Source organism: Haloprofundus halophilus, from assembly GCF_003439925.1.
In the GTDB taxonomy this organism is placed as follows: domain Archaea; phylum Halobacteriota; class Halobacteria; order Halobacteriales; family Haloferacaceae; genus Haloprofundus; species Haloprofundus halophilus.
The window spans coordinates 1-57,671 of the sequence record NZ_QQRR01000004.1 but is presented as its reverse complement, the minus strand read 5'-3'; the positions used below and the strand labels follow the sequence as shown (position 1 = coordinate 57,671).

52 protein-coding genes and 3 pseudogenes (1 of these 55 running past the window's edge) are annotated in these 57,671 nt (G+C 55.0%); 26 read left to right on the top strand and 29 right to left on the bottom strand.

Annotated features, from left to right (window positions below):
- Positions 1 to 893, bottom strand: partial view of a transposase gene (locus DV709_RS17195; protein ID WP_117595679.1) — the 5' end (the start) only. It extends 988 nt beyond the left edge of the window; 893 of the gene's 1,881 nt are visible here — the first part of the coding sequence; its start codon is at positions 891 to 893; its stop codon lies beyond the left edge, outside the window.
- 894 nt (positions 894 to 1,787) lie between these two features.
- Here DV709_RS17195 and DV709_RS17190 point away from each other — a divergent pair.
- The 10 genes and pseudogenes from DV709_RS17190 to DV709_RS17155 all read left to right on the top strand — a co-directional run bounded on the left by DV709_RS17190 (position 1,788) and on the right by DV709_RS17155 (position 13,092).
- Positions 1,788 to 3,095 (top strand): tyrosine-type recombinase/integrase, encoded by a 1,308-nt coding sequence (locus DV709_RS17190; protein WP_117595678.1) that lies wholly within the window; start codon positions 1,788 to 1,790, stop codon positions 3,093 to 3,095.
- 438 nt (positions 3,096 to 3,533) lie between these two features.
- Positions 3,534 to 4,445 (top strand): ParA family protein, encoded by a 912-nt coding sequence (locus DV709_RS17185; protein WP_117595677.1) that lies wholly within the window; start codon positions 3,534 to 3,536, stop codon positions 4,443 to 4,445.
- Between the two features lie 14 nt (positions 4,446 to 4,459).
- Positions 4,460 to 4,870 (top strand): hypothetical protein, encoded by a 411-nt coding sequence (locus DV709_RS17180; protein WP_394338701.1) that lies wholly within the window; start codon positions 4,460 to 4,462, stop codon positions 4,868 to 4,870.
- Positions 4,871 to 5,317: 447 nt separating this feature from the next.
- Positions 5,318 to 5,755 (top strand): hypothetical protein, encoded by a 438-nt coding sequence (locus tag DV709_RS17865; protein ID WP_157972775.1) that lies wholly within the window; start codon positions 5,318 to 5,320, stop codon positions 5,753 to 5,755.
- Between the two features lie 64 nt (positions 5,756 to 5,819).
- Positions 5,820 to 6,677, top strand: coding sequence for a hypothetical protein (locus tag DV709_RS17860; protein ID WP_157972774.1), 858 nt, complete (start codon positions 5,820 to 5,822; stop codon positions 6,675 to 6,677).
- 193 nt (positions 6,678 to 6,870) lie between these two features.
- Positions 6,871 to 7,368, top strand: coding sequence for a zinc ribbon domain-containing protein (locus DV709_RS17175; RefSeq protein ID WP_117595675.1), 498 nt, complete (start codon positions 6,871 to 6,873; stop codon positions 7,366 to 7,368).
- A 183-nt stretch (positions 7,369 to 7,551) separates the two neighbouring features.
- A complete protein-coding gene (locus tag DV709_RS17170; RefSeq protein WP_117595674.1) occupies positions 7,552 to 9,486 on the top strand; it encodes a hypothetical protein in 1,935 nt (644 codons plus the stop codon).
- Between the two features lie 444 nt (positions 9,487 to 9,930).
- Positions 9,931 to 10,305, top strand: coding sequence for a hypothetical protein (locus DV709_RS17165; protein ID WP_117595673.1), 375 nt, complete (start codon positions 9,931 to 9,933; stop codon positions 10,303 to 10,305).
- Positions 10,306 to 10,404: 99 nt separating this feature from the next.
- Positions 10,405 to 10,631, top strand: a pseudogene (locus tag DV709_RS18270) (type B DNA-directed DNA polymerase); the annotation flags it as partial.
- A 961-nt stretch (positions 10,632 to 11,592) separates the two neighbouring features.
- Complete coding sequence (locus DV709_RS17155) at positions 11,593 to 13,092, top strand: Cdc6/Cdc18 family protein (RefSeq protein WP_198665772.1); 1,500 nt, start codon at positions 11,593 to 11,595, stop codon at positions 13,090 to 13,092.
- A 406-nt stretch (positions 13,093 to 13,498) separates the two neighbouring features.
- Here DV709_RS17155 and DV709_RS17150 read toward each other — a convergent pair whose 3' ends face one another.
- Positions 13,499 to 14,089: a hypothetical protein gene (locus DV709_RS17150; protein ID WP_117595672.1), complete on the bottom strand. Its 591-nt coding sequence runs from the start codon at positions 14,087 to 14,089 to the stop codon at positions 13,499 to 13,501.
- Between the two features lie 121 nt (positions 14,090 to 14,210).
- Here DV709_RS17150 and DV709_RS17145 point away from each other — a divergent pair, with 121 nt between their 5' ends.
- Entirely contained in the window at positions 14,211 to 14,621 is a 411-nt protein-coding gene (locus tag DV709_RS17145; RefSeq protein ID WP_117595671.1) for a helix-turn-helix domain-containing protein, read from the top strand.
- A 72-nt stretch (positions 14,622 to 14,693) separates the two neighbouring features.
- On the opposite strand, the gene DV709_RS17140 is transcribed toward DV709_RS17145, so the two are convergent.
- From DV709_RS17140 to DV709_RS17100, 8 genes are all read right to left on the bottom strand, one after another.
- A complete protein-coding gene (locus tag DV709_RS17140; protein ID WP_117595670.1) occupies positions 14,694 to 15,017 on the bottom strand; it encodes a hypothetical protein in 324 nt (107 codons plus the stop codon).
- A 556-nt stretch (positions 15,018 to 15,573) separates the two neighbouring features.
- Positions 15,574 to 16,512 carry a PD-(D/E)XK nuclease family protein gene (locus tag DV709_RS17130; protein WP_157972773.1) on the bottom strand — a complete coding sequence of 313 codons (939 nt, stop codon included), beginning with the start codon at positions 16,510 to 16,512 and terminating at the stop codon, positions 15,574 to 15,576.
- 347 nt (positions 16,513 to 16,859) lie between these two features.
- Positions 16,860 to 17,786: an ArdC-like ssDNA-binding domain-containing protein gene (locus DV709_RS17125; RefSeq protein WP_117595687.1), complete on the bottom strand. Its 927-nt coding sequence runs from the start codon at positions 17,784 to 17,786 to the stop codon at positions 16,860 to 16,862.
- A 134-nt stretch (positions 17,787 to 17,920) separates the two neighbouring features.
- Positions 17,921 to 18,934, bottom strand: a complete 1,014-nt coding sequence (locus tag DV709_RS17120) for a DUF6610 family protein (RefSeq protein WP_117595668.1) — start codon at positions 18,932 to 18,934, stop codon at positions 17,921 to 17,923.
- 105 nt (positions 18,935 to 19,039) lie between these two features.
- Positions 19,040 to 19,339, bottom strand: a complete 300-nt coding sequence (locus DV709_RS17115; protein WP_117595667.1) for a hypothetical protein — start codon at positions 19,337 to 19,339, stop codon at positions 19,040 to 19,042.
- Between the two features lie 110 nt (positions 19,340 to 19,449).
- A complete protein-coding gene (locus tag DV709_RS17110; RefSeq protein WP_117595666.1) occupies positions 19,450 to 19,662 on the bottom strand; it encodes a hypothetical protein in 213 nt (70 codons plus the stop codon).
- Positions 19,663 to 19,715: 53 nt separating this feature from the next.
- On the bottom strand, positions 19,716 to 19,979 hold the full coding sequence (locus DV709_RS17105; RefSeq protein WP_117595665.1) for a DUF7389 domain-containing protein: 264 nt from the start codon (positions 19,977 to 19,979) through the stop codon (positions 19,716 to 19,718).
- A gap of 122 nt (positions 19,980 to 20,101) precedes the next feature.
- Complete coding sequence (locus DV709_RS17100; RefSeq protein ID WP_117595664.1) at positions 20,102 to 20,494, bottom strand: CopG family ribbon-helix-helix protein; 393 nt, start codon at positions 20,492 to 20,494, stop codon at positions 20,102 to 20,104.
- Positions 20,495 to 20,595: 101 nt separating this feature from the next.
- Here DV709_RS17100 and DV709_RS17095 point away from each other — a divergent pair, with 101 nt between their 5' ends.
- The gene (locus DV709_RS17095; protein WP_198665771.1) at positions 20,596 to 21,822 is read left to right on the top strand and encodes an MFS transporter; all 1,227 of its coding nucleotides are present in this window, start codon (positions 20,596 to 20,598) and stop codon (positions 21,820 to 21,822) included.
- A 40-nt stretch (positions 21,823 to 21,862) separates the two neighbouring features.
- On the opposite strand, the gene DV709_RS18260 is transcribed toward DV709_RS17095, so the two are convergent.
- The 6 genes from DV709_RS18260 to DV709_RS17060 form a co-directional block, all read right to left on the bottom strand.
- A complete protein-coding gene (locus DV709_RS18260; RefSeq protein WP_117595663.1) occupies positions 21,863 to 22,084 on the bottom strand; it encodes a hypothetical protein in 222 nt (73 codons plus the stop codon).
- 381 nt (positions 22,085 to 22,465) lie between these two features.
- The gene (locus DV709_RS17080; protein WP_117595662.1) at positions 22,466 to 23,125 is read right to left on the bottom strand and encodes a helix-turn-helix domain-containing protein; all 660 of its coding nucleotides are present in this window, start codon (positions 23,123 to 23,125) and stop codon (positions 22,466 to 22,468) included.
- Between the two features lie 40 nt (positions 23,126 to 23,165).
- A complete protein-coding gene (locus DV709_RS17075) occupies positions 23,166 to 23,444 on the bottom strand; it encodes a DUF7389 domain-containing protein (protein WP_117595661.1) in 279 nt (92 codons plus the stop codon).
- A 110-nt stretch (positions 23,445 to 23,554) separates the two neighbouring features.
- On the bottom strand, positions 23,555 to 23,962 hold the full coding sequence (locus DV709_RS18255; protein WP_117595660.1) for a DUF6166 domain-containing protein: 408 nt from the start codon (positions 23,960 to 23,962) through the stop codon (positions 23,555 to 23,557).
- Positions 23,963 to 24,125: 163 nt separating this feature from the next.
- On the bottom strand, positions 24,126 to 24,491 hold the full coding sequence (locus DV709_RS18250; RefSeq protein WP_117595659.1) for a DUF7568 family protein: 366 nt from the start codon (positions 24,489 to 24,491) through the stop codon (positions 24,126 to 24,128).
- 13 nt (positions 24,492 to 24,504) lie between these two features.
- On the bottom strand, positions 24,505 to 24,996 hold the full coding sequence (locus DV709_RS17060; RefSeq protein ID WP_117595658.1) for a hypothetical protein: 492 nt from the start codon (positions 24,994 to 24,996) through the stop codon (positions 24,505 to 24,507).
- A 998-nt stretch (positions 24,997 to 25,994) separates the two neighbouring features.
- Here DV709_RS17060 and DV709_RS17855 point away from each other — a divergent pair.
- Positions 25,995 to 26,681, top strand: a complete 687-nt coding sequence (locus DV709_RS17855) for a hypothetical protein (RefSeq protein WP_198665770.1) — start codon at positions 25,995 to 25,997, stop codon at positions 26,679 to 26,681.
- 423 nt (positions 26,682 to 27,104) lie between these two features.
- On the opposite strand, the gene DV709_RS17055 is transcribed toward DV709_RS17855, so the two are convergent.
- The 5 genes from DV709_RS17055 to DV709_RS17035 form a co-directional block, all read right to left on the bottom strand.
- Complete coding sequence (locus tag DV709_RS17055; RefSeq protein ID WP_232819786.1) at positions 27,105 to 27,521, bottom strand: hypothetical protein; 417 nt, start codon at positions 27,519 to 27,521, stop codon at positions 27,105 to 27,107.
- A 460-nt stretch (positions 27,522 to 27,981) separates the two neighbouring features.
- Positions 27,982 to 28,863: a biosurfactant protein 1 gene (locus DV709_RS18245; protein ID WP_117595657.1), complete on the bottom strand. Its 882-nt coding sequence runs from the start codon at positions 28,861 to 28,863 to the stop codon at positions 27,982 to 27,984.
- A 60-nt stretch (positions 28,864 to 28,923) separates the two neighbouring features.
- Positions 28,924 to 29,373: a hypothetical protein gene (locus tag DV709_RS18465; RefSeq protein WP_117595656.1), complete on the bottom strand. Its 450-nt coding sequence runs from the start codon at positions 29,371 to 29,373 to the stop codon at positions 28,924 to 28,926.
- On the bottom strand, positions 29,374 to 29,901 hold the full coding sequence (locus tag DV709_RS17040; RefSeq protein ID WP_117595655.1) for a DUF7342 family protein: 528 nt from the start codon (positions 29,899 to 29,901) through the stop codon (positions 29,374 to 29,376).
- A gap of 257 nt (positions 29,902 to 30,158) precedes the next feature.
- Complete coding sequence (locus DV709_RS17035; RefSeq protein ID WP_117595654.1) at positions 30,159 to 31,079, bottom strand: transcription initiation factor IIB; 921 nt, start codon at positions 31,077 to 31,079, stop codon at positions 30,159 to 30,161.
- A gap of 178 nt (positions 31,080 to 31,257) precedes the next feature.
- Here DV709_RS17035 and DV709_RS17030 point away from each other — a divergent pair, with 178 nt between their 5' ends.
- Positions 31,258 to 31,998, top strand: coding sequence for a hypothetical protein (locus tag DV709_RS17030; RefSeq protein WP_117595653.1), 741 nt, complete (start codon positions 31,258 to 31,260; stop codon positions 31,996 to 31,998).
- Positions 31,999 to 32,072: 74 nt separating this feature from the next.
- Positions 32,073 to 33,137: a hypothetical protein gene (locus DV709_RS17025; RefSeq protein WP_117595652.1), complete on the top strand. Its 1,065-nt coding sequence runs from the start codon at positions 32,073 to 32,075 to the stop codon at positions 33,135 to 33,137.
- A 139-nt stretch (positions 33,138 to 33,276) separates the two neighbouring features.
- Here the strand turns inward: DV709_RS17025 and DV709_RS17020 are convergent, their stop codons facing one another.
- Positions 33,277 to 34,173, bottom strand: a complete 897-nt coding sequence (locus DV709_RS17020; protein ID WP_117595651.1) for a replication factor A — start codon at positions 34,171 to 34,173, stop codon at positions 33,277 to 33,279.
- 739 nt (positions 34,174 to 34,912) lie between these two features.
- On the opposite strand from DV709_RS17020, the gene DV709_RS17010 reads away from it, so the two are divergent.
- The 3 genes from DV709_RS17010 (at position 34,913) to DV709_RS17850 (ending at position 37,287) form a co-directional block, all read left to right on the top strand.
- Positions 34,913 to 35,836, top strand: a complete 924-nt coding sequence (locus tag DV709_RS17010; protein WP_117595650.1) for a helix-turn-helix domain-containing protein — start codon at positions 34,913 to 34,915, stop codon at positions 35,834 to 35,836.
- Positions 35,833 to 36,645 (top strand): DUF6036 family nucleotidyltransferase, encoded by an 813-nt coding sequence (locus tag DV709_RS17005; RefSeq protein WP_117595649.1) that lies wholly within the window; start codon positions 35,833 to 35,835, stop codon positions 36,643 to 36,645. The genes DV709_RS17010 and DV709_RS17005 overlap by 4 nt, the downstream gene beginning before the upstream one ends.
- 480 nt (positions 36,646 to 37,125) lie before the next feature.
- Positions 37,126 to 37,287 (top strand): hypothetical protein, encoded by a 162-nt coding sequence (locus tag DV709_RS17850; protein WP_157972771.1) that lies wholly within the window; start codon positions 37,126 to 37,128, stop codon positions 37,285 to 37,287.
- A gap of 732 nt (positions 37,288 to 38,019) precedes the next feature.
- Here DV709_RS17850 and DV709_RS17000 read toward each other — a convergent pair.
- The 6 genes and pseudogenes from DV709_RS17000 to DV709_RS16970 all read right to left on the bottom strand — a co-directional run.
- Positions 38,020 to 38,268, bottom strand: a pseudogene (locus tag DV709_RS17000) (ArsR family transcriptional regulator); the annotation flags it as partial.
- Positions 38,269 to 38,317: 49 nt separating this feature from the next.
- Positions 38,318 to 38,653 carry a DUF7558 family protein gene (locus DV709_RS16995; RefSeq protein ID WP_117595648.1) on the bottom strand — a complete coding sequence of 112 codons (336 nt, stop codon included), beginning with the start codon at positions 38,651 to 38,653 and terminating at the stop codon, positions 38,318 to 38,320.
- On the bottom strand, positions 38,653 to 38,943 hold the full coding sequence (locus tag DV709_RS16990; RefSeq protein WP_117595647.1) for a hypothetical protein: 291 nt from the start codon (positions 38,941 to 38,943) through the stop codon (positions 38,653 to 38,655). Before DV709_RS16990 ends, DV709_RS16995 begins: the two co-directional genes overlap by 1 nt.
- A gap of 77 nt (positions 38,944 to 39,020) precedes the next feature.
- Entirely contained in the window at positions 39,021 to 39,455 is a 435-nt protein-coding gene (locus DV709_RS16985; RefSeq protein ID WP_117595646.1) for a hypothetical protein, read from the bottom strand.
- Positions 39,456 to 39,463: 8 nt separating this feature from the next.
- A pseudogene (locus DV709_RS18460) lies at positions 39,464 to 39,562 on the bottom strand (DUF7342 family protein); the annotation flags it as partial.
- A 716-nt stretch (positions 39,563 to 40,278) separates the two neighbouring features.
- Positions 40,279 to 41,985, bottom strand: a complete 1,707-nt coding sequence (locus DV709_RS16970) for a DUF4143 domain-containing protein (protein ID WP_117595645.1) — start codon at positions 41,983 to 41,985, stop codon at positions 40,279 to 40,281.
- Between the two features lie 242 nt (positions 41,986 to 42,227).
- Between DV709_RS16970 and DV709_RS16965 the strand changes: the two genes are divergently transcribed.
- From DV709_RS16965 to DV709_RS16955, 3 genes are read left to right on the top strand one after another with little or no spacing between them, the layout of a single operon-like run.
- A complete protein-coding gene (locus DV709_RS16965; protein ID WP_117595644.1) occupies positions 42,228 to 44,291 on the top strand; it encodes a DNA helicase UvrD in 2,064 nt (687 codons plus the stop codon).
- A complete protein-coding gene (locus DV709_RS16960; protein ID WP_117595643.1) occupies positions 44,239 to 45,192 on the top strand; it encodes a PD-(D/E)XK nuclease family protein in 954 nt (317 codons plus the stop codon). Before DV709_RS16965 ends, DV709_RS16960 begins: the two co-directional genes overlap by 53 nt.
- Complete coding sequence (locus tag DV709_RS16955) at positions 45,189 to 48,623, top strand: ATP-dependent helicase (RefSeq protein ID WP_117595642.1); 3,435 nt, start codon at positions 45,189 to 45,191, stop codon at positions 48,621 to 48,623. The genes DV709_RS16960 and DV709_RS16955 overlap by 4 nt, the downstream gene beginning before the upstream one ends.
- On the opposite strand, the gene DV709_RS16950 is transcribed toward DV709_RS16955, so the two are convergent.
- Positions 48,620 to 49,747 carry a hypothetical protein gene (locus tag DV709_RS16950; protein WP_117595641.1) on the bottom strand — a complete coding sequence of 376 codons (1,128 nt, stop codon included), beginning with the start codon at positions 49,745 to 49,747 and terminating at the stop codon, positions 48,620 to 48,622. The two genes, DV709_RS16955 and DV709_RS16950, sit on opposite strands and share 4 nt — an antisense overlap.
- Before the next feature lie 275 nt (positions 49,748 to 50,022).
- Here DV709_RS16950 and DV709_RS16945 point away from each other — a divergent pair, with 275 nt between their 5' ends.
- From DV709_RS16945 to DV709_RS16925, 5 genes are all read left to right on the top strand, one after another.
- On the top strand, positions 50,023 to 52,170 hold the full coding sequence (locus tag DV709_RS16945; RefSeq protein WP_117595640.1) for a tyrosyl-DNA phosphodiesterase: 2,148 nt from the start codon (positions 50,023 to 50,025) through the stop codon (positions 52,168 to 52,170).
- Positions 52,171 to 52,411: 241 nt separating this feature from the next.
- Positions 52,412 to 52,684: a hypothetical protein gene (locus DV709_RS16940; protein ID WP_117595639.1), complete on the top strand. Its 273-nt coding sequence runs from the start codon at positions 52,412 to 52,414 to the stop codon at positions 52,682 to 52,684.
- Entirely contained in the window at positions 52,681 to 53,172 is a 492-nt protein-coding gene (locus DV709_RS16935; RefSeq protein WP_117595638.1) for a hypothetical protein, read from the top strand. Before DV709_RS16940 ends, DV709_RS16935 begins: the two co-directional genes overlap by 4 nt.
- 1 nt (position 53,173) lies before the next feature.
- On the top strand, positions 53,174 to 54,940 hold the full coding sequence (locus DV709_RS16930) for a HesA/MoeB/ThiF family protein (protein ID WP_117595637.1): 1,767 nt from the start codon (positions 53,174 to 53,176) through the stop codon (positions 54,938 to 54,940).
- A gap of 51 nt (positions 54,941 to 54,991) precedes the next feature.
- A complete protein-coding gene (locus tag DV709_RS16925; protein WP_198665767.1) occupies positions 54,992 to 57,451 on the top strand; it encodes a DEAD/DEAH box helicase in 2,460 nt (819 codons plus the stop codon).
- Positions 57,452 to 57,671 lie beyond the last annotated feature (220 nt).

The window sequence follows — 57,671 nt, the reverse complement described above, 5'->3', positions numbered from 1 at the left end:
GGGTTGCCCTTCGTGATGTCGATTGCGGCCACGAGTTTGCCGACGAGTTCGGCGTTGTGGCGAGCGTGAGCGATGAGCATCCGGTTGGTTTCGTGGAGCATCGAGCGCGTCTCCTCGGCGGTGAGTTTCCCTATCTGGTAACGGTGGTTCGACGCACTTGGTGTGCGGTCGCGCTGGGAGTCGATATAGAAGGAGTGCTGGCCGCTCTGGGCGTACATATTCTCGCGCATTCCCATGTAGGCGTGCTGTTCCCAGAACGCGTTCTCGTGAACCACAGTGTTGTCTGCTCGGTTCAGATAGAACGCATCTGTGACGAACGGCTTGGCCTGCTTCCAGACCTCAATCGTCTTCTCTGCGACAAGCCGCTGTTCACTCCGCTTCGAGGAGATGTCTCGTTCTTCTGGTCGGAACACTGGGTCGGGGGCCGGAATGCCTTGCTCACGAGCGAAGGCGAGGGCTTCCTCGGTGGCCGTCCGCACGAACTCGCGCTGTACCTCGGTGAACTCCTTGTTCCACATCTCCCAGAGACGCGACTGGCTCGGCGCACCGCTCGTATCGCGGTCGTGTTCGACCGGGAAACCGAAGTCACGGCAGACGTTGGGAAACGAGCGAAGGAAGTAGCTGAGGAACTTTTCGCGGCAGTCCCATGCAAGTCGGAGCATATGGGCCTTTACCCACGCGTAGAATGATGTGGTGTTCCGATGCCAGTCGGCGCGGTCGTCGCCGTAGGACTCATCTCGGAAGAAGGCGCTCCGAAGTACTTCGACGAAATCGGGTTTCCCGGCGTAATGGGTGAGGAAATGGATACTCCCGTTGTGGGTCTCGTCGTTGACGGTGAACGTAAAGTACCTGTCGTGGTCAAACGGAGATTCAGTAGGCTGAGTGACCGACACTACTCGATAACACGAGAAATTTAATATATAATAGTATGTATCTTCACAAGAGCTTCTTACCGTCAGAACATCAAGACGGACAGCAGACATATTTATCAGGTATCTATACATAGTACAACTATGGTTGCCCTCCGTAAGTGGCCGTCATCACAAGGCGACTGGAAACGAGGTCTCCTGAGTGGTGGTCTTGCCAGCGCCATCTACGCCAGCATCGTCCTATTGTATAGCTCCCAATCACCAGACATCCAAATCACAGGTTCACTTTGGTCGTCCTTTGGGCTGTCTGTCCTCTTCGCATTCGGAACTATCGGCATTCCCATTCTACTCTGGGTACGCTACAGGATTCGAGGGCCAGCAGTCCTTATGACTCTCATCCTATTGTTCTGGCACGTTGTGATTTATCTGCCCATTATCGGGAGTGAAGGAGGCGATGCGCCTGCATTCGCGTTAGTACTCTTCTGGGCACCGTTCTATCTCGTCGCGTACGGACTCCTCGGAGGTGGAGAATACTGGCTTCGAGGGCGAAACATTCCGACGCCTACCACCAGCACCTAATCAGGCGGCAGATTTGTAGAAACCCTCCCTTTTCGACAGTCCTCAGGTTTGATGGTCATATCCAACCGATTATTCCTGACGTGCCTGACTTCAGACCCAAGAAAATTGTATTGCGGTATATGATTTATTACCATAGCGTATTTTATTCCCGGTATTGCCGTGGGTTACGCAGACTCTCTTGGTCAGCCGAACCCACAAACTAATAACGAATCCGACTAAAACGCTGAACAACTCGAATATGCCACTCTTAGAATCGCCATACTGGGCCGCGACTAGGCTTCTATCGGAGTTTTGCACCAATCCAGTTTCAGACAGTCGAATCCCTCAGAGACCACTACAATGAGTCGATCGGACGCCGAACAGGAGAGCGAGACCGACGCTGAGCGAGTGCCATCATTCGAGGGAGTCCGATGGACCTCGTATTCGCTCGAGGACTTCACGGACCTGTACTGGGAAGAGATTGCCCCCTGCCTCGAAACAGAGGGTATCGATCCAACGAGCGAGAAACCAACCCACCAGTGGTTTCGAGATCACGATGCGCGGGCGTTCCTCGCCGCTCTCCGTCGCCATCACGACCGCTCGTTTGGAGAGTTCTGGAACGAGGATCTCGATCTCGGGGACGATGAAGAAGGCTACACATGGGCAACATCGAATGATGCAACAATCGACGCCCTCGAACAGTTCCTCAACCGGCGAAAATCACGGTACAGTCTGGCGTCGTCTTCTGTTGACGCTCTGCGAACGCGACTGAACCTCTACGTACGTGCCTACCAGGAGGCGAACGGGACGGACGACCTCCTCACACCGATTCAACGGGACCAAGAGAATCCAGCCTACGAAGCCGTTGACGCGGTCTATGCAGCATTTGACTGGTTGAATGAGGGAGCAGAGCGGGAATACAGTGCCCAGACTCTCCAGCGGGTGCGGCGCGTCGTCGACGCGTGGTATCAGCATCTGGTCGGGCGGCGGGTCGCCTCGATGAACCCTGCCAGCGGCCTCTACGACGAATTCAAGTGGGAAGTCGAAGATTCCCCGACTCCTTCGCTTTCAGCGAATCATATTCGGAAACTGATGCAGGCATCGGGGACGACGCGAGAAGAGCTGCTCGTGGTAGCATTAGCTGGCTGGGGACTTCGAGCAAGTGAGGTCGCAGCACTCCATATCTCGCAGTTCCAGCGCGACGTTCACGAAGACGACGTCCCCTTCATCACGTTCGAGAACCGCAAGAATGGGCCCGGCGAAGTGTCTCTATTGTACGGAATGGACGTGCTCGACTCCCGAATCGACGAGCTAGCGGAAGACGATACGTGGACTGGATACCTGTTCCCCTCCTCACAGGGAGAAACGCCGTACGCGACCCGCGATACAATCCGAAATTGGTTCCAAAATCTTGCATTGGAAGCAGATCTCCCCGAGCGGATTGGGGGTGAACGACCAAGTCCACAGCTCTGTCGTCGATTCTGGTACGATACCTATACAGCAGTCCTCGAAGGCGTTCTCGAAGGTGTCGACGAAATCGCTGCAGAGCAGGGTAGTAGTGATCCTCGGGTGGTGATGCAAAATTACCTGTCTGACTCGCGTTCTCGTCGAGTCCGACGAGAGTTCATGCGAGACCAGCTCAACGCAGCTTTCGGAGAGAGAACGTAACATCAATCGCCATCTGTCAAGTCATTCCGGTTGTCTTTCTTCGGTTGATAACTAACTCAATGAATCACTGAGTCACAGATTCCATGAAGTTAGGAATCAAAGAGTCCAGGATTCATTGAGTTTCCTAACGTCACGGAGAATATGGAGTCGCTGACTCAAAGATTCATTGAGTCACTGAATCAGTGAGTGCCTGAAGTATTGAATTGGAGACTCAAGAACATGAGGCCCCCATCACGAAGTTATTGAATCAAAGAATCAATGAAGCACTGATTTCGTGAATCATTGAGTCAGTGATTCAATGAGTCAAGGACATCACCCGAAAAGAGTCGATTGCGCCTCTCAGCCCATCAAACAACGATATTCGGCAGTGTTGCATTGAGAGAGATACAACTGAGTGTCTGACATGGATTTATGAGTCATTGATTCAATGATCGAACTATGACCGAGACACCTCGTGGATGGGGCGTCACCCCATCGACTGGCATCCCCACGATCGCCTTCGGCAACCAGAAAGGCGGAACCGGAAAAACAACGGCGACGATCAACAGTGCCGCGGCGCTGGCCACTCGCGACCACGATGTTCTTGCAATCGATATGGACCCACAAGCCGACATGACGAAAGGGCTTGGACTTGGTCCGGGCGACGACAACGATCCGTCAAGCCCGAAGAACGAACTCCCCAACACACTAGTCACCGATGACGAGAACCTGCTCGACGTACTCGTCGACAATCCGCGCACGCACGATACTAGTCTTTCAGAGATCGTGATCGAAGCCGACGAATACGACCATCTGAACTTCGATCTGATTCCCAGTCACAAGGACATGGGCCTTGCTCGAGATTGGATGGACGATGCGAATGCCCGCCTCTCACTGAAACTCGCCCTCGAAGAGATGGTTGACGACGGATACAACTACGATTTTATCGTAGTCGATTGCCCTCCCGACCTCTCAGTCCTGACGGACGCGGCCTTCATCGCGGCTCAAAACGTCTTCCTGGCTGCACAGACCCAAGCAACATCACGGGATGCACTTGACGACCTATGGGACCAGCTGGAGTCCATCGAGGACAACCAGCAGATCGAGATCGCAATCGTCGGACTCCTGGCGAATATGTACCGGGACGACGGTCAGTCACAGAAATTCCTCAACTCCTTCGACGAGTCCTTCGCGTCGATGGCACCGATTTTCAAACTCCCGATGCGAGTAGCGATCCAGCGTGCGTGGGACAACGGACGAGATATTTTCGGGTGGGAAGACGCGAACGACCAACAAGTAGAGCGTGACCTCTTCCTGGAAATTGCAGAGACGATGGAACGAGCGTTTGACAAAACGCAGGTGGAGGCGTAAGAATGCCCCGGGGAATGGACGAGCGGTTCGAGGACCCCTCAGACGAGGAGACCACAGAGACATCGGAGGTATCGGAAGGACAGGGTCGTGAAACTGCGGCAGCGACCAAGGATCGATCAGATCAGCAGAGAACAGCATCCACGACCGATACTGATTCGTCGACCAGAGAGGCAGGAGAGACAGATGATGAACCGCTGAACATCCGCGAAGATTGGGATTCAGCCACGATATACGTTGAACCGGAGCAAAGCGAGGACATCGAGATCACGTTCACTCGCCTGAAAAAGCAGCTCAAACGCGAGGACATCACGCTGGAGAAAAACAAGCACTTCTACCGCGGTGTTTTCGAGGTAGCGTTTGGCGAGCACCAGGAGAAAACGAAGGAGAAAATTCGCGAACTCGCCAAGGAAGACGTCGATCAGTGAATCACTGATTCACTGAATAAGGAATGTTATGAGGATGGCCCGGCATCGAACGAGGATCTCAGAATCGGCCCTCTCCTGTTCTTTTGAATGCCAAAATGAATCGTCATTCACTATACTATCGAGTCGTTGGTGGGAAAGGTCCAGAGTTTCGGAGGATGGCCTAGTTCCAGAACACCCTTCCTTTTCATCGAAGAACCGTAGATAGAACTAATAGGAGAAGTACCGAATATCTGGGGCACTGTTAAGTGGTTGTCAGAAACTGGGTAACTTCTGATACAATTTTCAAATAAAGGTATAATTGTGTTGTATGAATCGAAACACATCATATTTTTGAAGCAGATTTGGTTGCGATAGATTCATAGGTGCCTTCTTTATTGTTAGTGTATGAAACGACGTGAAGTCCCTCCGGTTGTGGTCAGTTTTCTGTTAGCTGGATGTCTAGATAACGTGACTGACGGTGATGAAGGCTCAAGTGCCGTAGCCGTTGATAAGACAGAAATCCAGGCACTAGATCGTTATTGTACGTCTGTTAACGAAAGAGAGCAAGTAGCAAACATTAAATCTCAGGAGAACAGGAAATCAGTTACTATTGTAGGTCAGGTACTTGCATACAAAAAATGTCTTGAGTTGAGATTATCCGTTGAAAATGGTGTGGGAATTCCAGACATGGCTGATGATGCAATAAATGTGGACGTAGAGCCTACTACACCTAAAGAGAATAATGATTGCGAGGGATGTCCTGCTATAATTGATTATAGAGCCCAAATTCAGTTAAACAAAGTTCCTAGCTCAATATCTGTATTCCACATAAAAAGAACTGGTGAGCAAGAGCCTCCCGGAACGGAACGGGTGGGCCCCCTTGCAGAGGCTAACTATAGTAGTTAGTACACCGGACTAATCACAGTAGGAGTAAGTTTTATATTACATACATTAGAATCAGTAATTGCAGATGCAAAAAGACAAAACTACTGATGGAAACAGATTGGTAAACAGAAGGAATACGCTAAGGACAATGGGTTCGGTGGGAGCACTTATGCTCTCTCCAAGTCTTGTTAATGGTCGTAAAACGCCAGTCGAAGCCTTCAAGAACAAAATTCGGGCCTCCCTGAAACGTCGTGACCAGGATGACGATTTTGGAAACTGGGAAAAGAGGCTAGAGAAAAATGGCTTTGGAGTAAAGTCTATAGAGAAAAAGTACAACATTTCAAAAGAGAAAGAGGAGAGTAGCGGTCCGTCAATCGAATACTTCCTTAAGTACGATACGAAACTTCGGCTGACGTTAGTGTATGACTGCGACGCGTCAGCCTACTATAGTGAAATTGCATTCAACCACGATCTCTCCAGAAACGGCGAGGCTCCACTAGATTATGCAGGTTTATCGTGGAATGGAGGTGAATGGTTCCTAGAGGGCAACACACTATCTGAACAGGTGGAGACTAGCGGATATGTTTACGCTGACGATGACGCGGACGGATCGTTCAGTGGTTCTGGAGCGGCGTTCGAGGTCTACGATGGTGCGATTTCGCAGCGCGGTAGTGACAGCAAATACTACTACGGTGGCGTCTATCTCCGTACAGCAGATGATGATGTCAATGCAGAAGACCGTGGAATTTGGGGTGCTTACACACACACCTGGAACGATGTCGACATCACAGGTGTGAGTGTTGGGATGCCCAAAAGTCTCTCTGTTTCGGTCAGTAACGTAGACTACAAATGGAGAAGTGCGTATAATCATGGCGGTGATGGCACCTACTTACGCGTCTTTGAGAGCGACGCTGACCTACAAAACTGTGGGGGTGTGCAGTAGGCCGGGTGAATTTATCAATTAGATTTTGTTGATATTAGACTTTTATAACCGTAGTAAGTCGTTGTGGAAATAAGACACACAACAAATCGCAAACTCTGAAACTGTGGAAAGGTCAGACCGACCCCTATCGATGATCCGTTCTGAAAAGAGACCCTTAGCAAAGTCTGTGTAGTCGCGAGTCGCAGTAGTCTGTATGCCCTACTGCCCGAATTGCGGAGACCGAGTCAAAGATGTTCATCACTACTGTGGGTCATGTGGTCAGGCGCTTTCTGAGATTGCAGAGTCAGAGAATGATCCTCCGATGGCCGTCGATCGCGAGGGCTTCCTCTCGTTGCGCTCACTCTCGTACGTCAACGACCTACTGAACGGAGAGCAAGAGCTGGACAGAGACTCGGTGTCGTATACACAATTATCACGAGAAGTGAGTGCTGCCTTCGCAGATTTCGCCCGGCTCGCGATGGTGAAGGAGTTAGATCTGCTCCAACTCTGGGCGGCTGGTTCCAGCTCTACGGCCTTGGACACGCCAGTTGAAGACATGAATAGCAACCAGTTCCGCGACTGGCTGGCCGCTATCGGCCTTTCTCGTACTTTACGGATGTACGACGAATCTCTCTACACGAAGTTCGAGGACGACTTCAACGAGCGACTCCAGAAGCTCCTCGAGATTGCCCGGGAGGAACTCGATAGTTAGGGGGTGCCCAGCGAGAATCCTCGTCTATGCAACCACTTGTATCGAGGGGTAACGTACGGCGAACGTCCTGAATCGAACACTCTAACGCCGTACGTACATGCTCCACCCTCGAAGGGGGTGATCAGTTTCTAACCAGTCGATCAATCGAGACGATTAACTCGTCACCATCCCATAATCAGATAGATGGCTGGTGCTGATCCTGATGACTGCTGCCGGGGTGCTCACGCAGCTTCCCAACAGGGCGAGTTCACTCAAGCAACCGTTTGGGATGCGTGCCGAGATGGGATTCAAGAGGCAATCGAGACACAGCTCGACGACGAGCAGGCACCACCAGTAATCATCGACGGCCTCCCCACGATCGGGAAAACACGACATGCAACGGAGACCGCATTCGACCTAGACGTCCCGACTGCAATCCTCACGCACCGGTACGAGACGCGAGACGTACACCTCAATCTCGCTGCCGAGCATCAGAAAGCGGTAGTTGAAGTTCCAACACTCGACCGGGACTGTCCAACCCGGCGAGGAGATCACGGATCCGGTTGGGCCGAGCGAATCAACGACTATCGGTCGCGGGGCGCCTCACCGACGTATCTTCACTACTACCTGCAGGACGTGCTGCCCTGTATGCAAGACGGTGACTGTCCATATCTCGCACGCTGGGACGCGGTCGAGGCGGCAGACGTCATCGTCGGCGGGCCAGCCCACGCTGCCCTTGATCGCGTCGTAGACGACCGCGTCGTCATCTTCGACGAAGACCCAGGAACCGCCTATCGAACGGAATTTGACGCGAACCAACTCTCAACAGCGATTTCAACCTTTCTCAGCAAGAACGACGACTTGCCGATAGACAACCACTTCGGGTTGATTGGGGCTGCAACAAATGAGGGGATGGAGGCGATACGAGATGCGATTCGTGACGAACTCTCAGATGACATCTCTATTGCCCGTCCAACAGAGGCAGTCGACGATGATGACGGCCATGCCGAGGCCCCGACTGCAGTGCTCGCTATGCTCGAACTCGGCGGACCGATTATTGGCGATACCGCACCGACGGAGTATGACTGGGACGATCAGCTTCGGGAAGAAGCAGGACTTGATTATGTCGAGCTTCCAGACGGGTCACAGGTTGTCTACGATCACGCCGAATCACGGGTCGTCATCCGACGGCCGCCAACTCTTGATGCTGCCCGCGCAGTAGTTGGACTCGACGGAACGCCGGTCGAAGAACTCTGGCGCGGACGGCTCGGCGTTGACGAGATAGTGAGTTGGCGGATCCTTTGCGATGACTGTCGGGCCCGGTATCTCCGCGACGTCATCGGCTACGAGTTCGTACAAACGACCTCGCACGTCAAGCCATACAGCAGTGGTGAATACGTCAATCGACGGGGCGACTTTGGGGTGATCGAGGCGGTCGCAAATCGCCACGATACAACACCAGGCGTCATCACGACCAAGAGTGCAGCTGAGCGTCTCTTCGAGGAGCCACCCAGTGAGCCGTTTATCGACATCGAACGAGTGACTGACCGAATTGCAGACGTTAAACACTACGGCGCGCTCCGGAGTAGCAACGATTTCACAGGGACGGAGGTGGGGGTCGTACTCGGTTCACCCCACCCGGGAGACCGTCCGCTTCAGATTACGGCCGCACTGGAAGGCTACACGGCGGTGAGAGGTGACGAGGGGAAGGGAACAGACCTCGGCTACGGGATTCCTGAACGGCCGTTTCTCCAGCACTATCGCGAACACAAGATTGCCCAAGCTGTCCTCCGGTTCGGCCGAACGACGGCTGCGACGGTCTACATCCACACAGGGGTACTCCCTGAGTGGTTATCCGAGATGGTCACGGTCGGGCCAGAGGCTGTCGCGATCGAAGAGCGCTCCGAGGGGCAACGAGGTGTGATTCGCGCGCTCCTGAACGAGGGCCCGGGGACAGCCGCCGAGATCGCGAATCGAGAAGGAGTCTCAATCGGCGAGAAGCAAACCCGGGACTGGCTGAAGCGGCTCCGGTCGGAAGGGTATGTCTCCCGTGATGACTCCCAGCCATACACGTGGGGTGCCAACGGCCTAGCTGACGCTCCGCATACCGCCCACGTGCGGCTGCCTGAACTCGAGTAGTGGGCGAAAGTATTATCACCCCCACCAATGCGCTATCGGTTGATTTTCCGCGAAATCACAAGCAGCTCGCGACGGCCCGCCTCGCGTCGGTTTCACACCATCCGAATCCCCATCTCTAACGCAGAATCGACCCTTCCTACGTCTGGACTAAGCTGACTTCCCTTTGCTAAACTGAGACACTACGTATAGAACCCTATACGTCCTACCTCAGACTTCCTAACCTTCCCTCTCTTTTCAATCGGAACTGGTCCCAAGCGACTCACTGTGACCTGTCCCTTTCTGAACGATGCCTGAACTTCCACCGTTGAATCGAGACATGCATCTCCTTCGTTGAATTTCCCTGGGTGATTGGGCCATCGCGAGGCGGGCCGGCGCGGGGGCGCGCCTCACCGAAGGTGGAGCGCGCCCGTCGCGAGGTTGCGACGGGGCGCGCGGCCACCGACTATGAGCTCGAAACGCAACGTCCGCTCGCCGGACACGACCGATGCACAGACGAACGAGCCGACGCCCCGGTTCGAACAACCACTCAGTGACAACCAGATCTGGACGATGTTCCAGACGGCCGCGAACAGCACCCGGATCATGCCGATCGTGAAGGGTGACTGGGAGTCGTCAACGCGCTCGTACGAGACGCGTGAGGACGCAGCCCGCGCCCTGATCTTCGACCTGAGCTTCTATGCCGACTATCGGTTCAGCCAGGTTCGCCGGCTGTTTCAGCAGACCGCAATGCGGGGCGTCCTCACCAAGACGGAGATCGACGACATCGTTGAGGAGGCCTACATCCAGCAGGACGGACGGAGCTATCCGACATTTGCATAATAGTGAGGTAGCCCAGTTACGAAGTGCTGCTCGCGGGGCGGAGCCTGCGGAGCGTCCCAGAAGTCCGGGACTGAAGCAGGAGTCCGCTGACACCGAGTAGGCCACACGCAGAAGACGCAGAACGTGGCGGCACTCAAATAGGCTCGCGGCTAGGACCTTTCCGTCCATTCTGGATAGGATATGAGTACGCCGTCATCGACGAGAAATCCTCACGGGACCGCGTCGCCCTCGCCCATGTAGAGATCGACATCTACGACGCATCGTACTACGAGACGCAGCTGGTCTGAGCTGTTGAAACTATACTGTCTCCCTTTGACTGGAATTAGAACGACATCCGACGCGAGCTCAATGGAACACGCGTAGTCGATATCACGGACTGTGCCTGACGAACCCCCTCCCCCCTTTTTCGAGTTGTAAACTCGTGACGACGGGGAGGGGTGAACAGGAAGAGGGACTGCAAAACAGCTGATTGTGGCAGATACACGCGATAGAAGACCTGAACATCCACTTCTCTAACTCACAACTAGAAATGCAAAATTTTATGTTATGCGTTATCTAACCATATCCGTAATAGAGATAAAAGAAACAAATCTTCTAGCTCAGCTAGAAGATTGAAATCTCTGGTTATAGAGAATCTCCTCATGTTGTACATGGTCCCCTTCCCACGAATTATCAGGTTTCATCGCCTCTACGTCCTATTTTGCGAACTCTATTCTCACTCCCTGGCGTCTGGAGTGGTCTGCACCCGACGACTTACAACTCGAAAAAGGGGGGAGGGGGTAGAATGTTCGAGTACACCACACGAACATTACTAACTATCGTATTTGTAAACCTATATTACTCTCATTCGTGAACTTCTCCTACGAGCGTTGTCCTTTCACGACAATTCTGGTGCTTACTACTCGAAAATGGGGAGTGTGATAGGGACCGTTTCACTCTGAGCATCATCCGCAAAATCCAGACTACGTGGATTTGCTTCTATACTCAGTTCGACTCACCTCTACTTACAACTCGAAAATGGGGTGGGTAGGAGATTCAGACTAGGTGTGTTACCGCTCCTCGAAGTCTTACAACTCGAAAACGGGGGATCTGGGTCATCGAGGGATTTCGGTGATAGAGATTCTCGTCGAACCGTTACAACTCGAAAACGGAGGGTGATAGATTCCGAAGACGGTATCCGACTTATTTTGAGAATACAGGGCTGTCGTCGTTAGATAGCCTGTTTTCGCCTGGTTACAACTCCACAAGGGTCCATATTTTTATACCCGGAGTTCGAGGGAGTTCATAATGGAACGAGAGGGACGTAGAGCAGGATCGAATCATCCGGAAGGTGAGGAGGAGCATGAATCCCCCTCTGCTGATCCTGAAAATCCTGAGTCGACGGGTGAGGATGTGGATTCTCCTGATACGTCACAAACGACGTTCGAGACAGGATCAGATCCTACCGATTCGTCTCAAGAAGCATCCAACGGCGACGGTGGCGGCATCTCGATTCGTGATCGGTTACAAACCGAGTCGTCTGGGGGCGTCTTCGCGAACAAAGATCTCGTCCGATCAGACACTATCATCGACGAGGATCGTATCGTCGGTCGTGATTCCCAGCTTGGCCGTGTCGTCGACAACCTAAAACCGGTCCTCCAGAATGAGGGAATCCCCGATATGCTCCTGAGCGGGCCATCTGGAACGGGGAAATCGCTCATCATTCATGCAGTCTGCAAACAGATTGTCGAACTGTGTGAGTCACAAGGCAAGACCTTCGGGGTTCTCTCTATCAATTGCGAGGGGCCGAAGACTGCAGATCGGGCTGTCTATCGGTTAGTCAAAGCTGCTGCTGACGATCTGGGTGTCGAACCCGGTGTTCCTCAAACCGGCGTCTCAACGGATCAGAAGCTCGAGCGACTGTACGAACTCATGCGGGAGTATTACGATGGTGTCATCTTCATTCTCGACGAGATCGATATGCTCGAGGGCCCGTATCAGGAAGCAGAGTACAATTCTCTCATCTACCAGCTTTCACGGGCTCGAAAACTCGCTGACTTTGACGGCCCGATTTCGCTCACGACTATCACGAACTACGCTGATTTCATGAAAGGCCTCAACAGCCGTGCACAGAGTTCCTACAACCCTGATGACATCTTCTTCGACGACTACGATGCGAACCAACTCCGTAGTATTCTCCACAACCGGCGGGACGCATTCAAGCCAGAATCACTCGCAGATGACGTCGTTCCGCTTGTTGCCGCGTTCGGATCCCAAACGCATGGAGATGCACGGAAAGCAATTGATCTGCTCAGATGGGCTGGCGAATTAGCCGAGCGGCGTGGTGCTGACACGGTTACCGAGACTGATGTCCGTGAAGCCCAGGAGAAATACACCGAAAATCGCAAACTACGTCATATTAGCGGAATTTCAACTCAGAAGAAACTCTCTATCTACGCCGTGGCGGCGACTGCCAACTACGCAAGAGAACATCCTGAGTGGATCCCTGCCGGACCTGCGTTCAAGACGTACCAATTCATTGCTGATACGATGGATGCGGATCAGTACAGTCGCGAGACGTTCGTAAATCACGTTACTGAGCAGAGCACGTACGGTGTGTTGGACTTTGAGCGCCGAGGTAAGGGTCGAGGCAGAGGAGTGCATATGTATTTCTCTCTCTCCGAAGATCCGGAAACGATCATGGAGACGATTCGTGAGGATTCCCGGTTCAAAGATCTAGCTCACGAAGAGGCGACTATCAGCGCGGTTGTCCGCGAACGGATGAAGCAGTTCCGGAGCAAGAACTAATCTCTCTCAGATTCTCCCCGCACTTACTACTCGAAAACGGGGAGTGTTCGCGCTCTGGGGGATGCGTTACAACTCGAAAATGGGGGGTGTCATTCTCTGGGTTTTCTCGTTACAACTCGAAAACGGGGGGTGTTCGCGGCCCGGGTGATGCGTTACAGCTCGAAAATGGGGGGTCATTCATTGGGGGCATTTCGTTACTACACGAAAACGGGGGGTGAGTGAGCCAAGAGATTCGACGTGCCGGTTAGATGTACTGTACTATCTCCTCGCCCTCTCCCATTTACAACTCGAAAACGGGGGGTGTGTCCTACGAGTTTCTTGTCGTCGGTGCCATTGATGACGAGGACGTCGTGGAGAAATGACGGAAACGTGAAGGTATGAGTTACCGATTTGTCTCTGTCTACGGCTACTCCTTCACACTCACGAGAGCTTCGGCACATTCAATGAGGTCGTCCTCAGATGACCACTGACAGAGACGTCCAGCATCGTTGAGCATCTCGAAGATTGCAGTCTGCATTCCGCTATACGGGTTGTCGATATCGGTGCCCGTGCCGACTGCGTCCGCATCCAACGAGTCATACTCGCGTTTGAACACGTGGGTCTTCGCGAAGTACTCCTCGAGAGCAGTGAAATAGCCCTGCTCTACGAGGAAGCCGCCTTGAGCGTGTTCGGCGACGCCCACGATGACGTCCGTGTAATCGGCAAGCAGCCGAAACTTGAGGTAGGTGTTCGTCCACTCGCTCCGAATGTCGACCATCAGAAACGCGTACGCACCGGGCTGCCGGTTGAGGCGATCTTTCACGAGCTGGAGACGGCGGATTTCGAGTTTCCCGTAGCTGCCGAGGACGAAGTACGAATTCTCAGCTGAGAAGATCGGTGTGAGCTCAGCAACGCTCTGTTTGAGCGCTTCGTACTCCTCTGGTGTGAGTGAAGCCTCGTGCAGATACTCGTCTGCTTTCTCGGCGAGTTCGTCGACAGTGACCGGCTCCTCACTCATCAGAACGAGAATTCTCTCGTATCCTGCTTCAATGTGACGAACGTATCGGCGACCATATCGCCTTAGACCGATTCGTATTTGGGCGAAACGCTTTTGCACGCACTACTCGAACAATGAGGTAATGAGTACGTCCGACCACACGCCAAGCGACCTGGAGTCCGTTCGGGAGCGGCTCAACGTCGTCACCCAGGAGACGCGCTTCGCGCTCCTCCAGGACATCCTCGGGCATCCGTCGGAATTACCGACGCTGAAGGAACTCGACTACGTCAACCCCAGCAAGAGCCAGACGACGATCCGCCAGCACCTCCAGCAACTCGTCGAGGTCGGTATCGTCGAGGAAGTACTCCTGCCAGAGGACCGCCGGCAGAACGACCTGCCGTACAAGTTCTACGGCATTAGTGAGAGTGGTCGACAGTTCCTCGAGGAGCATAAGCTCCACCGGGCACAAGACACGCTCCGAGAGATCTACGAACGCGTGGAGAAGACCGACAACATCAAACGATACGAGACTGCCCCGCGACCCGAGCGCTAACAGCCCCTCTTTCACTTCGCAGATGGGGTGTCATCCCGAATCACTGGCCATTCGACTGGGACGCTATTTCGGCTACTCGTCGGGATTGACGGGACCCTTATACTTGGATCGGATTTTGTCACCATCCCGCCACTGCCAGTAGTAGTAGCGGTTCTCGTTGATCTCCTTGATCGTGATTGTTGCCTTCGAGGGGACGTCATCGGGAAGGTCTTCTGGTCGCTCTTCGACCTCCTCATCCTCTTCGTTTTCAGCTAGTCGTGCTTCTCGCTCGCGATGTTCGGCGAGTTCCTCGGCGAATCGAGCGATATGCCGAAGCACCTCTGGGGATTGATCATCGAGCTTCGAAACGATGTCAGCTGGGACTTTGTGAGGTGGATCTGGTGGGGAATAGGACATGGGACACAGATCTGTTAACCAACGTTGTTGGCCAGTATCTTAGAATTGTTGGTTAACCCTCCCGTTTACTCAATCGAGAACCTCTCGATAACCGCCACCGTAGTTTCGAGTTTCTGCTGTTGCTCCACCCGTTCTTCGATCTCTTAGTCCAGTTCGCGAATCACCGCTGCAAGTTGATCGACCACGTCCATCGTTTCCGGGAGACGGCTATCGGGACGAGGTACGTTCCCACTCCGAATTTCGAGATCGGTCCGCCGCAGATGCTTGCACCCACCACTCAGGTTCCGCTTCGTGAAATCTGGACACGTACACGTCTCACTCGCGACGTCGACCTCGTAGATGTTCCCTGACTCCGATCGCACCTCGTAGATCCCTCCCTTCTGCAATAACGAGACGTCCATCTCTTCGGTTCGGGCTCGACCAGATTTCGCAAGAGCGGCGTTCTCACTATTGCTGACGCCCTTGAGGAACTGGAGATATAAGACTAGCTGATGAGGTCCCTAAGAGAGCGCGTGATGCTACCAGATACAGAAGCTCGGGCTATGAGGAAGTTTGCTCAAACCTGCTGCACTTGCTGCTCATACCACGATAAGAGCCGATATGCCATCTGCTGTCCAGTTTCGATTTGCTCCCGTTGCTCTTGCGGTGTCACCGCTTCTGACAAGGGTGGAACGATGATACGGATCGACATCGACTGTCCGGTATGGACGATCTCCATTTCGTCTTCTAACAAGGGCTCGTACCGATCCACGAACGCGTCCGGCAGATCTGCGGCGCCTGAAAACTGGAGGTCGACATCCCCACGACCCATCTTGTGAATGAGCTTAACGTCGGTCGGGAGACTTGGCGGATCGAAGCGGACCCAGAGATTCCCGCTCGGGACGCCGTCTGGACGATCCATACCCAGTTCGGGGTAGTTGTCACGCGCAAGTTCCCAGTAGTAGCGGTGGAGTGACGTCACTTCTTCGTCAGGCTCCCGCGTGTAGCCACGACGATTCTGCTCGATCGCTTCAGTTATTAGCACCGCCTTGAAGTCTCCGCGGCGAGAGTCCTGATTCTGAAACCAGTCGCAAACGGCCTCGTACGTCATGGTCGCATCGGCGACCTTGGTTCGGTCCGTCCCTACTACGTACGCTTCTGGCGCGACTAACCCGGTGACGAACTCATCCCACTCATCGGTCGTCGCTTTCTCACCTCGGCGCCGATACCGTTCGAGCTGCTCGTCCTGAAAGATCGCATCGATCTTATTCTCGATCAGAACGAGAAGACGCGTCCCGTCGCGCTGAATCACGCCGAACTCAATATCGGACTCGCCCAACTCCGAATCGGAAACCGAGTGCCATACCCCGACGAATTCCTCGACTGAGTCCGGCGACTGGCCGAGCTGGCGAAGAAACCACGCACGAAACGCCGGAGTGACAGCCAATTCTTCCACGAGCAGTAGATCGACGTCACGTTCTCGGATCGCCTTGAACGGCTGCGAAGCGGCTCGCATGCCCGTCCTATCACACGAACTTACCTTATTTCTATCCTGTATGACCGGTACAGGACGGAGAGTAACCAAGTTTGAACGATCAGAAAATTGGCGAGCCTGGCACCAGATGTGCATGGTCGGGCTGTGATGACTCGAATTGCTGTGTTCGAAATCGGAGGATGCCGGATTTCAGCCAAAGAGAACGGTGGCATAGAGGCTCCGAGTCGGTCACCTCGGTTCTAATAATAAACGGGTGGTCGTTTAGTGAGTGGTGAACTCATCCTCTCTATTCAGCACACTGTTTCCATCAGATTCAAAAATTTACATGGAGCCGACTGCAACTAATGTTCCAGAGGTTGTCGGAATCGTCACTCCACAAGTAACCCAATGATCTCCTGAGCGGTGGAGCTGATTCGACCGAGGCGCTCTTGAATCACCTCCGAATCATCACCCTGCCACGTAGCGAGATAGAACGCAGAACCACTCGTGTCGAGTCCGAAATATCGACCGACGATGTACGCGACGGCTTCTGCTTCGACCTCGCGTTTTGCCCGTTCGGGTTTATCGTCGATATCGAAGTGGAGCAGCGCGTGAGCGTACTCGTGAATCAGCGTGACCGCGAGATCTGCGTGGTTCGATCGGGCTCTCGCTCCGACGACTGGCTGGACGTCGTGTAGGCTCCGATACTTACAGACCCCTTTCGCGTCGCCATGGTCCCAGTCGTCGGCATCGACGATGCGTACCGTCACACCGAGTTCATCAGCTGCCTCTTTGAGTGCTGGCACCAGGTCGTTGGCGTCGCCAAACGCTGCTGTCTCCAGTTCGGGAAGCGGTTCTCCGTCCGTCTGGGATACGTCGAAGACTGGTGCTGGTTTGAACCCGACGAGGCCTTTCGACCATTCATCCGGCGGCGTCTCGTCGTACTCACAACCGATGTTCTCGTGGTAGCTCGGCGAATTCTCACACTCGGGACATCGCTTAGTGATGATCGGTGCCCAGATCCAGATGGCCTGTTCGCCTTCCTGGACGTGCCGATCGAAATCGTTCCGCCATGTGTTGTAGCCTGCGACCTTCGTTGCCTCGGCACACTGGAGCTTGATGAGGAGCGTGTTTTGGTGCGAATAGTCGTGGAAACGACTCTGGACGTCTAACCACTTCTGGAACTCCTCACTTGCTTGTGCGTCGTTGACGTGGTCGACGAGTTCGTCAACCCATTCTTCGATGGTACTGTGCATCTCGTCGTGTCGGGTGTCAGAGTCGCCGAACGACACCACTGAGTGGTCACTTGTCGCCATGAATTCTCTCGCGAGCACCCCAAACTGGAATGCCCCGCACCCTTTGGGGGCAGAAAAACTCTCCTAAGCAAAATGGAATCAGCCGGTGATGGCCTGACCCTTCTCACGGTCACAGAAATCTGTGTGCGAATGAGCTAGTGCAACGCGGGTGGGGTGTAGACACTGGCTTCGCCCATTATTTCCTCAAGATGGTTCCGAATACGGTGGGTGAAGTAACACTCGTGACAGCAGTACCCACAAACGTCCCCAGTATCGTATTCCGCGACGAATGGGCCACGCGATCTCGTCCAGACATCGTCCTCACACTCGGCACAGACCGACGAGTGAAGGTCGGCTGGCGTCGGGGGCTGATACTGTATCCGTCCAACGCACTCAGTCGATTTCTCCGGCCAGACACCCTGATCTTCCCAAAACGAGCGCACGTGCCCAAGTCCATGACGGACTGTTGCTCGGACCGTCATGTGGTCGGCGTCGCGACCGCTGTCGTCCCACCCACTATCCGTCCAGAACTCGCCGAACTGCGCTCCGCGATGCAGCCCGTTCCAATCGAGGCCGACGATGTCAGCTGGTGGGTTGCCTGTCAGCGTCGGCTGCGTCAACTGGTCGACAACTACAAGTTGTTTGGGAGGGCTGCCTCCGAGGATGTGGACTCGACGACCGCGCCAGTCGATCGGGTCTGAGAATTCGTGTGCTAAGATATCCGCATAACCACGCGAATAGCCGACGACGATGTCGTCTGGAATCTCTTTGAGTGCCGCGCTACACTTTGGAACGATAACGAACTCCGTCTCTGGAACCTGCTCTTGGAGGTCTCGCACTGCCCGAACGTACGACCGAGCTTCTGCAGTATCGTAGGCATCGCCGATGATGCCGACATCGGGCTTGTGTTCGAGGACTCGCTCCGTGTAGCGCTCCAGATCTGGATTTCTGAAGTCGTTATCAAGCATGCCCACTGGCAACTCGAGGTCGAGAAACTGCCGTTGTTGGTAGCTGCAGTCTTCTCGAAAGCCGGTAAGAAATCCGAGGTTCAACGCGTCGATGGCGAACGGGACGCGATGGAGAAATGCCACATACTCTGCCTGTCGAGCGTCGGCGTAGGTGTTTGTCGTGCTGTCACTGGTTGCGCCGGAAAAGTCGTGAATGGACACAGGGAGTCACCTGCGAGACACCGCCGCCCCGCAGCTCTCAGGGGCGGAAAAACACTGCCGCGGGATGTGTTAACCAACAAAACCAGAATCAGCCCGCTCTGTTGGTTACTCCTCGAACAAGCAGCGAGCGGCCGCCTCGTTGCCGGTGAGCCTCTGCTGAGTTTCGTCAATATCTGCGAAGAGAGTCGACTGGTCGCCCTCGGATGAACTGGTCACTTCCGGTCGGTCGTCGACGCCGAACTCGCTCGCCGCAGGTTGATCACGTCGCGACTCGCGGTCACGATGGTCGACCTCTGCACCGAAGTCTTCGAGCGAGGTTTCGACGCTCGTTTCGGTCATTTCGAGCTGGCCGTCGTTTCCAAAGGCTGTCTGCCGATGTACTGAGATGTCTGGTCGTTTGCTCATAGAATCGAGCCTCCAGCCATCTGAGGCTCGAAAAATGTCTCGCGGAACCAAGACCTCAGAGAATCTATCCACAGACGCGGACAACTACTCTGCTGACTACTGAGCCTGATTCACTCCTCTTGTGTTCGAATCTCCTGAGCCCGGTGTTCGAGCCGTCGGAGAATCTGTACACGCTCTTGATTCGTATTCTCGTAGGCGACACAGGCTCGAAGCGTCGTCATATCGCAAATGGTCGCGATGCCCGCATCGATGAGGTGCGTGGTCGGTGCTTCGAGACGCTGCTCGGGTGTCAGGCCGGTTGCTGCCGTTGACTCGTTGCTCATTGAGTTTCGCCTCCAGCCATCTGGAGGCGCGAAAAACCAGCTCTTTGAGCGCCCTACTTTGCCTTCCTGTCGGGCTGAATTTGCCGAACGTCCTCAGCGAGATCGTGCAGATACGCTCGCAGCGTGTCCATGTCTTCGCGGGCCTCTGCAAGCGTTCGTGCCTTGACTTTAGCCGTCAGCTCGTCCTGGTCTCTCGTCGCCGTTCCACGTTTCAGCTTCACCGTCAATGAGACACCAACGTCGCTGCGCTCGACGTATTCCGTCTGGGTTGCTTCCTCTCGATTCGGCTTTGTCGCTGTTGGGTTGTCGTCAGTCATTGCTTCACTGCGTGGGGTCTCTGTCCCCCGGACCCCTTTGGGGGTTGAAAAATCCCCTGCGAATCTATCGACTCCTTGAAAGCCAGCCTATTCAATCGGCGAATCGAGTCAGTTCCACAGACTCAGGCTACCGGCTGGAGGAACATGACGTTCACACGCCCAACAGCATCGAAATCCCGGAGCTGATACACTAACTCACGAATCCGATTTGCGGGACCAGTACAAAAAATGGTCTCCAGACACCAGTCCCCGTGATGCATGTGTTGAGTCGTTCCAATGATGTCCTCGAACTCGTGTTGAATTGTATGGAGTTCTCCGATGACAAGTGTGTGTTCGTAGTCGAACGCTATTGCCGCAACAGCTTCTCCTTCAATCTCTTCTAACCGAGTGTGGCGCTCGATGTATTCTTGCATCGCTTCACGGACTGCTCGTGACCGTGACTCCATCCCCTCGGAGTTCCACGTCTCGTCGAAAGAATCGAGTACCTCCTGTGGAACGTTGAGGCTCGTTCGCATATGCGACCTTCCGTTGAGAGCTACTTAGGACCCTGTTATTACGATTCCTCAGAATCAAAATAACGGAACGTAATTGAGTCTCTCTTATCGATGTCCGAATAATGGGTCGTCTCTCTGGGTCTATCTGGAAAGAATCAGCACGTGGGAGTATCATCAAATACTATCTCTACAAGTCCACCAAAGCGGTCGAATTCTACCGGCCGATTATGTATCTCTTCTTCCTGGCACAGGGACTCAGCTTCACGCAAATCGCCGTCCTCGAAGCGATATATAATCTAACAACATTGGTCGGTGAAATACCGACGGGGTACATCGGGGACCGCGTTGGTCGACGGAACAGCCTCCTTATCGGGACGGTGCTGATCGCGGTAACGCTTCTGGGGATTGGCCTTTCTGAGTCGTTTTTCGCGTTGGCGGTTCTCTATGTCTGCTGGTCTGCGGGGTACAACTTTAGATCCGGGAGTGAGGATGCGTGGTTATACGACACGCTCACAGACGACCTTTCGGAAGACGAGTTCGCACACGTACGAGGGCGAGGAGAATCTGCAGCGCTCGCGGTTGGTGCTGGTGCAGCCATTGTTGGCGGGTATCTCGGGAGTATCGATCTCTCGTACCCGTGGTTCGTCGCAGCTGCAGTTACTGGGTTCGGCGCCGTGGTACTGCTCACACTAGACGAACCTGAAACGTACAAAAAGACAGACACGGACGAGTTGAGCTTCCGCCGAACCGTTGGTATCGTCAAGGAGGCGCTTTCCGAGCGGAATCTCAGGGCATTCATTCTCTATTATTACGTCCTCTACGCCGCTGTGACGTACCTCGTATTCGTTTTTCTCCAACCAATATTCCAGACCGTCGTTGTCGATTTAGGGGTCTCCCCTGAACAAGTCGAATCACTTCTGGGATGGTTCTACGCAGCGTACAGTCTCGTCGGCGCGGTACTCAGCTACTATACCGGTGCGATCAAGGACTTCATCGGTATCCAGACGTGGTTCATCATCCTGCCATTCATCGTCGGTGCAGCACTGGTCGGGATGTATTTCGTTCCGATACTTGCGCTGCCGACCTTCCTCGTCGCTCGAGGGCTCTCGGACGTCACACGGTCGTTCGCTGGACAGTACGTTAATAACCGAATCGAAACGCTCGGACGCGCAACTGTGTTGAGCGCTATGGCGATGGTCAGCGGCTTAGCCGTCATTCCATTTCAACTTGGAAGCGGTGTTCTCTCGGACTATGTGTCTCCACTGTTTGCGCTAGCTGTCGGAGGAGTTGTCCTCATCGTTGGTTCTGGAGTAATTCTTTCGTGGGAACTCCCTGTAACCGAACAATGACATTACCGGAGGCTTCGAAAAACGAAGGTTGAATGCTGGATTATTCCTCTTGTGAGCGGATTTCGTCGGCTTGTTGTTTGAGCCGACGAAGGATCTGAACACGTCCCCGATTCGCATTCTCGTAGGCAACGCAGGCTCGTAGTGTCTCCATGTCGTGGATCGTCATGATACCGGCGTTGATGAGTCGAGTGTTTGGTGGCTCGAGACGCTGTTTTGGCGTAAGACCGCCCGATTCTACAGATTGATCTGATGACTTACTCACTGATGTTCGCCTCCGCGCTTTTGAGGCGAGAAAAAACGGCTATAGGTTGACCTGCTTCCGTGACCGGCTATCAGTTGCACGTCACGCATTCAGACCCCACCAAACATCGTCTTCGACTGCCTGCAGTTCACGTTCTGCACGCCTGACGCGGTCACGTCCAACGAGTTCAATCGCCGTTTCTCGGTCGATTTCGTCGTTCACGTACCGTGAGAGGATGAGGTCTTCGACACCGTGTTCCAGCACCTATTCGAGGATCTCCGATTCGGGGATACCTCGCGCTTCCGCGATTTCTTGGACCTGTTCGGTGAGATCCCTAGCCATGTCTACACAATTGCTCTGCAATGACCTAACCGTCTGTGGATACTCTGTTGGCAGTCTAGGTTAGTTTGGACAGTAGTTCGCGTCAATGTTAACGTCGTCATACATACGGTCGAGCATGTCGAGTGCTGACTGGAAGTGCGCGTAGTGCTCGTTTGCGAATGCTACGGTTTCTTGGAGGGAGATAACGGGCCGTCCGTCGACCATCTCGGCCTCGATCTGTGCCTCCGGCTCGAGGACCACCTGTATCGGTCCATCGAGGTCGTCAGCGGGCTGGCGCTCCTCTGCAGTCGGGATTCCAAACCGGTCGAAGAACGCCACCCAGGCGTCGAGGTCGGACTCGTGGACGGCGATGAACAGCGAATAGTCCTCTGGGTCGCGAGCGACCTGGTAGCCACCGCGAGTCCAGACATAGACCGCATCGATGCCGGTGTAAGCATACTCCATCCCTGCGAACTGCGGGATGACGTACGCTTCCGGGATAGATGGCGGCGAGATGACTGCTGAGGCCGTCAGGAACTCGAGACCGGCGTCCCGAATTGTCTGGTCGACGACCTGGAGGCCGTCATCGTATTCGACGTATCCCGCTTCCTCGATACGGTTCACGACGCGCCGAATCGTCTCCCGGTTCTCGTCGATCTTCCGTGCGACACCGGAGATGGAATCACCTGAGTCGAGTGCAAGGATGACCTTGAGTTCCTTCTCACCGCACACTACGTACATCCTATAGTTGCACAATTATGTGCAACGCTCTAAAGAAGTACTATTCGTGTGGGTCTGCTGGCTGGATTTGGCGAGCGTCTTCGGCGAGGTCGTGGATGTACTCGCGAAGTGTCTCCATATCATTGCGGGCGTCTTCCAGCGTTTTCGCCTTCACCTTGGCTTTGATCTGGTCTTCATCTCGGGTCCCGGTTCCGCGTTTGAGTTTCACGGTCAGCGAGACACCAACATCAGTGCGTTTGACGTGCTCTGTTCGCTCCGTTTGATCTCCGTTCATTGCCGATTCTGCCGAGTCAGTGGCTGGTTGCTTCGAGTCAGACATTATATTCCCACGAGGACTATTGGAAGGTCCTCGCGCCCCTCCCGAGGGCAAAAAACACGATTCTATCAGACGCCGTCCTTGGGTTATCCGTGCAGCTGTAACAGGCAATTTCACTGTCCTGCAGACGCTGGGAGAACCTCTGGGCCGGTCACACCAAGGGCGGACTCAATCTCGCTACCGGTGAGTCGCCAACGCTCTGTGGGACCGGCGCACTCCAGTTGACTCACAATTTCGTTCTTGAACTGGGTGTAGTGCGTTAGCGCAAATTCTTCGTCCTCGGTGTAGTCGAGCAGGAGCGCGAGTGCGAGCTGCGCTGGCCCACTCCCACTGTATCCCCATTCGAACCCCGAGGGACTGTGGTTTACCAGCTTGAGGCTTCGGTCTGGAGTGAGGCGTTCCTGTTTAGGTAGCTTCTCCACGACGGCACGCCCTCGCTGTCGGTAGCCGACGTAGACGATATCGCGGTCACTTCTCTGGCTTCTCTGTTGGAGCGACTGTGAGTTGATAGTTCTACTCATGGGTCTGTTCGAAGGTACTCGTTCGAGCACCCCCGCACCCCTCAGGGGGTGAAAAACTTGTTGCAGTCCCTGAGTTGCAGTTGCCCTTGAACGAGCTAACCAACACCACCGACTATACGTTGGTTAATCCGTGCTCGGTGGATGCTGTACTCGCGGAAGAATCTCAGCGTTCGGCGCCGTAGACGATCGCCGAGCGGCTTTCGAAGCCGCATTCTCGACACTCGAACCACCGTTGTACCTTGGCGCCGTCAGCACTCTTCTGGCAGACGACGACGTTGTCATTCGGGCATTCAGGGCATATAAGGCGGGGATTTGGACGTTTTCGGAGTCCATCACGAAGTGCATCGGCCTCTTTCGTCTTGACGCCCCGCGACCACACTGGGTAGCCTTCAACGAGGATCGCCGCACGCCACTTGTGAACGTACGAGTCCGGGGCGCGGTGGAGGACTGCTCGGGCTCCAGTCTCCATATTTCGATACTCAAGACTCGGGGTCCGGCTCTCTTGGGTCCAGTTAGGAATGGATGGCATGGTGAAGTCCTCCTTAGAAGTGGACGTCCGCTGGAACGATCCAGAGGTCGTCACTCTCGTCGACGATGCGATCCAGCTGGTTTCGGTGGCGAATCCCGCAACCGTGTTCGTCGTGCAAGAAGATCGAAGGGCCGTCGTAGGCACCGACTTGATGGAAGGCGTGCCGGGCGAGATCCTCATCACGCATTATTTCGTCATCACTGAGTTCGTCGAGTGCCTCCCGTACTCGATTGAGGTTCCGCTGGAACTCGCTCTTCGTCGCGTCCCAACCGCGCTCCAGGAGTTCCTGACCTTCGTCAGAGTCTACGCGCGCTGCAACTGGGAGGTCGCCCCAACGGGCTTTCCCTGCCACCATCGTGCCTTCTTGATCGAATGTGACGTAGTAGTCAAACACGGCGCCAGCGTGTGGGTCGGCCCCAATCAGTCGATCGAACACTGCTTTACCAGTGGCCACTGCGTCGTCTCGCGTCGATGCCTCTACCAGAGTGTAAATGACTATGTGCATCGGTTTTCACCTTCGTCTGCCGACGCACGCGACTGCACACTGCCTCGCTACGTGATGCGCCGGCACCCATCGCCGGCGCTCAAAAAATAGTACTGACGACGCTGACTAGGCGCTCTCGAACTCCGACTGGCAATCTTCCTTCATGGCGGTGATCGTCAAGTCTCCGATCTCGTAATTGTCCTTGAACTCAACCGAGAACGTATCCGAGTTGTAGGCGGCGTAATATGCGCGATGTCGCTTGACGTGTTGGCCGAAATAGGTGCACTGCCCATCGTGTACGGGCGACGTCGAAGTAAAGACGAGTGTTGTTGAAACCTGTTGTAGTTCGATAGATGTTTCGTTTGTTCAATGTGAAGGCTGCGATGCCTTAATATTCAAAGAAGCTCTTGGGAGGCCAGTATAGAAGCTTCACATATATCATATCACACGATAAAAAAATATTTAACTCAGGTATCAGATGGTAGTACATGAATTCTATACGTGTTACCGTGCTGGTGGTAATACTGGTTGTCATTAGTGGATGTGGAGGCATCCATGACTCGCCCCAGCCTCCGACAGTAACAGGATCGAATTCAGCTGCAGATCATCAGACATCGCCTCCAACGACGAGTGTGCCCGATAACCCAGTCGTTCTCCGGGGAGGTTCTCTCCCACTGAATGAAGATGTTGTGTATCTTCGAACTAATGAGTTGCTCGGTACAGACCCATCTCCAACAACGGTTTCTCGAGTGTCTCGCAATCAAAGTGTCATAAGTTCCTGTTATCAGACGCAATTCTTTAAGCGAATGGACGCTCCTTGTGAATATAATGGTGAATATCCCCCCGTAACAGGACGTGTTTCTCAAACTTCGTCCGGGGTGACCATACAAACGACAGATAGCGCTTCAGCAAGCGAGATAGAGTCAGTATTGGCTCATGAATTCGTCCACTCAATCCAATCAAAGCAGGGGATTTCGTACAACTCGCTGAGTGGTCCCAAGACGACTGATGGAGCAGCAGTGCGACGAGCTCTCATTGAGGGTCAAGCGGAATACATAGAGCGTGAGTACGAGTTGGAATATCTCGGAAAATCCGATAGAGACGCATACAGGCAGTATCAAAATCACCGTGGCTATCATCAAGCTGGAGTGTATTATTTTGGCTCAGAGTACTTCGAGACACACTCGAAATCAACTCAGAAATCGTGGGAAATCTTCGAGGAACCCCCAAATACGACGGAGCAAATCATTCACCGTTACCGTGCCAATGAACATCCACCAGTCGATCTGAATGTGGAATTAGAATCAAACCGAAGCCAGCAATACTCCAAGTCAGATACTCTAGGAGAGCTAACGACGAGAAATCTTCTGAAGTCAAGGCTCAGTGAAGAAGAAGCAGCTACAGGAGCAGAAGGATGGGGAAATGACAAGTTATATGAACTGGACGGCGAGGATGGAAGTCAAGAGTATATTTGGGTCAGCCGCTGGGACGACGCAGAGCAAGCGGAAGAGTTCTCGGAAGCACTTGAACGGTACTTAGGAAAAATAGCGGATGACAGCTCAGTCGGGACCTTCGAGACCGAAAATACAACATACTATGTGAAGTCCCCAAAACCCGACACAGTAGTCCTCATCGTTGGCTCTAAAGGTAGAGAATATCAGGTAGATACCAGCACTGAAGACACAGTCCATATCGAGATCGATTGAGTGAGTTTCGAAGAAATATTTCCACCGCTCAAGGGTATCGCAGTTTCGGAGGATGGTCTACTTTCAGAACATATTCCCTTTTATCGAGGATCTATAGGGCGAGTTAACATGCGAAGTACAGAATATCTGTAGCTCTGTTGAGTGAGTATCATAAACTAGGTGACTTCTGCTACAATTTTGCAGCGTTGCTACTCACGAAAGGCTGACCAAATCCATTTTGCTGCTCAATCTGGCGGGATCAGCGCTGAAGCAACCAATTCAACGCATTCACCTGCGGTCAAAAGGTCGGAGACGACAGTCTTCATTGAGCTCTATTGAAATCCTCAATCGGTGATAGGTTTCAGGAGCCGTGTTGCATACAATGCGCAAATCGGTCAAAATCTACTACGAGAAACAGCTGTTTCTTTAGCCGAACATTTTGTGTCAGAACCCTCGCTGTTGTCCTCCTTTCACCACCCGATTTATCGTTGCGATAGCGAATGCGGTGACCAGTATCGCCGACACGAACCACGCCCAGATTGGGATGAATAGGTTGCCTCTTGTTTCTACGATCCCACCCAATGCTGCGACAAGAACGAGGCCAATGACCGTCAGACCTGTTGTTACTGCTAGTTGGAGGTTTCCAGTACGGTACGAGTAGAAACCTGCACCGACCACGCCAAGACCGACTATTACTGCGATGACTTGCAGGAGTCTGATTACGAAGGCCATAGGGCCGCTGGACTTGGGGAGTAAAAGGAGGGGAAGGACGGCGACGAGAATCCCGAGGGCGATGACGGCGAGAGGGATTCTGTTATCGGGGGTTGAGACATACTCAATTGTGCCTGTCGTCCGTTTCACTAAATGTCTTGTGTGCGCTTGCTGAATACATCCTTTATGTTCAGCACGCCACTCCTATCATTCTCAGAGGGTCTCAACAAGCTCGACGGGGAGAGAAGCTGGATTGAAGCTGCTCGACCGAGCCATTCCTTAGGATTCGGCCGTGACGTTAACTTTCTCCGAAGCACCTGGTCGAGTGGGCAGTCAAACCTGCTCCAGAAGCGTCGCGGCCCCAGTGATTCGCTCCCAATCGACAGAATCCAGTTGCTTGATCCCGATGTTATTGAGGTTGCTGAGTGCGCGATGCAGCCGGTAGCCCGGTGTGTCTCGTTGATCCATGATGTACGCCTCCGCCGACTTCTGGCGCAGAAAAACGAGGCAGGGGTGCTGATGCCTCCCACCAAAGTCCTACATCAGGCTTAACCAATAACTCTGGGTAACTACATTTTATGTTGGTTAATACGTGGTCCTGCTGAGTATTCTACTGGGGACTTGGTCCGTGACGAGGTGACTGACACACCTGGCACTCCCACATTGGCTGGCCCGACCACTCGTCATCTGGGAGCGACTCGAACTCCTGGAACTGATGTTTAGTCATTCGACCGCACTCGCGACATTCAAGACGAGCTTTTGAGGGAGCACTGGGTTGACGATTCTCGGAATGGTCGTCGACGGAATGCTGGAGTGCAATGGCTGGCACCAACCAGACGTCGTTCTCGGCGCTCTCAAGTAGGACTGTAAGCCGATCTCCCTCACGAACGTTGCGGCCTCCCTCATCGTAGAGGAACGTCGTGTGCGCCCCATCACTCCGCGACTGCGTCGACTCTGTCTGTCCCGTCCGTTCACACGCGGCTGTGAGTAGCCGTTCACCGCTTTCAGAGGTGACTCGAACTGCTTCGGGGATCGAGGGCCACTTCTCGGTCAGCTGTGCAGCGGGCTTTGTATCCCGGTCGTAGATCAGCTGGCAGTCGTCAACCGCTGGATCCCTATCGGCCTTCGTGAGGAGCGTGGCTGCAGCAGCACCCTTCGCGACGGCAGCGTAGAACGTCGACGCTTCGACGAGCAGATGGACGACGTGGAGTAGTGTCCACTCAGTATCCGGGGTACGACTATCGTTACTGGTTCCATCCAGATGATTCGAGAGGCAGAACCGACACTTGGTACGGTTAGCAGGAATCGAAGCACCGCACGAGGAACACTCGCTCCGCGCCGATCTCACTCGATCAGGATACGATCCGAGCCCTTCCTTTCGCTTTCGTTCTGCTCGTTCAGTGTTCCCCCGTCCAGAAAGCCCGTCGTCGGGAACGTGGGTCGATTCGCCAAGTGGTCGTAGTTCCTCAAAATCAGAGTAGTGGTCCCTCATCTCTTGTGGATGGCTTCCCTCGTAATGGTATTTGAACTCATGCTCCCCTTCATTACGAAATCACTGCGACGACCACAGTGTCTCTATGCGTTGCTCTATTGCCGTGAGGACGGTGGAGTATACTTCGAGTGGATGGAGCGACGGGAGTTCGAGGTCGGTAATTTCGGTGGCAGTCGGTGGCTTGTGGAAGTGCAACCGGGTGTTGTGCGTGTTCGGATGCCGGTCCCAGCGACACTCCCAGCGTTCCCCGTCCTCGTGCTCTTCGACGTAGTGGACCGAGAAATCGCCAGTCGTGAACCATCGGATGTCGAGACGGGCCGCTGTTACTGTGTCAGGATATCGCCCAGCGTCGAGCAGTCCACGAAGCAGTCGAGGTTCGTATGAATCCGGATCGAACGCAGTCTCGGCGACGAGTGAATCCGACGAAAGGTGTCGCTCCAGCAGGCGCAGCGTCTGTCGATCCGGTGGGCCCGTCGAGTGTGGGGCCGGATCCTTCGGTGGCTGACTCATTTAGGCCGGAATCAGATGCCCGTCATTCTGGGAGAGCTGGCGAGCAAGTTCGTACAGCCGGATATCTCGAATCACGCCCTGCCACTCACTGACTGCGGTCATCCGCTCGTGGATGGTTTCGTGACTATCGTGATCAAACACGTTGACAGCCGTTGGGTCCGTCGTCTCGAACTGCGCTTCGTATTCCGTTCGCTGGGCTTCGAGCGCCTCCACGCGGTCGATGATTGCTTCGATAGGGAGCTCGGTTGCGATTCGACTGGCGTCCTGCCATTCGAGATACCCCTCGTTTCGTTCGTATGTTGCCGGGCGGCTGTCTCTATCGGCTCGAGCGATGCTCATCTCCGCCAAGCGGTCGAGGTGCTTTTTCGCGGCGTTTGGAGAGCAGTCTGCAAGCTCAGCGATTTCGGTGTACGCAGTCGGAGACGTAACTCCGAGAACGACGTCGTAGACACGACCAAACGTGTCTGTCCCTGTCTGCCACCGGCGCTGAGTATCATCGGATGTGGGGGCCGGATCGAACTCGGTCATACGTATCTGTAGGCGGCCACTCTCAATATATCTTCGGATTGTTCAAATATGTGCAGAAGGGTGCTGTGTTGGGTTACTGGGAAGGCAGGGCCAGTCTTGTTCAATCACGTAGTATTGCGACTGCCTTTCCGACCTGCCGGACGTGTTCACTCCGCTCCAGATCGAACTCCTCGGCGAGATAATCGGCCGTCTCTGTGAGCGTCATGGTTGAGTAACTCCTCTCTCAGCGTATGAAGTTGATGTTCTTAAAAATCGGCTCACACCGCGTTGAGTTCGTCTCTCCGGGCACGAACGGTCACAGCTGACATCCCTGCAGCATCCGCAACTCTCTGTTGTGTGAGTGACCTTCCGTGTTCCTGTGCAGCTTTGTATATGCAGGCCGCCGCGACGCCACTCGGACGACACCCGTTTGAAATAGCAGTTTCTCGATGGTGCTTCGAGAGTGCCACTGCTCGACGCCGGATGGCGTCTGAAATGCCAAGTTCTGACGCGAGACGGGGGATGAATTCACTCGGGCGAACCGGCTGAGTCGGGAGCCCAAGTTCTGTATTCAGCGTCTTGTACGCATTCGGGACTCTCGATTGTTCGACGCGTGCTGCGTCAACGACGTCGTCGAGTAACCGCGAGTGGCCGTTACAGCGACAGGCCCCGTACACGCTAGCTGCAGCTATCGCTTCGATTGATCGGCCTCGAAGTAGGTCTTCATTCTGAGCACTCCGGAACAGTTGGCACGCCTGATCACGGACCGAACCTGAAAGCTCGAGGACGCTTGCGATTCTTCGAACTTCACCCAGGCCGTGTGCGAGGTTTCGCTCGGCTTTCGACTGGAACCGACCACGAGTCTGTTCACGCCGCATTCGGGATCGCCGCTGGCGCTTTCGTCCGGAGAGTTCGTTCCCGTTTGCATCTTTCCAGCGACCGATCTCGGTCGAAAGCCCTCGGTCATGACGTGCCGCGGTCAGTGGAGAGCCCGTCCGCTTTCGCTGGTCCTGATCGTGAGTCCTCCATTCAGGACCGTGGTCGATTCGTTGTTCGTCAATAACGAGTCCACAGTCTTCACAGATAGTTTCGACCGAGTTGGTAGTGACCCGGCCATCGCACTCCGGACATGGGTTCGTGCTGGAGTTTGTCTGGACGTCCTCGTCGAAGCTTGTTTCGTAGGTATCTCTCGTCGCCATGTTTTCTCACCAATTATCGAGATTCGCCGATACGGCGAACCCCTCACCCATTGAGGGGAAAATAAACTCCGGCAAATCAGATAGGCACTTTCTCCGGGACTTTGAACCCTCTCGACTGGTCTATCTCGAATCTCTCTTTCACCAGAACTTCTACATACGTCTCTCTGGATGGCGATATATGGACTATCAGCGGGTTTTAGATGAGATTGCGGAGGCGTTCATCGAGAGGCCATTGGATTTTTTGCTCGAACAAGATCTCCAGACCCGCGTGGCTGAGATTCTCCGACACGAACTTCGGAATCGGGATTACCTCTATGCTGACTTCGCTGATGCATCACTCACGTATAGCAGCAATAACATGGCGAACTACAAACTCCCGTATCCACAGGAGATTCAGCAGACGGCGGAAGGGATTGAAAACCCGATATCTCGAGTACATACGGAGGTAGCTGTTCAGGATCATCTCACCGCTGCGGACGGATGGCGGGAACAGATCGACGTCGTGGTATTCCGCAACCAGCTGGAGAACGCGATTGAGTGGAATGATGGGTCGAATCGGTTCGATCCAGAGGACTTCGAAGCTGCGATAGAGCTGAAGTACATCAAGAACAAGAACTACTTCCCGACGCACTCTGGCGTCGACGATCTTGTGGAATCATTGAAAACAGACTCCAACAGTATTGAGTCTGATTTGGAGGAACTTGCTGCACTTCCCGATCACACTGAGACGTTCCTTGTCATCTTCTCAAACTACAACTACCTCTATCAAGGACCAGTGCTCGATACGTCTGAGACGAGGAAGAAGAAATACACACGAGTTGGTGATGCTATGTGTGATTGGCTCAGAGCAAATGCGGGAGATACCCATGTTCTGTACGCTCAGCCGCTCCATTCTGAGTGGATCACTGACCACGACTAAATTCTGGATATCGAACTGCCCGTAATTGTCCCGACGCCAGTGTAAATACCCCTCGACAAGAATGGTTCAAATCAATGGAACTGACACGCAACAAGACGATTGACGATCTTCTGACTGGCTCTCCAGGTCCATTCCGAATAGAAACGTCAGAGGAACGGGGGCAGCGAGTGTTGAATGGCCTTCGCGAGACGGTTGCGAAATCAGAAGCCGAAGCTGAGTTTGCATTGGACAAAGAGTACTGGGTCCGGTACTATCTTGAGGGACATAGCGAGGCTTACGGCTTTGAAATTGCTGGTGACCTCGACAAGGAAATGAGAGGCAGACGCGGCGACTATCGAGTCATCTATGAGGAGCAGGATATGGTGTTGGAAGTTGAGAAAGACCTGAAGAACTTCTTCGAACACGGGCACGAAACCGAAGGGGCGGTTGGATGGGATGCGCCGGGGAGTATTGACCTCGTCTTTGCTGTCACCGACAATGACGATCGAAAAGAGGAGTTCGGCATCCCGGTCATCATTGCAGCTGACTATGATCGTTCTGAGCTCGAGGAGCCGACATTCGAGCAGTGGTACAATCGCGTTAGAGAGCTCAAGTCTGTCAAGGAGGCATTCGTAATGAGTCTCCTCTCGGCAGTCTACTGGGAATATACGAAGGGAATCCCGACGGTGTGGGAAGTCCAGAAACGAGCCGGGGAGATCGACTCGACGAGCCGCGAGTACCTTTCCGCGATACATGAGAATCTCTGGACTGCCGTCGCAAATGGGGTGAACGATGTCCTATTCAACCGAGAGGTCGCGATCCAAGAAGGCGAAGAATTCGCTGACCTCAAATCGAAGGCCATGTCGCTCGTCCAGAATGGGTACTCTGAGACGTCTGAGTGGGAATGCCCTAATTGCTCAGAGCCGTTTGTCTTAGTCGGCACCCACAAGCGGATCTATGAACCGGATTTCGGGACTATGACTGAAGGGCAGTGGGCTGAGCAGCAGGCTGCTCAAGAAGGTGGGTTCTTTGAGGAAGGTGTCCACGGGGAGACGCTCACAGCAATGTACTGTTTCGATTGTCTGATTGGTGGAGTCGCAAGTGCTCTCGATGCTGAGCCTATGCTGTTTGACAACCGGACTGAGGTCGAGTTCAAGTAACGACTGTCTCTCGAGCAGACCCCATCATGTCCCCGAGGTTGTGGCTGCGCGCGCAACGAAGTGAGCACGTAGCGGTGGGTGGGGGGGTGGGGTTTGGGTTGGTCCGGCACGTAGCAAAAAAGAAGGGTTCGATGACCGGCTACTCCCACCACCGACCGCGCTCGGGGAAATTCACTGTGGTCCAGCCGGTCAGCGCCACCGAGACGCGCCCGTTGTACCAGTTCTTCGCCGCTCCACGAATACGAACGTGCTCTCCCTCCTCAATCCAGGGTTGGTCGCTCGCAACCCAACTGGTGAACTTCGTCCGTCCACTTTCGTCTTCGATGAGTCCCACTTGAGAAATGGCTGAACTTGACGGCTCCCACAACTGCGTCACAGTCCCCTCGATGCTCACCTCTTTGCGATTGACGTCCTCGAGCTTCCCGATGGGAACCACTGTCCCAGGAGCCGTCTGCAACTCCTCGAACACCCCGACGACCGCACTCATCATGTCTTTCCCACCGACCACGGCCTCACCTAACCGCCGGCCAATCGCTGCTCGCGACCAGCCATCCAGCTTCTCCGCCAGCCGCATCGACTGCTTGTTCACCGCCGCCAACTGCTCCTGCGTCAGTTCTGCACGAGGGTCGTCCCGCTCTGGGTCCGCCCACGGGTCCACGCTCGCCGCCCGCTTCTGAAACTCTGCACGCCGCTCAGCGCTCCTCTTCGCTGCGATGTCTCGCGTACGCTTTTCCCGACCTTCTTGCGTCCCCATCTCCGCCTGGGCACTGATGCGCTCCAGTTCAGCTTCCCGCGCCCGAATGCGCTCTTCCTGTTCGAGAGTCGCACCGTAAATCCGCTCATCACTGGTGTCGACCATCCCGTCCGGGTGGTTCGCATCGACTTTTGCTTGCACCTCCATCTGCACCGTCGCCTGGAACTCCGGCGTCTCATCGACGACCTCGAAGCCCTCTTCATCGACCGCCGCTTCGTCCGCTTTTTCGAATGCCTGTTCATCGACCGAAACTACTTGACTGGTAACGTTCTTACTTGACATTGGAACTCAACCTAGTTCCGAAGGCGCTCACGCGCCCGACACTGCGATGCTCCTACATCGCGGTTCTTCGACGACAACGCCCGACAGAACCATCTACGCGCTCTCGCTCGCGCCTTCGTGAGCGCCCCCTGGGGCGCGAGCGAGAGCGCCAAAGGAAGGTCACCCAACCAGAACCGCGCGCCGACCCGCCCGGAGCGAGCGGCCAGCTTTAAGCCGTTTCTCGCGTCCGGCCCGGACTGCGGGTCCGTGTCCAGGGCGACGGTCGTGAGCACGGCGAGCCGTGGTGTGGCTCGCCGCGCGGAACGGCCCAAAGCGCTGGAACGCGAAAGCCCGCGAGGGGCGCAACCGAAAACGCGCTTAATGCTGGCGTCGAGACCAAATTTACTTTAGCCCGGAACGGGCGCTCGCGGTGCGGGGAGCGCCCGCACGCCCGGAATGGTCGGTCGCGAGCGACGCGGAGGGCGGCAGCGGCGCGCGGGGCGGGCCGTAACAAAGAACCTGTTCAACCGGACTCGACGCTCAGTGACACAGCCGATATCCTGGTGGACTCAGAAAGGGCGAGGCCGTCTCGGTCGTCCCCCGACCCCGCAAGCACCACAGGCACGAGGAGCGCAGCGGTGGTCGCGGGATGCCGAGCGGCCGAGGGCTTTCACTTTGTACGTTCCCGCCTCGACTTACTCAGTCGAGTGTTGCAAAACACCGAAGTGATTTATATATTGGTTCGCTAGTATGCAACAGAATGCTCACAGAAGGCGAGGTTCGCGCCCTTACTGTCATCCACGGTGAGCAGACAGTCTCTGAACTCGCAACAAGTCTTGATCGGAGTCTCAGCTACACCTCAGAACTCGTTGAGCGGCTCGAAACGGGTGGCCTCGTCGAGACACGTCGACAGGGGAAAACAAAGCGGATTCGACTGTCGGATGCAAAGGCTCTCGAGTTACTCACTGACTTCACGCAGCAGTATGCACACATCGACTGGCCGGAGCTGTTGTCAGGGGCAGCCCTCCGTGTGTGCTACTTCCTCGATACCCCACGGACTGCGACCGAACTCGCACGCCGCGCTGACGTCCACCGAAGTACCGTCCACCGTGCGCTAACTCCGCTTCAACATCGCGGAATCATCTATCAGACTGACGACGGGGCGTACGCACTGAACGACGGATTCGAACAGCTGAGCGTATTCGCTCGTGAGCTTGCCCATCACGCCCACCGCCAGACTGTTGAAGCGCAGACCGACGCGTACACGATTCTGTGGGAATCTCTTAACGAGTTCCTTGTGCAGACGGGGACTGAGGTCAGCGACGAACACTTCATTCCGACAGGACCAGACCAGTTTCAGCGATATGGCCTTCCGCTCTTGGCACGTGACCGCAGACACTACCTCTACTCGGAGACGACGAGCGAACTCTCCCCGGAGATGTTGTGCTGCCACATGCTCGTGATCGATTCGGGAGCACGAACGCAGTCATACTGCCTGCTCTTGCTCAGTCACGTCGACATCGATCGCGACGAACTCCGAGCCCAAGCCACCAAGTACGGCGTCGACGATGTCGTCGACGATCTCTGCACGTATCTCGACACCAGCGGTGACCAGCGGACGTCTCGACTCCCTGAGTGGGAGGACTTCCAGGAACTCGCTGAGGAGTACGAGGTGACGCCATGAGGGCGCGGTTTGATAGCTCATACATCCGCTCAGAACTCGAGCGCATCGGCCAGCAGCTGGACAACCCACTCACCGTCTCCTTGATTGGCGGTGGGTCGATGGCGTTTCGCGGACTCAAAGAGACGACCAAAGATATCGACCTCATCGTCTCCTCCGGCGACGATCTGAGCCAGTTACAAGCGGTGCTCCTTGAGCTGGGATACGATATCGTCCGGGAGCCGGACGAAGAGTACGAAGAGCTCGGTGCCCAGCGCATCCTCGAGAACGATGATGGGTGTCGTATCGACGTTTTCAACCAGCAGGTGATCGGCAAGCTGATTCTGTCTCCTGGAATCCGTGAGCGGAGCGAACGGTATCTCGACCCGGGGAATCTCGTGGTCGAGCTCGTAAGTCCAGAAGATATCTTCCTTTTCAAAGCGGTTGCCGGTCGGGTAGACGATATCGAGGATATGTTCTCGTTGATGCAGACCGGCCTCGAGTTCGACGTCGTCGAAGCGGAACTCGAGACGCAGGTCGAACTCTTGGATCAAGAGCTGTTCGTGACGTACGTGAACGAAGCGTTGACCGATCTCACCGAACAACACAACGTGACGACGCCGTTGCACGACCCCGTGGCGGAGATCACTGAGCGCGTCTACGAGGAACTGGAGGTGCTTTACGCGCTTGACGACCCGAAGTCGGTGGCTGACCTGCAACAGGAACTCGACTGGCCTGCAGCGGACGTCCAGGAGATTGTGCGTCGGCTGGAAGAGAAAGACGCCGTCGCGGTAACGGATGGGCGCGTAGAACGTCGCTCAACGACGATCTGACCACGAAGGGGGAGAAAGTGGGGCCGTTGGTACGCTGTGAGCAAGTCTACACGGCTCTGTTGAAACCTTCAGATCTTGGCAGGAAGTGTGTGACCATACAGAGGATGTATACAGTAAATCACTATTGTTTCTTCCAACCATTCTGGGCCGAATTAACCATCAGTAGGATAACATATTCACCCGATACGGCTTGGTGGAGGACCATTCATGTCGGAGTCTGTGTATACAGCGATTGACGCAAACAGTAGCATGGTTCCTACCGTGATTCCCGCAAAGATTCCACCCGTATTAGCGGCAAGTACAAATGGTGCAGACATACTCCCCAGTCCAAGGGTTGCGAGAACAGTAGCCCACAGTTTTCGTTTGTTGTCGTCTGTTTTGTCAGGATAGTGCATAGGAGTAATCAGTATGCCACAATCATATAGCTTACCTCTGCTAGAACGCGGTGTTTTATTACTTTATAAGTGATGGCAAAGTAACGTGAAGACCTATATCCAAACCGGCGGCGGATCCGCGTACGACGGCCGCCTTTCCCTTCGAGAAATCGGAGTACAGCAAACCATCTACGTCGGTGAAGACGACTGGCAAGCTGCACTCTCGTACTTCTCGAAAGTGAAGTCGTACGCCGACCTCAAGAACTAAGAGGACGTTCGCTCATATGAGGTGCAAACGGCGGAGTTCGAGCTACTCGTCGAAGAGTACACTCCCGAAGAACTCGCTGACGCCGTAATCCAGTGCCGACACGACGTACACTCGGACGAATAGTCGAGCGCGGTCGCTCTCTTTCTCACAGATTCTTAGGAACGCCGAGACGGACGTCTCTCGGGGAGTAGAAACGAAGGCCGGTATTTAGGGCGACGCGCATGGTACAAACACAGTGTTGCCATGCCCGTCCTTCATACCGAGGTAGCCAACGCCAACGGATAAACCTACAGGTTCGCTTGCATCCGTCTGTTGACGCTGTGCCGGTGTTCACTGTCGCCATCGGCTGAGACCGCTCCGTAGCAGTGGCGTTACTTGCCGGCGAGTGAGAACGTTTCGGGAGCCGCGTTCGCGGTGAAGTAGACGAATCGCTGCACGTCTAACCCGAACGCCGCGCCGACCGCGTCTGCGGCCGACTGTTCGGTGGTGTCGTAGCTCCGGGCGACCTCTCGGCGGACGCCCGCGCACTCGTCGGTGATCTCTCCGACGAACTCGAAACCGTCGAATAGGAGAGCGTGGGAAAGAGACGAAAGCCCGGCGTGGCGAGCGGTCGACCTCTACACATCGCCGTACTCTGCGGCGAAGCGCGACTTCGCGGAGACTGTCTCCCGGTGGACGAATAGCTACGATTCGGACGGGTTGGCAATTCTCTCCGCCGAACACGATGTGCTCCCTGTGTGGTGCACGGTCACGCCCTACGAGAAGACCGTCGGCGACCTTGGCGACGACGAGTCGATTGACGTTGCTGTAGGCCGTCCCCTGCCCGATCTCGAGGTCGTCTATCACGTCCTGGACGGTCACCTCGTCCTCGCGAGCGAGGCACGTGTACAGTTGGGCAAGCTGCGACTCCTCGAGGAGGTCCGCGACCGAGAGGAAGTCGCGGATGATGTCGCCATCAGCACGATTCGAGGTGCGTGACACGGGTCGTTCCTAATTACCGTTTCCAGCGAAACAGTAGAGAGTGTTTGGGTCACTCCGCCGGCGCCGCGACAAGGTGCTCCTCGAGGTCGCGCGTCCAGTAGGTAGCTGGCCCACCGGGACTACACCGGGCGCAGAGTTGGAGCGGGCCTTCTAGGTGGCCGAGTTCCACTCGGAACCGCGTCAGCGCCGCAATCGTGTCGACGACGAGGCCACAGCTGTCGCAGGCGTGGTGATCGTGCTCATTGGGATCCGACCGCGTCTGGGTAGCGCAGCCGACACAGATCGGGTGAGTGACCCGCTCGTCCTGGCCCCAGGTGTGCGCCTCGCCAGTCTCGGTGCTAGGCGGGGCGTCGCAGAAGGCACAGCCAACGAGCGTCTGCTGCATCACTCGCCCTCCGCGCCGTCGTCGCGACCGGCCGTCCAGCCACGATGGTAGACGGCTAGCTGCGTGGCTGAATCAAACGCAGTACCACTCAGCTCGTGAACGAGGACGCTGTCCTCGGGAACGGGTGTGACGATGTCCGCGTCGATGAGGTCGTCGACCAGGCGACGGGCTGTGGCGTCGTCGACGTCCGCCGTGTCGACGCCGGCGACGTCGTGGTCTTGGGCGAGCAGCGCTTTCTCGAACTGTTCGTAGTCGACACTCGTGTCGTCGCTCGGATCGGGATCAGCCATAGTGAGTCACGCCGCGCACGTTGTCGCGCGCTGCACGCCTTCTGGCGCCGATAAACACTCCACACGAGATGTGACCCTTATTCGCTCCAGAGGGCCGTGATCCGGTCTTCGATCTCGTCGAGGACGAGCGCAACGACGTCACGATGATCGTCCGGCCACGATGCGTCCTCGCCAGGCGTCGGGGCGGTGGGCGGGGGATGGAAATGGTCCCGTGTATTGTGCGGATTCGGGTGCCGGTCCCACCGGCACTCCCAGGCGTGGTCCGAGTGCTTCTCTCGATAGTGAAGTTTGAAGTCGTCGTTCGTGTACCAACGGACTGTCAACTGCGCCTCGTCGACGGCTGCCGGGTAGTACGACGGGGCAAAGACGACGTGGAGTTCCAGATGGCCGCTGGCGTCCGTGACGGTCGCTCGGGAGACCTGCCTCGTCGCTTGGAGCCGCGACTGGAGGAACTCGAGGATGGGGCGATCGATGGGGGCAGGGCTCCCGCCATCGCCTGTCGGTGGTACCATCGAGCGGGTTACCCGGACGCCTGTTCGCGCTCGCCACCCGTGCGTTGCTGGCGCGCGCGTTCGTAGCGGTCACGCTCCTCGCGGGCGGTCGCCCAGTCGGCGACGTCGGTTCGGCGGGCGTCTACGGGTCAGAGGTCCAGACCGTCACGAGCGAACACGACCGGATCTTCGTCGTCTGCAACGTACCCGAAACGGGATCACAGGCCCAACTGACCCTCACGAAGGAAGACCGACCAACGACCGTCGCGACGTTCAAGCCGAGAACGCAACTCCTTGCAGTTCGCGCCCCAGACAAAGGGACGGCAGATGCGACCGTCCAAGCATTCAAGAGTTACTTCGAGTTGGACGATGCAACACGAGTTTCGTTCCTGGATAACGGATTCAGAGGCCGGTTTGAAGACGCCTGCGTCGACGGCTATTCGACCCTCCGACTCCGGAATACGAACGCCTACGATAACACCCGAGAAATCGAGGTTCGCTCGAAGGAGCTTGAGTCTGGGAGTATCTCGGACGTGCGGATCGACTCAATCGTCGAGGACTTGCTTCGGCGCGGTGATACTGAACTTGATGCAGCCACTGGCCTCGTGTCTCTCCCGACTGACGTTCGGTCGATAGAGACAGGAGAACCGCTTCATCCGCGAGTGACAATCGGGTTTGCCGAAGGATCCACTACCTTCGAACAGTTCGTCCCAGAGCAGGTATTGATTGCATTCGACGACGTGGTTCGAGAGGCACTCTGAGTGTCGATTCTATAAACAAGCTGTCTCAGAATATTTTTTATTATTGATTTAGACCTACTGAGTCAATATTCTAGACGGTACGGTTAGCAGATGAGGAGGAATAGCCAGTAGGGGACGTAACAGAGGTTGACGCCATCCCGCTCAATGACGAGGGAACCAGTCTGACTCACTTCCTTTGGCAAGCTATCTGCAATGATGAATCGATAGGGTGCTTCATAATCCAGATCTCGAAGCTCTTCTCCACCGGGTATTGGGTGCTTCCCGACCGTGGGATCAAATTCTGCTGCGATTTCCTCAGCCTCCCCTGCGTGTGGGTGGTAGGAGAGAACGAGGGGGACAACTAACCCATCCTCATTGTGGAGGATGTAATCGACCGTCCCTGACTCCGTCTCGAGGTATTCGACCTGAGGATCCTCGTCACCAGAGCCGCCAACCCTCCACGCCAGTCGTTTCGCATGGTCGAACGCGACGGTTCGAGCTAGTTTGTACTCGAACTCGTGATTGAGTGATCGGGTCTTCTCGTATGTCTCGAATCCGTGGTGCTCCTGACGTTGCGACAGAAGTACAACGTGGCGCGGATTCCGGAGGTAGAGGCGAGTACGGCGGTGGCGTTGAAGTGAGAAGTCATGAGATTCCGAGACTGAGAGTCCGTCATCCATCACGGACAGGTACGAGTCAACAGTCCGACGGTCAACTTCTAATTGATCACTGATGTCGGTATATCTGAGTTCGTTCCCTGCCTGGCTCGCAGCTAGTGAAGCGATTCGATGGAGGTTCTCAGGTCGTTGAATTGATTCATACTCTGCGAGTTCCTTGTAAAGGTACAAGAGGAGATGAGATCGGATAAGTTCGTTTTTGACCGGGGTTTCCGTAGCGCGTAGGAAGATTCCCCCTTTCTGCAGGTACTCACGAGCAGCCTCATATAGGCCATCTCGCTCAACGTCTGAGAAGGCTTCAAAGTAAAGCTGATTTAACGACGAGACCGCGTCGTCCAAGTTTTCTGATTCAGACAAATTACTCCGGACATCCTTTATCAGCGCCTCACCGTCCATACTCCTCGTTTGATGGGACTCCACGCGAAGAGCAAAATTAGAGTCCATCTCGAGTAACGCAGAGTCGTCATATGCCCCCTGCTTGATGGTGTCGATGAACTTCATCGGCAGCATCGGACGAGGATAATTGATTTTGGGCTCGCTCGAGGCCGAGATCCCACGCAGGTCGACCTGCGATTCTACAATGCCGGTCAGCAATAGATAGGTATCATCATCGGCGAGGTCTAGAAGTGCGCTCTGTTCATCTTCATCGAGTCGCAGAGCCCCGACATCGTCGAGGATTATGTACTTACGGCCTCGACGTGGAGCGACATGAGAACGGAAGTAATCGACAACGTTTTCCAGTTTTTCCACAGCACTGCTCGAAGGTTCAAGATGGTAGAGAGAATCCTCAAGAGGGACATAGAGGATCTGACGCGGATCAACGGAGCCAACGATATCTAAATCACGATGTCCTGGGGAGAAGTCAACAATGTCCGAATCAAGAATTGCAGCGATGAATTGCTGAAGAAGCGTCGTCTTCCCAATACCGGTCGGTCCATAAATCGGATACACGAGACTCTCAGTTTCGTCTTCTCGCTCCTCATCAATTGACTGTAGTACCTTGAGCAAGTCCGATCGGGGGTTTAGAGAAGCGGTATCCTGTAAATCAGACAGTGAACCACTGCCTGTATCCCACCATTCGTTGTGCCATTCAGCGTCTGCGATGAAATCAGAACCGTCAGATGGGTCTATCATACAGGAACTTGACCCTGGTACAGTATAAATATGTAGCATCGTAATGAGGCAAGTTTCAGCTTTAGCGTAGCACCAACGTTCTTGTAGGTGGACTGTGAGAACCCTCAATATGATATGTCCCCGTTTGACTAGATTCGTTTTCGGCTTACCTTACAAATCAGCATTAGGCTCTCGGACACGGGGAATCGGGTCTAGCCGCCAATCCATCAAGGAACAACAGGCGAACGCGCGGGGCGGTACGCGTGTCTGAGGTTCGGCACTTCGATGGGACGCTCATTACTGTTCCATTCGGCACCGGAGAGCTCTGCTCAACAGTAATTGAGCAGTATCTGGCGTTGCTCAAGCCATACAATCCAGAAGATGTCCTCGTCATCACTGGATCGCCGACGAGCATGGAGACGTTTCGGGAGGAACTCAAAGACACAGCACCCGGATCAGCTGTCCCACGCGTAACGTCCTTGGTCGTGCAAGCGACCGACGTCGTGAACCAGACCGATGACCGGGCTATTCTCTCAGACGCAATGCGTCGCGAGCTCGTCCATCGGTTCCTCGAAGAGCAAGAGTGGGAGAGCGAGTATTTTCAGCGTGCGGCCGAACAACCCTCCTTCATGGGCGATATCGCTCAGCTCATGGAAACTGCCACGTGGCAGGATGTTCCCTTCGAGAAGACACCAGAGCTAGTTGAAGTTGCGGAGCTCATCGAAGCGTTCCACGAATGGCTCGACGAGCATAACCACCTAGAACGGGGACAGCTAATCACTGAGGCGAATGCGGCGCTGTCGGAGACCGAGGAACGAGACGACGTAGTCGATGCCGAGGCAGTCCTCGCCGTCGAGTTTGAGGAATTCCTGCCGCTTGACCGTCGCTATCTTGCTACTGTGGCGGATGGGTTGGAACTCGTATGTGTAGCAGAAGAGAACGCGAGTGTTCGGCGTTCATGGATCGAGCCAGGACCAATTACGGACTACGTCTCATTTTCGAGGACAGAGTCTACTGCAAGGACAGCACCCCCATCTCGACCGGCTGCGACGGGTACGTACCTGGCGACTGAAACCGTTCACGAAGATCCCGAGGCGGGGGAGGTGAACGTCATCCCGACAGAGACCGCCGACGAACAGATCAAGAAAGTCGCTGATGAAATCGAGCGGCTTCGAGATAGAGAGAACTGGGATTACGAGGATTTTGCCGTCGCACTGAAGCAGAGCGGTTCCGCAGTAATCGAGACGCTTCGTGCCTTCCAGCAAACAGGGGTTCCGACAGAGTCCACGACTGTCACAGGGTTCGGCGATGATCCCGCTATTCGAGAGTTACTGCAGGTTGTTCGCTATCTGGCAGCCGATGATGACGACGCTCGAACAGAGCTGCTGGAAGCCTCGGTTTTAGACGAATCGATTCTGGCCTCTATCGAACAGATGGAGGGCCTCTCAAGTCCGCTCCGACGGTGGGCGACCGAGTCAAACATGAAGGTTCGAATTGCTGAGGAGACTTCTCCACTGAACGTTCGTGCCCAATTTGGGAACGTTCAGCGGGCGTTCGCGATGGCGGAGTTCGTAGAAGACACGCCGTTCATCGAAACGACCTGGGAGTCGTTCGCGACGATGCTTGAACGCGCCCACGAGTATGCTCCTCAACAGAACCAAACAAGTTCGACCGAACTTGACGGAGGTGTCCGAGTCGATCACTTACAGGCGATCAAAAACGGGTCCTTCCGAGCAGTCTTCTTGCTGGACGTCGTCGACGAAGAGTACCCTGGATCACCTTCCCTGACTCGGTTGTTCCCCCAAGAACGCCTCTCAGAGATGCCGGACTATCCGGGCGTAACACAGGTCGACGCAGAAGATGTCACTAACACCTTCCCGACCTCCTCGACAGCGTCAAGCCGCCCGTTCCAACGATACCATGCAGAGCAGGCACGGCGGCGGCTCGCCATCGGAGCAACTGCTGCTGGCGATCGCCTGTACTTCTGTCTATATAATCACAAAGACACCGCACTGGAAGAACGTGCTCAGCCGTCGCGGTTTCTCACGGACGCGTATCGGCAGTTGCCGTGGGTGAAAGAGGCGACAGAATCAGAGATCAGGAGCGAGCGAAGAGCGGAAGAATATCTGCTCTCTCGGGTCGACAACGCTCTCGCTGACATTCGTCGCTCTCACAGCCAAGACGTGACGGTCTCTCTCGACGAGGTCGAAGCCGAGCTTTCGGAGATTCAGCACCTCCTCAGTGAAAGCGGGAACCGCGGCGAGCAGCTTCGTGATGCACTGCAAGCACGTATCGAATTTGCTGCCGGAGGGGTTCGACGTGACTGACGTTACCTTCCTCTCGCCGTCGCGTCTCGCGACCTACGCGGACTGCCAGCGGAAGTTCGATTATGAGTACGTTCAGAAGGTCAACGCCCCAGAGGAGACACGGTTGTACCTGAACCAGGGGCGGGCCTATCACGGAACGATCGAGGTAGTCTGCGAAGCAACTAGCCCAGAAGATGACGCCCATCTCATCTACGATCGGGCAGTAGAGGCATTCCCTGAGCAATGGAGAGAGCATATCTCTCCGGACGAGTACGCGTCAAACGCTCACCAGGAATACCAGCGCCTCGAAAATCTAGAGGCAATCAAGACCTTCTTTGACCCTGATGGTGGCCACGGCATCAATCACGCTCGTCAATCGGTTGCGACGGAGAAGTGGCTCGATTGCGTCGAGAATGGCCTCGGATTGCGTGGGAGAGCCGATAATATTCTCCGGACGGACGAAGGGATCCACGTCATCGATTACAAGCGGAAGCTCAGGGACGTAATTACGTCCAATACTGCTAGCGTCCTTGAGGACCATCTAGACGGAACGGATCACGACCCGAAGAGAGTCAAGAACGTATTCCAGGCGGCCACATACATCGAGGGCGTCAAACAATCTGACCTCTACGAGGACGGGATGAATATTCGATTCAGTTTCTACGGTCTCCTGAATCACACGTCGTTCGAAAGTACACCAGACGGATATGAAATCTCTGTACGAGGCTATCCACGCGATACCACGGACATCTACGAAGAGTATCATGACACGATATGGAATCTCCTACAACGTGCACACGAAGGGATCACGAGCGGTTCTCACGACCCAGATCCGTTCCCACTCATTCACGATGAGGCCTGTCCCGACTGCAAGTACCGAGAGATGTGCACAGAATCTCTCGCAGAGGGGGTGAAGCGATGAGCGACGACGTGCCTGATTGGCTCCAAACCATCGAGGACGATGAGGATCCGAAGCCACAGCAGCAGACGATCATCGAGTCGGAGCGGTATCCCATGCGGGTCCTCGCAGGTGCGGGGACCGGGAAGACGTTCACGATGGTCCGGAAAGTCGAGAACCTCATTGACGAACACGGAGTTTCTCCGGATCGGATTCTCGCGTTGACCTTCACCAACAACGCCGCTGATTCGATGCGTGAGAAACTCAACGCAAAACTCGGACCGGCAGGGTATGACGTCGACGCGTATACGTACCACTCTATCTGCAACGAGATACTGACGGACTATGCCTATGATGCGGGATTAGATCCAGACTTCGAGATCGCAACGGATGCTGAAAAGTACGTCATCGTGCTCGATGTCCTCGACGAAATCGACTACCGTGCCGTCAAACCCAACGTCTACGGCCCAGATTCATACGTGAGCGGCGTCGCATCGAAACTCCTCTCCTTTATCGGGTCGATGAAGCGAAGTGGGATTTCGCCCGCAGAGATCGAGGAGTATCTCGGGTCACCGGAACAAGTCTATGAGCTCGATGCTGTGCCAGACCGTGTTGAGGAGATTGCAAGTGACCATCTTGGTGGTCGTTCAGTTTCGACCGTTCTCGACGGCATCCCGGATACACGAGCCGACCTCGTCGCAGAACGGGATACCCTCCGCGATGAAGGATTAGAGGCGAGCATCAAAGACTTCCTCGACCGACTCGTTGACCTCTGTGACGCACTCGAAGTAGCGTTTGAGGAGCATGAGGCTGGTGAGCGGTCGCTTCCCGAGGATGCACACAAGCTGCCGAAATATCTCCTTGGAGGGTACAGTAGTGCTCCGAGTGGGATACCAAACGACCTGAAGCTCGAACTGACAGACTACCTCCGAAACGCTCTCGACGAGTGCAAAACTGCCCTGGATTTGAACACAGGGTATGAGGCATACGAGCGAGAGCTCGACCGGCGAAATCTGCTCGACTTCGATGGTCTCGTGGTCAAGACAGTAGAGCTGCTCGAGACTGACGTCGGAGAGGGTCTGGGCGACCGATGGGACTACGTTTTCTGTGACGAGTTCCAGGACACTGATCGTCTCCAGTTCGACCTCATTACGTCCCTTGTCTCAGAGGATCGCCTATTCGTCGTAGGCGATGACGACCAAGCAATCTACGAATGGCGCGGCGCGAACGTCGCGAACATCACTGACGAACTCGACGACGTCTTCGGGCCCGATCTCGAAGACGAACCGCTAGAACAGAACTTCCGGTCACGTCAGCCTATTCTCGACCTCGCAAATGAAGCACTAGATCGGTTAGCGGATCGGCGGAGTACGAAAACGCTCACGCGTGTCGACGAACCCGATTTCGACGGAGACACGGTCGCAGTCGTTGAGGAAGCCGACGACGAAGGCGACCGAGCTGAACAGTTGGTGACTGTCACCCGAAATCTTCTGAGTGGCGATGCAGAAGCACTAGACCGGGCGTACGATCCGGGGGAGATAGCACTCCTCGTTCGGAATAATGACCACGCAACCCCAATTCTCGAAGGGTTCGACGAGGCAGGAATACCCTATCAGGTTGCGGGAGACCTCTCTACGGAATCAATCGGGGTCGGGACAGTCGTCGCCTATCTAAAGGCGCTGGCTCGTCCCGAAGAAGACGACGTAAGCTGGAACCGGGTACTGACGATGCGTTACCGTCTCACCGATGCTGATCTGCGTCGTGTCAATAGCCACGATGACGGTGCATATGCTGGGATATGCAACCAACCCCTCGAAGTATTCGATGAGCCCAACCGTATTCAGGAAGTACGAGAACACATTTCTCGCCTTCTCAAACTACGTGAAACAGCCTCCCTCAGCCACCTTTACCGGGAGCTCAAACGCCTGACCAACATCGACTGGTACCTCAGCGAGCAAGAGCGTCGTGACCTGGCGCAGCTAGACGAGATTATCGACCAGTATGGAAACGACGCTGTACAGCCCCCACTCACGCCGCAATTCATCGATTCGCTGCGGCATTATGACTCGCTCTTCGAGGAGAGCGGGTCGGCACCGACAAGTCAGCCAGAACTGGCCGACGACGCGGTCAACGTCATGACCATTCACAAGAGTAAGGGACTCGACTTTCCCGTGGTTCTGATGCCCCGGTTGACCGCTGACGAGTGGGAACCAGGGTCACGAACCTACGATACATTCGAGTCAGCACTGTCTGAAGGTCCAGAATCAGCGTTCGACAAAGATCTCGTCGCTCAAGATGCCAACGAGGCCCGCAGAATACTTCACGTGGGGATCACTCGTGCCGAAGAGATACTCGTACTCCACGGAAGCAGAGAGGAAAACGACACAGACGACGAAAGGCCCGTACACGATGCTGTCGAGAGCATCCTTCCAGAATCCGTTCCCTGGCGGCCAAGTAACGGTCACCTCCCGATCTGGAACGATTTACAGGAGTGTCTTCCATCGAACCATGCTGATTGGACAGCCTCTCTCGCGAGCACAGTAGTTGGGGACGTCTCTGGACAAGTGACGTACGGCTCTGAGAACCTCTCAGCATCAGACGGACGAGACCGCGTGATCACATTCGGAAACAAGCTCATAGAAGGCTCAATCGAGAGAGAACCTGAGAACCGACGATTTTCAATTGACGCCCTGACTGGGCCAATGACCCCAAACCCGGCACTCCAGCACAGTTACACCTCACTTGAGGCCTACGAGGAGTGCCCCCGACAGCACTTCCTGGACTACGTCGTCAACGGGTTCTCCGACTACCGTGAGAACGGCTATGGCGGAGACGGTATCTCACAGCGGATAGTCGGGCTTCTGTTTCACGATACCGCAGAAATCGCTGCGAAGGAACAGGCAGCAGAGCGAGCAGAATGGTACGCTATTTGTGAGCGGCTGGCCGGACAACGGCGTGCCAAGGATGAATTACCGGTCGCGAAGGAATGCATCGACCGGTATTTCGACCTCGATCTAAGCGGCTGGGAAATCGTCGATGCTGAACGAGAGTTCCAGCTAGAAGTGGATGGCCACGAACTCGTCGGGTTTATCGACGCCGTCTATCGGACCCCGGACGGTGAGTTGGTCGTCATCGACTACAAAGCCACCGAGCGTCACCGAGACATTGACGAGAACAAGCAGCTGCCACTGTACCTGCTCGCCTGTCGTGACCTCTACGAGGAACCGATTACCCGCGCGGGATACGCCTATGTCGGCGATATCGGCCCAAAAGTCGAGGCCCGTTCGTTCGATGAGGGTGAACTAGATTCAGTACGAGCAGCGGTGTCGACGACGATGGATCGAATTAAGGAGACATCGTTCAGCGGGTACGAGACTGGGGAGCACTGTCGGTGGTGCCAGCACAGTTCCCTCCCCTGCGGGGAAGAGTGGCGTCAAGAAGACGGAGGCCGCTAGTAGGTCATCGGGAATGACGGTTGACCGGTCGACCGCTCATCGTCAGCTATAGCGAACAAGGGATGGATGTCTGCGAGCGTATAGGTTTCGAGACACGCATACAGGTTCGAGGCTCGGTTGTCCTCTCCTGCTGCGCTAGCCGTTAGCCACGCCTCGCCGAAGTACGGAACGTCGCTGTTGAATACGGTGGGATCCGCAAGATCGCCAGACGGAGGGTCGCGGTCTTCCTCTCGCATGATCTCCCACTGGCTCTCGCGCCACGTCTGCGGTTCAAGCCCAGTTTCGTAATCCGTCCAGAGCGTCTTCGGTGCGGGCGATCCAACATGTTCAGCCATATCCTCGAGTGAACCCTCCCCAAGCACCCGATTCTTTGCCGACGAAAGATCGGCATGGTAGTACGACTCGAGTGCTGTACGTACATTCTCTGCTCGTCCAGGCTCACCGATTTCCGCAGCGGCCCGTTCCGCACGACCCACCAAGACTGGGAGGTCGAACCACGCGCCCCCGAAGGTGATGAGAACATCGACATCCCTCGCATCGATCCAGTTCACAACCGCCTCAATAGCGTCGAGTTCTGCAGAAGCCGTCTCGTCTTCACGGAAGAGGACCTCAGCCTCAATCTCCTCGCTCGGACTGCCTCGGTATCCAACGCCGGTACAGAGTAGTTCCTGATGGTCTGGGTTCGGTGGTTCGAGTTCTCGCTCAGAAACAGTCGTAATCGTCTCGATGTCGAGTGCTGCAATGGCATCGGCTGCACCGAGTCGACGCACAATATCAGTCGTATCTGAAGGCGGCATCTCTGGGCGGCCAGAGAGCTGGCGGACCTGCCGATCCCACTTCGCTTTGATACCGATGGTTCCCTGGTACACGTCTGGGTTGACGTCGTCGAACTCATACCAGGTCCCTTCTTGAAAGGAGTAGTCAACGAGATCGCAGTCGTCATCGTCGAAAACTGTGAGCTTCACGTGCGTCCCCAGCACATCTGAACAGTGGACAAGCTGCGCCCACCAGTCGTGGTCTGGGGTTCGTTCGACCTTGTCGATCCGCAACGGGACTGTAAGACCGTATTCGCCATCTCGTTCCGCCGCGACGAGATTACTCGCGGTCAGGGTGTCTGTTGCCATAATAGTCCCACCAGACTAGAAGTATAACTACTTTTTGATGGCAGTATTTCCATAATACTGTGTTTGGGATGATTCTAGTCGGAACGCTTATTTCCTGACAGAGTATTGGTGGCCTCAAAGAGGATGGCATATGAACACACGAGTCGGCATTCATCCGACAAACGAGCCGGGATTACAGCTAGATGGATCGAACCTACAAATTGTCGTACGGAAAGTGGCCCTAACGAACCTCGGCCGGATTACACCTAAATGATGAAGGACCAATTTCGAATCCAATGAAGTTCGACGTTCCACTCGATACCGGAAGCAGTGATCACAGCCACGTCGAGATTTTTAAGAGCTGGCGGTCATTCTCCGACGTATTCGATGGCGCAAAACGAATGCGTGTCGTCACCTACTGTGACTCTCCCGAGTTTATTCTGGATCTCTTCGAAGACCTCGACGACTTGGAGTCCTTAGAGGTGGTCGTCGGGGACGTCTCCGACTACCGCGAGCGCCTCATCGACAAACCCGACCTCGCAGATCGGCTTGAACAGCTCAGGAGTGAAGACAAGCTCGTAATCTACCTCTGTGAGAACAAGGAAGTTCACTCTAAGCTGTATCTCGTCGAGTACAACGACTCTGTCTTAGAAGAAGCGGATGAGGACGGCGATGAAGATCAGATGACCCTTGGCGGAGAGGCTCCGGTTGAAACCGAACCCGAGGACACCGATGACGGTACACCGGCGAAGGTCATCGTTGGCTCCCCGAATCTCTCTCGAAATGCATGGTCGAATCAGACGAACATGGGCGTCGTCTACGATACGAAGACGGACAGTGAGCTCTACGGGGAGTTTGAGGAGCTTTATCGCGATCACCGGGACTCGTACAACAGTGGTGGACCCTTCCTGGAGGATCTCTCCGAACAACTCGAACTCTCGGACGATGACCGAGAAGAAGTAATCAAACTGTACACCGAAGGGCGTGTGGGTACACAAGACGAACTAGGGGAGGTTCACGGTCGTCTCGCGGACCATATCGATGCAGAAGTTGAGGCGGTGGATCTCGCGCTCGATGGAGGCGCGGATACCGTCGCAGAGCAGGAGTCAGAGGAGCCAGAGCTCGATACAGAAGACGAATCTGTCGAGAATGATCCAGATTTGGAAGATGCGCCACAGGACCGCATCACCTTGTCTCTACGCGGGTACGAAGAGTCGACAGTTGATACGTTGTCGCAGATGACTGACTTCGATGCGACAGTGTCGAATGATACGTTGACGACGACCCCAGATGCGTTCCAGCGGTATGCGCAACAGGTGTTCGATGTCCCGACAATGCACCTGAACGAGTCCAAGGATGAGCTGAAGTTCCATTACGACGGCACGGTCTATCGTGTCACGCAGCCTCCGTCTAATCCAGAGCGTGTCGACGAAGCGCTGGCCGAGATTGAGGACTACTTTGCGACGGTGGACAACTATGGGAATTCCAACAACCCAACAGCGGTCAAAGCCCACATGTACGAAGCACTATTCTGGTTCTTCTGGGCCCCATTCGCCAATCGACAGGCCGCGTTCTACCGTGAGCACGGGATTAACCTCGACAAGGCTCTCCCGTACCTCTACGTCTTTGGCGAGTCAAACGGAGGAAAAGGGACATTCTGTCGATTTGCCCTGTCTCTGATCAGTGGAAACCGTGTCGAAGCACCCGTCGACGCAGACGAAATTGGGAAGCGAAAAGTCCGGAATCTGCGTTCAGCACACACGTCGTTCCCCGTCGTCGTCGACGACATCACCAAGCAGAAGGTGAACTCGCTGGATACCCTTCGAAACTATTGGAGTGGATGGACCGGCGAAACGGCCTATCCGATGTTCGCCTTCATCTCGAACGATAAGCGCCCTGGAGAGTGGTTCCGTAACCGTGCTAAGATCCTCCGATTCGACGTGAATTTCATGACCTCACATCAGGGGGAAGCTGAAGTAAACCGTCTAATCGACACGGAGAACCCGATTTTCCAGTGGTTTGGGTACGAGTATCTCAACCGCGATCTCGAGCTGGGAACTGACTCTGACGCACTTCGGGAAGTGAGGGCGGCCATGCAGGACCTCTATGAGCATGCCGACCGTCCACTGCCAGACTACTTCCCAACCGAACCGGCTGAGCAAGCTTATGACACTGGCAGAGAGCGCTGGCGAAACCTCATCGACCGAGAGGACGTCGAAATTGCGAAAGACAGTGATACTCTACAGGTAACCTTCCCGGAGTCGATGAACTTCGAACTCCACGAGTACAAGCGCGACCCTCCGATGACGGTTCGAATTGAAAAGCGGGGGCTCGATTTGATCATCAAGACGCCGGACGAGTTCTTCGACTGGCTTGGGGAGACGACTACCGGCGATCCGCGAGAAGGATTCCTCTCACGCGCTCGTAGCCTTCTGAAGCGGTAACTAGGGAATTTGCATAGATCGGCGGACGCGATGCGAGCTTCTCGTGGGACTCAACACTGCTGAATACACTCCTTAGATTGTCGTTTGGCCCTCGGGCTGGCGGATTTCGTACACTGGGGAGTCAAATCCGATTGATCTACACACATAGCATCCCCCAACGTAGAGGTGCAATTTCCGATTTAGCGTGTTTCGAATGTTGCTAGTGGCAAGATATAAGTCATCCCAGAATAGATGTAGTGGTATGGGAGCTGAAGACCAAGGGAAGGAGAACCGGACGTACCCGATCCACATCGGGAATACGACGATTCGGTTCGACGACCCCGTTCAGACCGCAGAGACGATTATGATCGACGCAGGAACAGACGAGGATAAGACCGACCAGAAGTGGCTCTACGCTCTGGAAGGAAAGAACAAGCCCAAGGACACTCAGTTCGAGGACTCCGACACCGTCGACCTCAGTGACGATAATCGGAAGTTCTTCCGAATTGTCCCGAAGGGGAGCGGTCGGTCGTGAGTGAAGGCGAAACGTCTACGGGCGAGATGGATGGGCCTTCCCCGCCAGCCAGGCTCGCAGAAGAGAATCTGAAACCTTCGTTTCAGAAGGCGCTTTCGGCCCTCCGAGAAAGACACACACCAGCAATCCCGGTTGGAAGACACGACGGGGAAATCGCAGTCTGGCTTGGTGAGTTCGACTTCACTGTGTATCAACACCCCTACACACCAGAGCAAGCGGAGGTGTACATTTTCCTCCCTGAGAATTTCGTCAACAGCGATCCTCACTGGGTTGTGACTGTCCCGCCAGTCGAACGTGCCGATCGGGAGGGATGGGAAGACAACAATCCGGCCCGTCGTGACCAAGACAAGTATCTTCAGAACGACTTGGGAGTCGATCAGGGAATTACCTTCAGCCTGCGGTGGTCACACCTGAATTTTAAGCCAGAAAAGCCGGAGCACGCTGTGCGTGCAATCGAAGTAATCGACGCAGGCTTCGAAACGGGATAGCATGACAGGAGCGTACCGTGCCCGTGCAGCCGGTGAGAAGTCGCCACCCAGTCAGGCGGCAGAATTCCAGTTTGCGCTCAGTGAAGAGACATGGGAGACACTTGATGGATTCCTGAAGCCGCCAGAAGGTCACCATCTGCATGGTTTACCCGAGCGAGGAGCGATCGGAATCATCACCCCGAGCACAGGAGACAGAAGGACGACGTACCTGTTACAGAAGGTCGTCGAACCGGGCCCGGGAGACGTCTACTTCGACGGCCAGCTAAAGTTCCACCCAGACTATACGCTGCGAGCAATCAACGAGGCTGCAGAAGTGGCAGGAGCGGGTCTGATCTTCATCCACACCCATCCGGGAAGCGGTGCGACTCCGTCTGGCCCCGACAAAATAGCTGACAAAGAAGAACTGTACGACATCGGTCTGAATCTCGGCTCGGAGGTCCCGCTCGCAGCGGGTATCGTGACAGATCGTCCTAACGCCGAGACTGGCCAACGCGAATGGTCGGTTCGGGCGTATGAGTTCGTCTACCCGAACTCATCAAAGGCTGAAGGGGCAAGCTGTACCGGAGAGGAAACAGGTGAGTTCACGCACGCAACAGCGGTCCGAGTTGTAGGTGAACGAATCAAAAAGCTCCCAACGATCAGGGATGCTGCTGGGCCGGCTGGTACGGGCGGAGCGATCGACTCAGAAGCTCAGGATTCTACGGTAGAGCTCTGGGGGGAACGCGGTCAACAGACGCTTGCTGGCTTCCGCGTTGGAGTCGTAGGTCTCGGCGGCGTCGGTTCGCTCCTCGCCGAACAGTTAGCGCGTCTCGGCGTTGAAGAAACGGTCTTCGTCGACTTTGACTACCTCGAACGTGCGAACCTCAATCGGTCTTACGGCGCTACAGCTGATGATGTCGGTAAGCCGAAAGTCGAGGTGGCAAAGAAAGTCGCGGAGCGGTCGGCGACGAACCCGCGGTTCGCCGCACAGGCAGAGTACGGAAGCGTAGTCGAGGAAGACGAGGAGCACGCTTGCCTTCCACAACTGCTCGACTGCGATGTCATCATCAACGCCGCTGACACGCACTGGGTTCGATTCCTCCTTGACGAGGTCTCACATGCCCACCTCATTCCTGTTCTCGACGGGGGTACTGAGCTCATCCCGAATGACGAAAAAGATGAACTCGACATCGGGTCTGGATCGCTTGTCTCCGCTACGGGACCAGGACATCCCTGTCTCGAGTGTACTGGCCACTGGTTCCACGGAGATGAGGAAGAGGGCGTAATTCACGACAGAGAGCCAGATGCCGCCCGTGGAGCGGGATACGTCCAAGGCCTGGATGACGGTGAAGAGCTGGCAGATGATGGCGAAGGTGATGAGCGGGCGCCCTCCGTGGCCACGAACAACGGGCTCGTGGCATCACTCTTGGCCCTTCGTTTCCAAGCGCTTGCAGTCGGAATCACCTCACAAGCTCTCGTTGGCAGTCAGGAGTACGATGCTCTCTTTGGTACGGTTGACTGGCAAGAAGATAGCAATAATGAAAAACGGATCTCGTGCAAGGAGGACTGCGCCCGGAAAGAAGCACTCGCACGGGGTGACCACTACGAGTTGCCGACTGAGCCCGATCCGACATTCCGGAAGGTCCTTGAAGAACACAGAGAGGGCGATCAGCAACGAGAGACCGCCGAACCGGATGCTGAAGAGCAAACAGAGAGGGGCGTCTTTCAGCGCATTACTGCGTATGTCGCTCGTCTCGTGAACCGAAGCTCGAAGGAATCGTCTCAGTAGAGCGAAAAATAGACAATCACAACACACGATCACGTGAATCGAGAATCGTCCGTGGAGAAGACAATCGAGTGGCTTAGAAACCGGCCCTACTACGAGGGGCAAATCACCCATCAGGAGCGAACGCCAGGGGCCTCGGCCGAAACCTCACCAATCGATCTTGATCACCGGTTAGCGAGCGCACTCTCTCGTCACGATATCAACGAACTCTTCCAACACCAAGCGGACGCAATCGAAGTCGTCCGAGACGGAGACAATGTCGTACTCGCTACTCCGACGGCTAGCGGCAAGAGTCTCGCCTATACGGTGCCAGCACTCGAGCGCGCTCTTGATCACCACGGTAAGACGCTCTATATCGCACCGATGAACGCTCTGATTAACGATCAAAGAGATACTATTTCCAAGATTGCTGCAGGTCTTGAGGGGAGTCGGAGCGTCGACGTTGCGACATATACAGGACTACTGACGGACTCCGAGAAACGCGAAGTCTGGGCCCGCCAACCAGATGTTCTCTTGACCACCCCCGATATGATCCATAAAAGTTTGCTCCCATATTCGAAATCACCAAAACACTGGAAGTGGCTCTTCCAACAGCTCGAGACGGTCGTCGTCGACGAAGTACACGAGTTCCGAGGGATATTCGGAAGCCACGTCTCACTAATTTTCCGTCGTCTCTCGCGTTTGGCAGAGTACTACGATTCTACTCCCCAGTACATCTGCTGCTCTGCAACTATCGGGAATCCAATCGAACACGCAGCAGCAGTCACTGGACAGCAACCCAGCCAATTCTCACTAATCAACGACGATACCAGTGCGACAGGCCCTCGCCAGTGGGTATTCTGGAATCCACCGCTAAGAGAAGACGAGGAACTGGAGACAGAATCGGCGACAGCCGACGGACCACCTTCAAATGCAGAAGGCAGTTCTGAAGCGAGTCCACCACCATCAAGCCCGGTTGAAGTACCCCACCACAACGAGATTATAGGCGGAGAGCGCCGTTCCCATCACCCAGAAACGGTGCGGTTGTTCTGCGATCTTGTTCAACGAGGGTATCAGACGCTCGTCTTCACACGGGCCAGACAGGGAACCGAGCAGTACGCAAACTGGTGCGATAGCAAGCTTCGAAAGCGTGGTGAACACGAGCTAGCGGACCAGGTTACTGCATACCACTCAGCACTCCAGGACGAACGTCGGACCACCATCGAGGCGGGGCTTCGCGATGGATCCATTCGAGGTGTCTGGAGTACGAATGCACTCGAACTCGGCATCGACGTCGGTAGTCTCGACGTCGTCCTTCTCGACGGACATCCAGGAACAAGCATGAGCACATTCCAGCGCGCTGGGCGGGCAGGACGTGGAGAAAATCCGAGTCTCGTTGTCCTCGTAGCAAGCCCGAATCCGTTAGACCAGTACTGTATGGCGAATCCGGATCTCCTGTTCGACGGCGACCCTGAACAAGCAGCAGTCAACCCCGCAAACACCCAAATACTAGATGACCACGTCTGCTGTGCGGCTCAAGAGCTGTTCCTGCGCACCAGTGACGACACCTACTTCGGCACTGAATATCCGGCGACTGTTGCGTCTCTTGATGACGCGGACCAACTAGAGCGATTTAGCTCTCGAACCGGTCCCCGGTGGAAGTACATGGGAGAGGACAGCCCGCAACACACGATGGACATCCGCTCTATCGATGATCGGCAAATCGAACTTTATGATCGACTGCGTGATAGGACACTTACCTCACTGCCGTTTGGCGATGCGCTTCGTGATGCACACCCCGGTGCAATCTATCATCATCAAAAGGAGTCGTATCGTGTGACGGAGGCAGAATTCGATGCTGACCGTGTGCTCCTGAAGTCAGTGAACACGATGGGGTATACCCGTCCACTCACAGAGAAACGAATTACTATCGAAGAGGAGCTCAAGACGGGCGGGCTCGCCTCACAGGAGACTGTCTCTGTTGGATTTGCGGATCTCACCGTCGCCGAAGAAGTGACGGGATACATGCTCTATGACCACCCATCAGATGAGGACGGCGTCGAGCGGGCTTTCGACGAGCCGCTTCCTGAACGGACAATTCGCACCCGTGGGCTCTATTTCACAATTCCGCCGCAGATCGAGCAGGACATCAAAGCTGCGAGTGAGGAAGAGGACGGATTTCTCGCGAGTATTCACGCTCTGGAGCACGCACTGATCTCTTTGTTCCCACTCGAGATTCTCTGTGCTCGTCGCGACGTCGGTGGGCTCTCGACCGAGTATCATCCACACACTGGATGGAGCACGATTTTCGTCCACGATGGTCATCCAGGTGGAGTAGGACTTACTCGAGAAGCGTTCGGGAAGCTGGAGACAATGCTTGAGCGCACGTTGGAAATGCTCTCTAGCTGTCCCTGTGAAGACGGGTGTCCATCGTGCGTTCACTCGCCGCAATGTGGGAATGCGAATCGGACGCTAAACAAGCGGCTCGCAATCCGTCTTCTGAAGCAACTGTTAGAGGTTCCTGTTCAGCCATAGGGAAGACTATACTCAGTCATTTCAGTACTCTATAGATCCACTGGCCGGTGAGAGCATAGTGATTGATAGCTACCACGGACCCCAGTAGATCCACTTTTGAATTCGTCTAAGTCCTAAGATAGGGACATCGCAGAGTCGCTAGTCAGAAAGTATAAGCCAGAGGGTTACGATAGTAAGTATATGACCAACACGCGAAACGAGGGACAACCTGCTAATAGCC

What these genes read in the sequence shown, in the direction of transcription:
- DV709_RS17190 (WP_117595678.1), top strand. Translation starts at nt 1,788, where the DNA reads ATGAGTCGATCGGACGCCGAACAGGAGAGCGAGACCGACGCTGAGCGA.
- DV709_RS17185 (WP_117595677.1), top strand. Translation starts at nt 3,534, where the DNA reads ATGACCGAGACACCTCGTGGATGGGGCGTCACCCCATCGACTGGCATC.
- DV709_RS17180 (WP_394338701.1), top strand. Translation starts at nt 4,460, where the DNA reads ATGGACGAGCGGTTCGAGGACCCCTCAGACGAGGAGACCACAGAGACA.
- DV709_RS17860 (WP_157972774.1), top strand. Translation starts at nt 5,820, where the DNA reads ATGCAAAAAGACAAAACTACTGATGGAAACAGATTGGTAAACAGAAGG.
- DV709_RS17175 (WP_117595675.1), top strand. Translation starts at nt 6,871, where the DNA reads ATGCCCTACTGCCCGAATTGCGGAGACCGAGTCAAAGATGTTCATCAC.
- DV709_RS17170 (WP_117595674.1), top strand. Translation starts at nt 7,552, where the DNA reads ATGGCTGGTGCTGATCCTGATGACTGCTGCCGGGGTGCTCACGCAGCT.
- DV709_RS17165 (WP_117595673.1), top strand. Translation starts at nt 9,931, where the DNA reads ATGAGCTCGAAACGCAACGTCCGCTCGCCGGACACGACCGATGCACAG.
- DV709_RS17155 (WP_198665772.1), top strand. Translation starts at nt 11,593, where the DNA reads ATGGAACGAGAGGGACGTAGAGCAGGATCGAATCATCCGGAAGGTGAG.
- DV709_RS17150 (WP_117595672.1), bottom strand. Translation starts at nt 14,089, where the DNA reads ATGAGTGAGGAGCCGGTCACTGTCGACGAACTCGCCGAGAAAGCAGAC.
- DV709_RS17145 (WP_117595671.1), top strand. Translation starts at nt 14,211, where the DNA reads ATGAGTACGTCCGACCACACGCCAAGCGACCTGGAGTCCGTTCGGGAG.
- DV709_RS17140 (WP_117595670.1), bottom strand. Translation starts at nt 15,017, where the DNA reads ATGTCCTATTCCCCACCAGATCCACCTCACAAAGTCCCAGCTGACATC.
- DV709_RS17130 (WP_157972773.1), bottom strand. Translation starts at nt 16,512, where the DNA reads ATGCGAGCCGCTTCGCAGCCGTTCAAGGCGATCCGAGAACGTGACGTC.
- DV709_RS17125 (WP_117595687.1), bottom strand. Translation starts at nt 17,786, where the DNA reads ATGGCGACAAGTGACCACTCAGTGGTGTCGTTCGGCGACTCTGACACC.
- DV709_RS17115 (WP_117595667.1), bottom strand. Translation starts at nt 19,339, where the DNA reads ATGAGCAAACGACCAGACATCTCAGTACATCGGCAGACAGCCTTTGGA.
- DV709_RS17110 (WP_117595666.1), bottom strand. Translation starts at nt 19,662, where the DNA reads ATGAGCAACGAGTCAACGGCAGCAACCGGCCTGACACCCGAGCAGCGT.
- DV709_RS17105 (WP_117595665.1), bottom strand. Translation starts at nt 19,979, where the DNA reads ATGACTGACGACAACCCAACAGCGACAAAGCCGAATCGAGAGGAAGCA.
- DV709_RS17100 (WP_117595664.1), bottom strand. Translation starts at nt 20,494, where the DNA reads ATGCGAACGAGCCTCAACGTTCCACAGGAGGTACTCGATTCTTTCGAC.
- DV709_RS17095 (WP_198665771.1), top strand. Translation starts at nt 20,596, where the DNA reads ATGGGTCGTCTCTCTGGGTCTATCTGGAAAGAATCAGCACGTGGGAGT.
- DV709_RS17080 (WP_117595662.1), bottom strand. Translation starts at nt 23,125, where the DNA reads ATGTACGTAGTGTGCGGTGAGAAGGAACTCAAGGTCATCCTTGCACTC.
- DV709_RS17075 (WP_117595661.1), bottom strand. Translation starts at nt 23,444, where the DNA reads ATGTCTGACTCGAAGCAACCAGCCACTGACTCGGCAGAATCGGCAATG.
- DV709_RS18255 (WP_117595660.1), bottom strand. Translation starts at nt 23,962, where the DNA reads ATGAGTAGAACTATCAACTCACAGTCGCTCCAACAGAGAAGCCAGAGA.
- DV709_RS18250 (WP_117595659.1), bottom strand. Translation starts at nt 24,491, where the DNA reads ATGCCATCCATTCCTAACTGGACCCAAGAGAGCCGGACCCCGAGTCTT.
- DV709_RS17060 (WP_117595658.1), bottom strand. Translation starts at nt 24,996, where the DNA reads ATGCACATAGTCATTTACACTCTGGTAGAGGCATCGACGCGAGACGAC.
- DV709_RS18245 (WP_117595657.1), bottom strand. Translation starts at nt 28,863, where the DNA reads ATGAGGGACCACTACTCTGATTTTGAGGAACTACGACCACTTGGCGAA.
- DV709_RS18465 (WP_117595656.1), bottom strand. Translation starts at nt 29,373, where the DNA reads ATGAGTCAGCCACCGAAGGATCCGGCCCCACACTCGACGGGCCCACCG.
- DV709_RS17040 (WP_117595655.1), bottom strand. Translation starts at nt 29,901, where the DNA reads ATGACCGAGTTCGATCCGGCCCCCACATCCGATGATACTCAGCGCCGG.
- DV709_RS17035 (WP_117595654.1), bottom strand. Translation starts at nt 31,079, where the DNA reads ATGGCGACGAGAGATACCTACGAAACAAGCTTCGACGAGGACGTCCAG.
- DV709_RS17030 (WP_117595653.1), top strand. Translation starts at nt 31,258, where the DNA reads ATGGACTATCAGCGGGTTTTAGATGAGATTGCGGAGGCGTTCATCGAG.
- DV709_RS17025 (WP_117595652.1), top strand. Translation starts at nt 32,073, where the DNA reads ATGGAACTGACACGCAACAAGACGATTGACGATCTTCTGACTGGCTCT.
- DV709_RS17020 (WP_117595651.1), bottom strand. Translation starts at nt 34,173, where the DNA reads ATGTCAAGTAAGAACGTTACCAGTCAAGTAGTTTCGGTCGATGAACAG.
- DV709_RS17010 (WP_117595650.1), top strand. Translation starts at nt 34,913, where the DNA reads ATGCTCACAGAAGGCGAGGTTCGCGCCCTTACTGTCATCCACGGTGAG.
- DV709_RS17005 (WP_117595649.1), top strand. Translation starts at nt 35,833, where the DNA reads ATGAGGGCGCGGTTTGATAGCTCATACATCCGCTCAGAACTCGAGCGC.
- DV709_RS16995 (WP_117595648.1), bottom strand. Translation starts at nt 38,653, where the DNA reads ATGCAGCAGACGCTCGTTGGCTGTGCCTTCTGCGACGCCCCGCCTAGC.
- DV709_RS16990 (WP_117595647.1), bottom strand. Translation starts at nt 38,943, where the DNA reads ATGGCTGATCCCGATCCGAGCGACGACACGAGTGTCGACTACGAACAG.
- DV709_RS16985 (WP_117595646.1), bottom strand. Translation starts at nt 39,455, where the DNA reads ATGGTACCACCGACAGGCGATGGCGGGAGCCCTGCCCCCATCGATCGC.
- DV709_RS16970 (WP_117595645.1), bottom strand. Translation starts at nt 41,985, where the DNA reads ATGATAGACCCATCTGACGGTTCTGATTTCATCGCAGACGCTGAATGG.
- DV709_RS16960 (WP_117595643.1), top strand. Translation starts at nt 44,239, where the DNA reads ATGCACTGCAAGCACGTATCGAATTTGCTGCCGGAGGGGTTCGACGTG.
- DV709_RS16955 (WP_117595642.1), top strand. Translation starts at nt 45,189, where the DNA reads ATGAGCGACGACGTGCCTGATTGGCTCCAAACCATCGAGGACGATGAG.
- DV709_RS16950 (WP_117595641.1), bottom strand. Translation starts at nt 49,747, where the DNA reads ATGGCAACAGACACCCTGACCGCGAGTAATCTCGTCGCGGCGGAACGA.
- DV709_RS16945 (WP_117595640.1), top strand. Translation starts at nt 50,023, where the DNA reads ATGAAGTTCGACGTTCCACTCGATACCGGAAGCAGTGATCACAGCCAC.
- DV709_RS16940 (WP_117595639.1), top strand. Translation starts at nt 52,412, where the DNA reads ATGGGAGCTGAAGACCAAGGGAAGGAGAACCGGACGTACCCGATCCAC.
- DV709_RS16930 (WP_117595637.1), top strand. Translation starts at nt 53,174, where the DNA reads ATGACAGGAGCGTACCGTGCCCGTGCAGCCGGTGAGAAGTCGCCACCC.